The sequence below is a fragment of the Lelliottia sp. 7254-16 genome (assembly GCF_002922995.1).
GTDB classification, from domain to species: domain Bacteria; phylum Pseudomonadota; class Gammaproteobacteria; order Enterobacterales; family Enterobacteriaceae; genus Enterobacter; species Enterobacter jeotgali.
The window spans coordinates 57,672-105,539 of record NZ_PQVS01000020.1; the positions used below are offsets into that span (position 1 = coordinate 57,672).

The window sequence follows — 47,868 nt, forward strand, 5'->3', positions numbered from 1 at the left end:
TACTTTTACGGAGTCATCATGGCGCGGCTTGCAGCATTTGATATGGACGGCACGCTCTTAATGCCGGATCACCGCTTAGGAGACAAAACCCTGAGTGCGCTGAAGCGGCTGCATGAGCGTGATATCACCCTGACGTTTGCCACCGGTCGCCATGTGCTTGAGATGCGCCACCTGCTGGGCAAACTGTCGATGGATGCATTTTTGATCACCGGCAACGGGACGCGCATCCATTCCGTCGAAGGCGATGTTTTACACCGTCAGGATCTGAACCCGGAAGTCGCGGATCTGGTACTGCACAGCACCTGGGATACCCAGGCCAGCATTCATGTCTTCAACGATACCGGCTGGCTGACGGGCGAAGAGATCCCGGAACTGCTGAAAGCGCATGTCTACAGCGGCTTTCGTTACCAGCTCACCGACTTGCGCCGTATTCCTGCGCATTCGGTGACCAAGATCTGTTTCTGCGGCGATCACGACGATCTGTGTCGTCTGCGCATTCAGCTTAACGAGGTATTAGGCAACCGTGCGCATCTCACGTTCTCTGCTGTGGAGTGCCTGGAGGTGCTGCCGGTCGGGTGTAACAAAGGTTCCGCGTTGGCGGTACTGAGCGACCACCTCGGGTTAACGATGCAAGATTGTATGGCATTTGGCGATGCCATGAACGACCGCGAGATGCTCGGTAGCGTGGGTCGCGGTGTGATTATGGGAAATGCGATGCCGCAGCTGAAGGCTGAGCTGTCGCATCTCCCGGTTATCGGACATTGCCGTAACGAAGCGGTGTCCCATTTTTTGACTCATTGGCTGGATAAACCAAACCTCCCGTATTCCCCCGAATAGTGAGACCCTTCCAGCAAGCCAGACGTCGATGTTTATCGGTCTGGCTTTTTTTATTTTGTCATCTGCGCAATCTGCGCTTTCCACGGCTCAATCTCGCCAATATTGGCTTTGACCCATTCCGCATTGTAGTAGGTATCGAGATAACGCTCGCCGCTGTCACACAGCAGGGTAACGATAGAACCGTTCCGGCCCTCTTCGCGCATCCGCACCGCCAGCTGTAATGCACCCCACATATTGGTGCCCGTTGATGCGCCCACTTTGCGGCCCAGCTGCGTTTCCAGCCAGTGTGCCGTGGCGACGCTGGCCGCATCTGGCACGCGCAGCATCTCATCGACCACATCAGGAATGAAGGACGGCTCCACGCGCGGGCGCCCGATACCTTCGATTTTGCTGCCCACCGGGCTGCGCAGGCTGGCGTCACGGTTATGCCAGTAGTCGAGGAATACCGAGTTCTGCGGGTCCACCACCATCAGTTTTGTGTCATAACCCTGACAACGAATGTAGCGGCCAATGGTGGCTGACGTTCCGCCAGTTCCCGCGCTCATGACGATGTACGACGGCTCCGGGTGAGGTTCGTTGTTCATCTGACGGAAAATACTGTCGGCGATATTATTATTCCCGCGCCAGTCGGTCGCGCGTTCGGCGAAGGTAAACTGGTCCATATAATGGCCGTTCAGCTCGCGGGCGAGCATTTCTGAGGCGGCGTAGATTTCGCAGGCACTTTCGACAAAATGACAGCGTCCACCGTAAAATTCGATCTGCTCAATTTTGCGTTTGGCGGTGCAGGAAGGCATCACAGCGATAAACGGCAGGCCAAGCAGACGGGCGAAATAAGCCTCGGACACGGCGGTTGAACCGGACGAGGATTCAATAATGGTGGTGCCTTCTTTGATCCAGCCGTTGCATAACCCGTACAGGAACAGGGAGCGCGCCAGACGGTGCTTCAGGCTGCCGGTCGGATGGGTGCTTTCATCTTTCAGGTACAGCTGAATGCCGGGAAAACCCGGCAAAGCCAGGCGGATGAGGTGCGTGTCCGCCGAGCGCTGATAGTCGGCATTAATTTCGCTGATCGCGTGTTTGACCCAGGTGCTATTCATCGTGTCTGTCCGTTTGTCATTTTGTGCCTAGCATAGCGAAAAGCACAGAAAAAATTGTTGCTATCTGGCCTTTAAAATAGAATATCAGGAGAAAATTATTCTCTGCGAGGTGGGGTATGTTAGATAAAATTGACCGTAAGCTGCTCTCCTTACTGCAAAAGGACTGCACCCTCTCTTTGCAGGCACTCGCCGATGCCGTTAATCTGACCACCACGCCGTGCTGGAAACGCCTTAAAAGACTCGAAGACGATGGTGTTTTGCTCGGGCGCGTGGCGCTACTGGATCCCGAAAAACTGGGGCTTGGACTGACCGCCTTTGTTCTGATAAAAACGCAGCACCACAGCAGCGACTGGTACTGCCGGTTTGTCACCGAGGTTTCCGATATGCCCGAAGTGCTCGGCTTCTGGCGCATGGCAGGCGAATACGACTATCTGATGCGCGTCCAGGTGGCGGACATGAAACGCTACGACGACTTCTACAAGCGGCTGGTGAACAGCGTTCCCGGCTTGTCAGATGTGACCTCAAGCTTCGCCATGGAACAGATTAAATACACCACAGCGTTACCCATTGAATAACTCAGAACAATACCTTCAGGAATTGACCGCGTGCGATTATTTGCTCAACTAAGCTGGTACTTTCGCCGGGAGTGGCGACGCTATCTCGGCGCCGTGGCCCTGCTTATTATCATTGCCATTCTCCAGCTGATCCCGCCGAAAGTGGTGGGCTATGTGGTGGACGGCGTCACGGAACAACATTACACCACCGCACGGGTGATGATGTGGGTAGGCACGCTGGTCCTGACCGCGGTGATTGTTTACCTGCTGCGCTACGTCTGGCGCGTGCTGCTGTTTGGAGCGTCCTATCAACTCGCCGTCGAACTACGCGAAGATTTTTACCGCCAGCTCAGCCGCCAGCATCCTGAATTCTACCTGCGCCACCGCACGGGCGATCTGATTGCGCGTGCCACCAACGACGTGGATCGCGTGGTGTTTGCCGCCGGGGAAGGGGTGCTTACGCTGGTCGATTCACTGGTGATGGGCTGCGCGGTACTGATCGTGATGTCGACGCAGATCAGCTGGCAGCTTACGCTCCTGGCGCTACTGCCGATGCCGCTCATGGCGCTGGCGATCAACCGTTTCGGTGAGCAACTGCACGAGCGCTTCAAACTGGCGCAGGCGGCATTCTCCTCTTTGAACGATAGAACCCAGGAGAGCATGACCAGTATTCGGATGATCAAAGCCTTTGGCCTGGAAGATCGCCAGTCGGCCCAGTTTGCCGCCGACGCCGCCGATACGGGGGCGAAAAACCTGCGCGTGGCGCGTATTGATGCGCGTTTTGACCCGACGATTTATATCGCTATTGGCACTGCCAACCTGTTGGCCATTGGCGGTGGCAGCTGGATGGTGGTCAACGGTTCCATGACGCTCGGCCAGTTGACCAGTTTTGCTATGTACCTCGGACTGATGATTTGGCCGATGCTGGCCCTGGCCTGGATGTTTAACATCGTAGAGCGCGGCAGCGCTGCGTACAGCCGTATTCGCGCAATGCTGGCCGAAGCGCCGGTGGTCAACGATGGGACAGAAACGGTGCCGGAAGGACGCGGTGTGCTGAAGGTGGCCATTGCTGAATTCTCCTATCCACAAACTGAACGCCCGACGCTCGAAAACGTCAACTTTGAGCTGCGTCCAGGTCAGATGCTCGGTATTTGTGGCCCGACAGGCGCGGGCAAAAGCACCATTCTGTCGCTGATTCAGCGTCACTTTGATGTCACCAAAGGCGATATCCGTTTTCACGATATCCCGCTGACCCGCTTACAGCTTGATGCCTGGCGCAGCCGCCTGGCCGTCGTCAGCCAGACGCCGTTTTTGTTCTCCGATACGATCGCCAATAACATCGCGCTGGGCCATCCGACAGCCACGCAGGAAGAGATCGAGCATGTGGCGCGTCTGGCCAGCGTTCATGACGATATTCTGCGTCTGCCGCAGGGCTACGCCACCGAAGTGGGCGAGCGCGGGGTGATGCTCTCGGGGGGACAGAAACAGCGTATTTCGATTGCGCGTGCACTGCTGCTGAATGCCGAAATCCTGATCCTCGACGATGCGCTCTCTGCCGTCGACGGGCGCACAGAGCATCAGATTCTGCACAATCTGCGTCAGTGGGGCGAGGGGCGCACGGTCATTATCAGCGCTCATCGTCTGTCGGCGTTGACGGAAGCCAATGAAATCTTGGTGATGCAGCACGGGCATGTTGCTCAGCGCGGGCATCACGAAAATCTGGCGGAACAGTCGGGTTGGTATCGCGACATGTATCGCTATCAACAGTTGGAGGCGGCACTGGATGACGCGCCAGACCTGAACGAGGAGGCCACTCATGCGTAAGTTTACTCAGCTGTGGCCGACGCTGAAACGCCTGCTGGCCTATGGTTCGCCGTGGCGAAAACCGCTCTCTATTGCGGTCGTGATGCTGTGGGTGGCGGCGATTGCGGAAGTGAGCGGCCCGCTGCTGATCAGCTATTTTATCGACAACATGGTCGCTAAAAGCTATCTGCCGCTGGGGCTGGTTGCCGGATTGGGGGCTGCCTATATCGGATTGCAGCTGTTGGCAGCCTCTCTGCACTACGCGCAGTCGCTACTGTTTAATCAGGCGGCGGTCGGCGTGGTGCAGCAGTTACGTACCGATGTGATGGATGCGGCGCTGCGACAGCCGCTCAGCGAGTTTGATACCCAGCCGGTCGGCCAGGTGATTTCCCGCGTGACTAACGATACGGAAGTGATCCGCGACCTGTACGTGACCGTTGTCGCTACGGTGCTGCGCAGTGCCGCGCTGGTCGGCGCGATGCTGGTGGCGATGTTCAGTCTCGACTGGCGCATGGCGCTGGTGGCAATCACTATTTTCCCGGCGGTGATGATCGTGATGATCATATATCAGCGCTACAGTACGCCGATTGTGCGCCGGGTACGCGCCTATCTGGCGGATATCAACGACGGCTTTAACGAAGTCATCAACGGCATGAGCGTCATCCAGCAGTTCCGCCAGCAGGCGCGGTTTGGTGAACGCATGGGCGAGGCGAGCCGTTCGCACTATATGGCGCGCATGCAAACCCTGCGTCTGGACGGATTCCTGCTGCGTCCGCTGTTGAGCCTGTTTTCAGCGCTGGTGCTGTGCGGTCTGCTGATGCTGTTTGGCTTCGGTTCTGGCGGCACGATGGAAGTGGGTGTGTTGTACGCGTTTATCAGCTACCTCGGGCGTCTTAACGAGCCGCTGATCGAACTCACGACCCAGCAGTCGATGCTGCAACAGGCGGTGGTCGCCGGTGAGCGTGTGTTCGAGCTGATGGACAGGCCGCGCCAGACCTACGGCGACGATGAGCGTGAACTGCAAAGCGGTGCAATTGCTATTGATAACGTCTCCTTTGCCTATCGCGAAGATCGCCTGGTGCTGCAGGATATTAATCTTGATATCCCGTCACGCAGTTTTGTCGCCCTGGTAGGGCACACGGGCAGTGGTAAAAGTACGCTTGCCAGCTTGCTGATGGGCTACTACCCGCTGACGAAAGGCGAAATCCGTCTTGATGGTCGCCCGCTCTCAACGCTGAGCCACGGCGCGCTGCGTAAAGGGATTGCGATGGTGCAGCAGGACCCGGTGGTGATGGCCGACTCCTTCTTTGCCAACGTCGCGCTGGGCCGTCCGTTCAGCGAAGCACAAGTTTGGGACGTGTTAGAGAAAGTCCAGCTTGCAGAACTGGCGCGTGAAATGAGCGACGGGATTTACACCAAACTCGGTGAGCAGGGGAATAATCTCTCGGTTGGGCAGAAGCAACTGCTGGCGCTAGCGCGGGTGCTTATCGAAACGCCGCAGGTGCTGATCCTCGATGAAGCGACCGCCAGCATTGACTCCGGTACGGAACAAGCCATCCAGCAAGCGCTGGCCGAAGTGCGCGAGCACACGACGCTGGTGGTGATTGCGCATCGTCTCTCGACGATTGTTGAGGCCGATACCATTCTGGTCCTGCATCGCGGGCAGGCCGTTGAACGCGGCACCCACCGTGAGCTGCTGGAAGCAAAAGGGCGCTACTGGCAAATGTATCAGCTGCAGCTGGCGGGTGAAGAGCTTGCCGCCAGCACGCGCGAAGAGGAGTCCCTTAGCGCCTGATGCACCAAAAATAAGCACGGCGCTAACAGGGATTTCTGTTGGTGCAAAAATGAAACGCACCCTGCACTGTCATGGTGCGTTTTTTTTATCCATTTCTTCTCAATCGCCATTTTTTGCCTTTCCCGCCTGATTTCTTCGCGTTTTCAAACTCTGGCACACCGCTTGCAATAACTCATGTGTAAACGCTGAGGCCATTATCGAATTCTGACGGGAGAGGAACTATGAAGCTGGTTACGGTTGTCATCAAACCATTCAAACTGGAAGACGTGCGTGAAGCGCTCTCTTCAATGGGGATTCAGGGACTGACGGTTACCGAAGTGAAAGGCTTTGGGCGTCAGAAAGGCCACGCGGAGCTTTATCGTGGCGCCGAATACAGCGTCAACTTCCTGCCTAAGGTGAAGATTGATGTGGCTATTGCAGACGACCAACTCGACGAAGTGATCGACGTCGTGAGCAAAGCGGCTTACACCGGAAAAATTGGCGACGGCAAAATTTTCGTTGCCGAATTGCAGCGCGTCATTCGCATCCGTACGGGCGAATCTGACGAAGCGGCACTGTAAGTAACTCCTGGCACACAGTGATAGGGATCGAGAAAATGAACAAATTAACAATCAAAACAGCTCTGGGGTCTCTGGCACTGCTGCCGAGCCTGGTGATGGCGGCTCCTGCGGTAGCCGACAAGGCAGATAATGCCTTCATGATGATCTGCACCGCGCTGGTGCTGTTCATGACAATTCCGGGCATCGCGCTGTTTTACGGCGGTCTGATTCGCGGCAAAAACGTGTTGTCCATGCTGACGCAGGTCGCGGTGACATTCGCGCTGGTGTGCGTTCTGTGGGTGGTATACGGCTACTCGCTGGCCTTCGGTGAAGGTAACGCCTTCTTCGGCAACTTTAACTGGGTCATGCTCAAAAATATTCAGCTGACCGCCTTGATGGGCAGCTTCTATCAGTACATCCACGTTGCGTTCCAGGGCTCGTTCGCCTGTATCACCGTCGGCCTGATTGTCGGCGCGCTGGCGGAACGTATTCGCTTCTCCGCCGTACTGATCTTCGTGGTGGTGTGGTTGACGCTCTCCTATGTGCCGATTGCGCACATGGTCTGGGGCGGCGGTTTGCTGGCATCTCATGGTGCGCTGGACTTCGCGGGCGGTACCGTGGTGCACATTAACGCCGCTGTTGCCGGGCTGGTTGGGGCATACCTGATTGGCAAACGCGTGGGCTTCGGTAAAGAAGCATTCAAACCACACAACCTGCCGATGGTCTTCACCGGCACGGCAATCCTGTACTTCGGCTGGTTCGGCTTCAACGCCGGTTCCGCCAGTGCCGCTAACGAAATCGCAGCCCTGGCGTTTGTGAACACCGTCGTCGCTACCGCGGGTGCGATTCTGTCGTGGGTGTTTGGCGAGTGGGTCGTTCGTGGCAAACCGTCCCTGCTGGGTGCCTGTTCCGGTGCGATTGCGGGCCTGGTTGGCATCACCCCAGCGTGTGGTTATGTCGGTGTGGGCGGTGCGCTGCTGATTGGTCTGGTCTCTGGTCTGGCGGGTCTGTGGGGTGTGACGGCGCTGAAACGTATTCTGCGCGTTGATGACCCTTGCGATGTGTTCGGTGTACACGGCGTGTGCGGTATCGTTGGCTGCATCATGACCGGTATCTTTGCGGCTACCTCGCTGGGCGGTGTGGGCTACGCAGAAGGCGTGACTATGGGCCATCAGCTGCTGGTTCAGCTGGAAAGTATCGGCCTCACCATCGTCTGGTCGGGTGTGGTGGCCTTTATCGGCTATAAACTGGCGGACATGACTGTTGGTCTGCGCGTACCGGAAGAGCAGGAGCGCGAAGGCCTGGACGTGAACAGCCACGGCGAGAATGCGTATAACGCCTGATTAAATTGAGTATTTGCTGTAGCAAAAAGCCTCCCAATGGGAGGCTTTGTTTTTCTCCCTCTCCCTGTGGGAGAGGGTTGGGGTGAGGGCACCAGACCGCACGAACTCGACCGCACAAATCACCCCCGATTGCGCATCACCCCTTCCTGCACAGTCGACGCCACCAGTACGCCATCCTGAGTATAAAACTCGCCACGCACAAACCCGCGCGCGCTCGACGCTGAGGTGCTTTCAACGCTGTACAGCAGCCACTCGTTCATATCGAACGGGCGGTGGAACCACATGGAATGGTCAATGGTCGCGACCTGCATCCCTTTTTCGAGGAACCCCACACCGTGCGGCTGCAGTGCCACCGGCAGGAAGTTGAAATCAGACGCATAGCCCAGCAGATACTGATGAACACGAAGATCTTGCGGCATCGTGCCGTTAGCACGCATCCACACCTGGCGTTTTGGCTCGGCGACGTGGCCCTTCATCGGGTTATGGAACTCGACCGGGCGGATCTCCAGCGGTTTATCGCAGAGGAATTTATCTTTCACCTGCGGCGGCAACAGATGCGCCAGCGCGCGGGCGATATCCGTTTCGGATTTCAGCTCGTCAGGTGCCGGTGCGGGCGGCATCGTTTTTTGATGCTCATACCCGGTTTCCGGGGCCTGGAACGAAGCCGTCATATAAAAAATCGGCTTGCCGTTCTGAATGGCCGCGACGCGACGAGCGCTAAAACTGTTGCCATCGCGTAGCACTTCGACGTCATAGATAATCGGTTTCGCGCTGTCGCCAGGACGCAAAAAATAGCTGTGAAACGAATGCACCAGACGATCTGCAGGCACGGTCTCTTTGGCGGCATACAGCGCCTGGCCGACCACCTGACCGCCGAAAACCTGGCGCAGGCCGAGGTCTTCACTCTGTCCGCGAAAGAGTCCTTCTTCAATTTTTTCCAGATTCAGTAATGTCAGCAGATTGTTCAGCGCTTGACTCATAGTCGTCCTCAATAAAACACCACAGCGAAAGATAGGTTGATTATACCCAAAATAATTCGAGTTGCAGGAAGGCGGCAAGCGAGAGAATCCCCAGGAGCTTACTTAAGTAAGTGACTGGGGTGAACGAACGCAGCCAACGCACATGCAACTTGAATTATGACGGGTATATAACGGAAAAAGGAAAGTGGTCCGAGAGGTGCAATAATCTGAATAATCGGCTGAAACCAGGCATAAATAAGTGATTTGTGCCACACTTAGTCACGTTATGTTTTTGTTAACGACCCGCTGGTGGGATCGATCCCGCTGGTGCATTGATGATAAGGAGAACTCAATGAAACTCGTGCACATGTTAAGTGGTTTAGCGGTAGCGGTTGCTCTGTCTGCTTGTGCAGATAAAAGTGCTGATATTCAGACGCCAGCGCCAAACCCAAATGCCGCCGGGGCGACGACGCAGCCAACCATGCAGCAGCCTAATGTTTCCGGTACGGTGTGGATTCGCCAGAAAGTAGCGCTGCCGCCGGATGCGGTATTAACGGTTACTCTGTCCGATGCTTCTCTGGCCGATGCGCCGTCAAAAGTGCTGTCGCAGAAAGCGGTTCGTACAGAAGGCAAACAGGCGCCGTTCAGCTTCGTGCTGCCGTTTAATCCGGCAGACATTCAGCCTAAAGCGCGAATCTTGCTGAGTGCGGCAATTACCGTGAATGACAAACTGGTGTTTATCACCGATACGGTACAACCGGTGATTAATGAGGGCGGGACCAAAGCCGACCTGACGCTGGTTCCGGTTCAGCAGACTGCCGTACCGATGCAGCAGGGTGGTGGTGCTGCGACGACGGTTCCGTCAACGTCGCCAACGCAGGTGAGCCCGTCTTCTGCGGTTCCAGCTCCGACCAAATACTAAGCACGACCTTTGCCCTCTCCTCACCGGGGAGGGCTAATAATCCCACCGATACTTTTGCATATCAATCTTGCCCTTACCCGATACCTGCACGCCTTCAGACAGCAATGCCTGGCGCTGGCGTTGTAAATCCGGGCCAGTAAGGGAAATTTCACCGTGACGATTCACCACCCGGTACCAGGGCAGCGCGCTGCCTTCCGGCAGACGTTTCAATACGCCGCCAACCTGACGCGCTGCACGCGGGGAGCCAGCAAGGCGCGCCACATCGCCGTAGGTCGTGACATAACCTTCCGGAATCGAGGCAATAATCTGCCACACCCGCTGGGGAAAAGAGTCGTGTTCATCCACGGATAAACTCCTGCTGAAGAGTGCGCAAAGAACCCGTGCGGGAACATGCGCGAAAGTGGCTGGTCTAAGTAAGACAGGCATAATACCTGATTATTTTCGCGGTTTGCGCAATAAACCAGCATCCGGTCATGGTTAACTTGCAATTGCGATCCTGTGCAGTGATAATGCGGCAGCGCGTTGGGTAACAGCCAACGCTCTCAATGGGGGCTCTGTTGGTTCTCCCGCAACACTACTCTGTTTACCAGGTCAGATCCGGAAGGAAGCAGCCAAGGCAGATGACGTGTGTGCCGGGATGTAGCTGGCAGGGCCCCCACCCATTTGTGCTTCCCAAACTTTTCACCACCTTGCTCAACGCCATCTACTCGCTTCTCTTTAGCATTATATCCATGAATATAAAGTGGATATGTAATATATCGTTCATTGTACTGAAATAATATTGTCATAAACCTGTAATAATAGACTGGCAAATTAATGTCGGGGTGTTTTTATTCGTTCATAAGCAAAAAATATATAAGTGGATTGCACTGGTAACTTCGTGTATTAAATAAATAACTTATTCCGAAGGGAAGTAACAAACATGGGCACTGCCGTATTAAACGTTAAAATTGATGAAGCGCTAAAAGAAAGACTTCGCCATTATGCTGAAGTGAATAACGAGAATCTAAGCGTGACTACGGAAAAACTGCTGTTGCTGGCGTTTGAAGCAGCAGAAGAGGCGGGAGTATCGGAAGAGGATATCGATAATCAACATACGGAAGAAGAGAGTGTAACTCCATTTACTCCTAAAGAAATCAAGGCACTACGCAAAATTCTGAAGAAGAGAAAATGAAACAACAACTGTCTACTGCCAACGACTACAAAGAGGCCTGCGACCTGCTTCGTTCAGGCTATGTGAAACATGTACGTCTTGGCTGGAATGTAGGAAGTGATGAGTTCTTTCGCATTGCGTCTGACTGGTGTGATACGGGCGCAAAAATAAAGAAAGAAGGAGAAAATTTTGTTATTTCTCTGAAGGGCTTTCCGATTCCTTCTCAACATTGATGACAAACCTGTGAAAACTGCTGACTGCACCTCTGCAGCCAGCAGTTTTTATTTCTCACCCGGTTATATAACGCCGCGTTTTAAAAAACTGTCGCTTTTATTCAATGTGGTCCATAAGGGTTTAATTCGCAGCAGCGCATTTTCCAGCTCCGCAGAATCCATTGAGAAAGGCATTCGCAGGTAGCGATCAAAAGCCCCCGAAAGGCCAAATCGCGTTCCGGTTCCCAGATGAATCCCCAGCGTCTCCGCTCGTGCGCCAAACTGCGTGGCCACCATGCCCGGCAGCTCCACCCAATACGACAGCCCCCCTTCTGGCTCATGAAAACGCCAGTCGGGAAAATGCTCGCGCATTAATGCACTGCAACGATTGCGGCGTTCCGTCAACATCTGGCGTCGTGCCGGGAGAAAAGAGGCGGAATTTTCAATTAACCACAGCGTCGCCAGCTGTTCCAGTAACGGTGAGCCGAGATCGAGGGTATCGCGCGTTTGGGCAAGCGTGGCAATGGTGCGCGACGACGCGCGAATCCATCCCAGTCTCAAGCCCCCCCAAAAACTTTTACCTGCTGAACCGAGCGTAATGACGTTTGCCTGCGGATTAAATGCGGCAAGCGGCGGAGGGGGAGGTGCATCAAACCACAGATCCACCATCGTTTCATCAACGACCAGCGCGGTGCGGGTTTGCGCAGCAATTGCAGTCATTTTCTTGCGGGTCGCGACATCCATGCAACGCCCGGTAGGGTTATGGAAATCCGGCATTAGATACGCCAGACGCGGCGCGGTTTGCGCCAGTATTGCTGCAAAGCCGTCGGTATCCCAGCCCGATTCCGGGAGCGCCACGCCGACGGGGCGGCAAGACGCACCCTGTATCGCCGCAATCGCCAGCGGATAGGTGGGATGATCCACCACCACCCGATCGCCTGGGCCGGTGAGCATCCGCAGCACCAGCGCAAAACCGCTGACGGCCCCGTTGACCACCATGATTTCGTCCGCCCGCGTCGGCAATCCGCGTGAGCAATAGCGCTCGGCAAGGGCTTCTCGCAGTGCTGGCAAACCTAACTGATCGTATCCCGTTTGTGAAAGATGCTGAGTCATTGCGGTGAGCGCGTGGGTGTATGCCTGATGGATTTCAGGACCGGCACTGAGCGCGGCGGTCGAGAGATCCAGCGCCACGCTCGCCGCCGCTCGCGTTGGAACGGCATGACTGTCCGGAAGAATGACGCGTGAACCGCTGCCGTGGCGACTTTCCAGATAGCCCGCATCGCGCAGATGCGCCAGCGCGCTACCGATTGTCGTGCGACTCACTGTAAGCGCCGTAGCCAGTTCACGTTCGCCGGGTAGACGCGTATCAAGAGCCAACCGCCCATCGAGGATCAGCAGGCGCAGCGCGTCGGCCAACTGACGCCAGAGCGGAGTGCGGGAAGAAGGCTGTTGCCAGTGGCCAAGCAGGCGCACCAAAGACTGACTACCAAAGCGACGAGATGACATGTGCAGTCCACTATTTGAAAACTGGACATTAATCATAAAGCCATTTTCAGCCAGGATGAAAGCATAACCTGCTGGAGAAAAATAATGCTGCGTCGCTTACTGCAACTTTACGTCGGACTGAGCTTTTACGGGCTTTCTACTGCCATGTTCGTCCGTGCCGATCTCGGTGCCGATCCGTGGAACGTGTTTCACCTGGGCGTTGCCAGACTGCTGGCAATGGATATCGGCACGGTGATGATTTTAACCGGTGCGCTGGTTCTGCTGTTCTGGATACCGCTGCGCCAGCGTCCGGGGCTTGGGACCATCAGCAACGTGATTGTCATTGGCCTGGCCGCCGATGCCGCACTGTCGTTGCTGCCTGAAATGAGCTCGCTGGTAGCCCGAAGCGTATTGCTAATCTCCGCCGTGGTGGTGAATGCTCTGGCAACCGGAATGTACATCGGCGCAGGGTTTGGCTCCGGCCCGCGCGATGGCCTGATGACCGGAATAAACGCGCGCACCGGTTGGTCGGTACGCAGCGTGCGCACCGCGATTGAAGTCACAGTCTTGCTGATTGGCTGCGTGCTCGGCGGCACCTTCGGGGTCGGAACGGTGCTGTACGCACTGACTATTGGGCCGCTGATTCAGATCTGCCTGCCGTGGTTTCGTCACAAGCCGCAGGTGACGATTGCGCCGCAGTCGGAGCAAATTGTTTAATTTGCGAAGCGCTCACATGCTTTAACAAGCGGCCTGTGCCAGAATACCGGCAACTCCCGCTGCGATGTTGAAATATGAAAGCCATCACTCTGTATGACGTTGCCCGCCTGGCGGGCGTTTCCTATCAGACCGTTTCTCGCGTGATTAACGATGCAGAACACGTCTCCGCGCGCACCCGTGACAAGGTGCAGCAGGCGATGAGTGAACTGCATTACGTACCCAATCGCGGGGCGCAGCAGCTCGCCGGGAAACGCACCCGCACGCTGGGGTTGATCACCACCGATCTGGCACTGCATGCGCCGTCGCAAATCGCCTCTGCGGTCAAATCCCGCGCGGGCGAGTGTGGCGCAAGCGTGTTGATCTCGATGGTGGAACATCCCGAACGTTGCCAGGCAGCACTTCAGGAACTGCTGGCCCAGCGCGTGGAAGGGTTGCTGGTTAACGTACCGCTCGACGATCTGGATGCCGAAAAAATACGCCAGCTGGCCGCGCCGGTGCCGGTGCTGTTTTTTGATGTTTCCCCTGAAGCAAAAGTGCATCGCCTGGCCTTTGATGCGCAGCAGGGTGCGACGCTGGGTGCGGAGCATTTGCTGTCGCTTGGGCATCGAAAAATTGCCTTGCTCAGCGGGCCAGAAAGTTCCGTTTCATCACGCGCGCGTCTCGCGGGATGGCAAGCGAGGCTGGCGCAGGACAATATTATTCCTTGTGCGATTGCTCACGGCGACTGGAGCGCGGCGTCCGGGTATGAGAAAGGCCATCAGTTGCTGGCGGGGAACGCGTTACCCGATGCCATTCTGGTGGCGAACGATCAGATGGCGCTGGGTGTGATGCGCGCCTGCGCCGAAAAAGGCGTGGCCGTACCTGGGCAGATTTCGATTGTGGGATTTGATGACACCGCCGATAGCGCATGGTTTTCTCCGCCGCTGACCACCGTTCGCCAGGCGTTTCGCGAGGCCGGAGAGCGCAGCGTCGAGTGGCTCCTTTCTGAATCAGCGGACGGTCTCTGGCAGGTGCAGCTTCCGGTCACGCTGGTGGAGCGTCACTCCAGCGCGCGCCACGCCCCGCAGCAGGCCGATCGTGAAGCGCTGGCGCAGCAGCTGAAATCTCTGGCGCTGATGGCCGAGCAGCTGGCGCGGCAATAATCCTTTTGTGATCGGCCTCGCTTTGCGGGGTTCCGATCCTTTACCGGATCATATCACCAGGGCATTGTGATTAAAATTGTGAGCGCTTCGCAAAGAGGTCTATATGTCTGCTTTATCCCTGCCATCTCTCAAATCTGTTTTAGCTCGCCGTGACTGGGAAAACCCCGGCGTCACGCAGTGGCATCGTCTGCCTGCTCATGCGCCGTTTCGCAGCTGGCGCGATGAAGTTCAGGCGCGTGATGAGGAAAACCCTTCTTATAAACGGTCGCTGAACGGTGACTGGCAGTTCAGCTTTTTCACTGCTCCTGAAGACGTTCCTGACGAATGGATCATGGAAGATACGGTGAATGCAATCGCCACGCCGGTGCCATCTAACTGGCAGATGCAGGGCTTCGATACGCCGATTTATACCAATGTCACTTATCCGATTATCGTCAATCCTCCCTTTGTGCCAACTGAGAACCCCACGGGTTGTTACTCGCTCACATTTGAGGTGGATGAGCAGTGGCTGGAGAGTGGACAAACGCGCATCGTTTTTGACGGGGTGAACTCGGCGTTTTATCTCTGGTGTAACGGCGAGTGGGTGGGGTACTCCCAGGACAGCCGACTGCCTGCCGAGTTCGATCTCACCGCTGTGTTGAAACCGGGCAGCAACCGTCTGGCGGTGATGGTGCTGCGCTGGTGTGACGGAAGCTATCTGGAAGATCAGGATATGTGGCGCATGAGCGGTATTTTCCGCGACGTGTCGTTGCAGCATAAACCGCAAACTCACATCGTTGATTATCACCACGTCACCGAGCTGAATGCCGATTACGATCGCGCAAAATTGCAGGTAGAAGTCGCGCTTGGCGGAGAAAAATTTGCCGACTGCGAAGTCGCGCTGACACTCTGGCAGGGCGACGAATCGATTGCCACAGCCTCCGCCCGCCCCGGCTCTGCGGTTGTTGATGAACGCGGCAACTGGGTTGAACGATTAAGTGTTTCTATTCCCGTTGAAAAACCGGCGCTGTGGAGTGCCGAAGTTCCCGCGCTGTACCGCTTAACGATCGCACTGCGCGACGGACAGGGGAACTTGCTGGAAGTGGAGGCCTGCGATGTCGGCTTCCGCCGCGTGGAAATCAGTAACGGCCTGCTGAAGGTTAACGGTCAGCCGCTGTTGATCCGAGGGGTGAATCGCCACGAGCATCATCCTGAAAACGGCCAGGTGATGGATGAAGCCACCCTGCGCCGCGACATCGAACTGATGAAACAGCACAACTTTAACGCCGTGCGCTGTTCGCACTATCCTAACCATCCGCTGTGGTACACACTTTGCGACCGCTACGGCCTGTACGTAGTGGATGAAGCGAACATCGAAACCCACGGCATGGTGCCGATGAGCCGTCTGGCGGACGACCCGCGCTGGCTACCGGCCATGAGCGAGCGCGTGACGCGCATGGTGCAGCGCGACCGTAATCATCCGTCGATCATTATCTGGTCGCTGGGCAACGAGTCCGGTCACGGCGCGAATCACGATGCCCTGTATCGCTGGATAAAAACCACCGACCCGACGCGTCCCGTTCAATACGAAGGCGGCGGGGCAAACACCGCCGCGACGGATATCGTCTGCCCGATGTACGCCCGTGTCGATCAGGATCAGCCGTTCCCGGCGGTACCCAAATGGTCGATTAAGAAATGGATCGGCATGCCGGACGAGACACGCCCGCTGATTCTGTGCGAGTACGCCCACGCGATGGGCAACAGCTTTGGCGGGTTTTCCAAATACTGGCAGGCGTTCCGTAGCCATCCGCGTCTGCAGGGCGGATTCGTCTGGGACTGGGTGGATCAGGCGCTGACCAAAAAAGATGACAACGGCCAGACATTCTGGGCCTACGGCGGTGATTTTGGTGATAAGCCTAATGACCGTCAGTTTTGCCTGAACGGACTGGTGTTCCCGGATCGTACCCCGCATCCGGCTTTGTTCGAGGCCCAGCGTGCACAGCAATTTTTCACCTTCACCCAGGTGAGCACTTCGCCGCTGGTGGTGGAAGTACATAGCGATTACCTGTTCCGTCAGACCGACAACGAATCCCTGTGCTGGAATATCATGCGCGACGGCGAGGCGCTGGCGAGTGGCGAAGTCGTGCTGTCGATTGCGCCGCAGGGCACGCAGCGTATTGAGATTGCCCTGCCGGAAATCACCCCCGCAGAGGGAGAAGTCTGGCTGAATCTTGACGTTTTCCAGACGGCGGCAACAAGCTGGTCGCCAGCCCGTCATCGCTGCGCCTGGGATCAATTCCCTCTGCCCGCGCCGCTGTATATTGCACCGCCTGTCATCGGAAAGGTCAAACCGGAGCTGACGGTCAAAGATGACGCGCTGGAAATCACCCATCAGGGACAGCGCTGGCAGTTTGATCGCACTAGCGGGGATCTTGCCCAGTGGTGGAATAACGGCACAGCAACGCTGCGCTCGCCGCTTGTCGACAACTTTACCCGCGCGCCGCTGGATAATGATATTGGCGTCAGCGAAGCGACGCGCATCGATCCGAATGCCTGGGTAGAACGCTGGAAAGCGGCGGGCATGTACAATCTGACGCCGCGCCTGTTGCAATGCGAGGCGGAACAGCGCTCGCATGAAGTGGCAATCTTCACCCTGCACGCCTGGGAGTTCAATGGCAACGTGCTGTTCCTGAGTCGGAAAATCTGGACGGTAGACAGCAGCGGTGTATTGCACGGCGATGTGCAAATTCAGGTGGCGGGCGATATCCCGGAACCGGCGCGTATCGGTTTGAGCTGCCAGCTGACAGACGCACCGCAGTCCGCAAGCTGGCTGGGCCTCGGGCCAGAGGAAAACTATCCGGACAGAAAACTGGCCGCACGTCAGGGGCGCTGGACGCTGCCGCTCGACGCGCTGCATACGCCGTACATCTTCCCGACGGAAAATGGCCTGCGCTGCAATACGCGCGAACTGGCATTTGGCGATCATCAGTTGCGAGGTCAGTTCCACTTCTCGCTCAGCCGCTACAGCCAGCAGCAGCTGCGTGAGACGACTCATCACCATTTACTGGAAGCGGAGCCGGGCTGTTGGCTGAACATCGATGCGTTCCATATGGGCGTGGGCGGCGATGACTCCTGGAGCCCGAGCGTGTCGGCGGAGTTTATCCTGGCGCACAGGGAACTGCGTTACGCGTTTAGCTGGCGACAGGACTAAACTTAACCTCGTTATATGCGGCCACACGGGTGGTCGCATTATCACTTCGGAGGTTTGACTCATGAAGTATGTCGATGGTTTTGTGGTCGCTGTTCCTGCGGAAAATAAGGAGGCTTACCGCGCGATGGCAGCAAAAGCGGCCCCGTTGTTCAAAGAGTTTGGTGCGATACGGATCGTGGAGTGCTGGGCCGACGATGTGCCCGATGGAAAGCTGACCGATTTTCGCATGGCGGTAAAAGCCGAAGAGGGCGAAGAGGTGGTCTTTAGCTGGATTGAATATCCGTCGAAAGCCGTTCGCGATGAGGCGAATAAAAAGCTGATGTCCGACCCGCGTATGAAAGAGTTCGGCGAGTCGATGCCTTTTGACGGCAAACGGATGATCTACGGTGGATTTGCGCCGCTGCTGGACGAGTAATCGCAGCGCCCGGCGAGACTGGCCGGGCTTTTACTCTGGATCGAGATTAATCTCCGCCCACATGATGAACTCCACTTTAGATAGCGCTTTACTGTAAAGCCACCCCTGCCCGTACTGCACGCCGTGACGGCGCAGCCACTCCAGCTGCCCTTCCGTTTCAATCCCTTCGGCGACCATCGCCATGTTCAGTGATTTTGCCATCTCGATAATGTGCGGCGTGACGTTTTTGTACTCCAGCGCATCCACGAAAGATTTGTCGATCTTGAGCGTATCCACGTCGAGATCCTGCAAATAGCTGAGGCTGGAATACCCGGTGCCGAAATCGTCGATATAGACTGGATGCCCGGAACGGCGCAGGCTGGCCACGGCCGGGGCGCTGATTTTCGGGTCGGCAAAGCCGCGCTCGGTCAGTTCCAGTGCAATCTGCTGCGGTTTGATTTTCCAGTGGTTCAGGAGACGGCTCAGCAACGACGGCAGTTCATCGCAGAACAGATCCGCCGGAGAGAGGTTGATGGAAATATGCTGATCCGGATAGTGGCGCAGCCATTCGCCCATATCCTCAAATACTTTCTCGACAACCAGCCGGGTGAGGCGGGTAGTGAGTCCTGTTTGCTCCGCCAGTGGGATAAAAATGTTGGGTGATAACATGCTGCCATCCGGCTGCGGCCAGCGCACGAGGGCTTCGGCACCGGTGATCTTTCCGCTATCCAGCGCCACAATCGGCTGATAGTGCACCACCAGTTCGCGCGCGTTGATTGCATCCAGCAGGCGATAGCGTGGAGATTGCAGACGACGCAATACGCGCATGATAAACGCGGCAGCCATAATGCTGATTAACGCGCCAAAGGGCAGCCAGAACAGCAGTTGCCGGTGCCAACTCTCTTTTAACGGCTCAAGAGACGCCCAGGTGACCACGGCGTAGCGCAGCTCCGGCACGTTTTTCACCACGTACATTGACCCTTTATGCTGAAGTTGCGTGAGGCGTTCGTCGTGGAGCTGACGCCAGACATCCAGTTTCAGCGGGTTACTGCTGGCGAAAACCACATTGCTGTCTTCCCCGACCAGGGCAGCTTCAATGGGCCAGGTGCCAAAAGGGATCACGTCAATCAGGGAGGCCGGGTCGATCACCACCATGTAGTGACCCTTTCCCAGCACCAGCATAAAACGCTTAAAGCCCAGATCGTTTTGTTGCGTCAGCCAGGCGCTGTAGCCATCGACGGTGACACGCGCCGGCGGCGGGAAGCGGGCGGCGTTGCTGACCTGTTCGAGCGAAGAGCAGACGGGTTTTTGGTCATCAACATACATCACCTCCTGCACATAGCGCAGGGAGTAAGCCACCCTGCGCATCTGCAGGAGATGTTCGTGGCTGCAGGGGACGTCCTGAAATTCGTTGAGTTGGTTGAGCGCCATTTTGCCCTGGCCCACCACGCGCTCGGCGCGGATCAGTACGCGTTCGGAATAACGGTCCAACGCTTCGACAAAAGTATCTTCCGCCTGGCGATGGGCCAGCCAGACGCTCAGGCAGATGGGGATAAGCACCGCAATGATCAGAACACCAGTCACCAGGCTGACCAAATGGCGAGTTGTCATACTCGTGTTTCCTTTCTGATGTGCTGATTTAAATTACCGTGGAATGATAATCTTATAGTATGCGGCAGAGTTTGATTTCATTCAGGTAAGGCCAATGAAAAAAAAAGAGTTTGTGACGCAAGATCTGCTGAGCAAAATTTATCAGGATTCGACGCCTGGGCCGCGTAAGCTGTCGCCGGAAAGACAGCTCGCCGAGGAATACGGCGTTTCACGTTTTACCATTCGACAGGCACTGGAAAAGCTGGTCAGCATCGGCGTGGTGCGGATTGTGCAAGGTTCGGGGATCTGGATCAACGAGAATGCACGTAATAATCCTCTGGTTTATAACTCGATCACCGAAAAACGCTTCGATCAAATCCGCTACCGCATGATCAGTCTGCATAAAACGCGCCCTGACCGCGCTGCACAGCAGATTTTTGGACTCGATGAAGAGAGTTTTATCTGGCACTTCTGCCGTCTGCGCTACGTTGACGATGTGCCGGTGCAGCTCGAGATTTCCAGTATGCCGGTGGCTGATTTTCCCGATCTGAATCAGCAGGCGATTGAGCGCTCGATCCAACAGTATGTCCTGAGCAAAGGATTCACCATTTCCCATATGTTAACGACTTACCGCGCGGTGAGCGTGGGCCGTGAACAGGCGGTGATTCTGGGCTGCAAGAAGGGCAGCCCGGCGATGCATATTAATAATCGCGGCATTCTGGATGGCGGACGCGTGTTCGAAGTGAGTGACATTATCGACATCAATTACACCTGTACTTATGTCATCCCGTATAACCACGACAATTTAACCTGGCGTCAAAATCAGGGCGTGTGAAGGGTCCCGTCTGGCAGGCGGCTTTGCGTCCATTCATGAGGGCGATACACCAGCGGATGGGCCAGCGCTAACTCTTCAACGAAGCCCACGCCAATGCCTGGATTCACAGGTGGATAGATAAATCCGTCTTTCGCTTCTGGCGCGCCCGGGAAAACCGCGTCCGTGGTGGCGGAGCGGGGAATAAATTCCTGAATCGCCGCATTGTGCAGATGAATATTCAGATGGGTATTCACCGCCACGCCGATCGGCGTCATATCGCCCGGCCCATGCCACGCCAGACGCACACCAAAGGCCTGACAAAGATGCGCCAGCTTGATGGCCGGAGTGATCCCACCGATCTGCGAGACGTGGCAGCGGATGAAGTCGATGCGGCGATTGACGATCAGGTCGTGCCATTCAGCCGGGTTATTAAACAGTTCGCCCAGCGCCAGCGGGACGCAGCTTTGCTGACGCACCTGCTCCAGCCAGGCGCTTTGCTGTGGCGGTAAAATGTCTTCGATAAAATAAGGCTGGAACGGCTCAAGCTGTTTTGCCAGCTGAACGGCCTGCTGCGGGAACAAGCGTTCGTGAACGTCGTGCAGAATATGCAGCTGCCAGCCGTATTTTTCCCTTAGTGCGCGGAACATGTCGACGGTATTGGCCATGTATTCCTGCTGATCGAACCACGCACCGGGCGTCGGGTTATCTGGCGAGTGAAGCGCTGACGGTGTGCCGCCGTAAAAACCAAGCTGGCAGCGAATATGGCGATAACCCTGCGCCAACAGTTTATCCACCGAGGTGAAAAGCGCTTCCAGCGTGTCGCCGCTGGCGTGGCTGTAAGCGGGGATCGCATCGCGAGATTTGCCACCCAGCAGTTGATACAACGGCATGCCAGCCAACTGGCCTTTGATATCCCAGAGCGCCATATCGACACCTGATATCGCATTGTTCATGACCGGGCCATTACGCCAGTAGGCGTTGACGTTCATCATCTGCCATAAATCTTCGATGTTGTTGGCATCGCGTCCAATTAGCAGCGGCTTCAAATATTCATCCACCAGCGTTTTTACCGCCAGCGGGCGCTGCTGGAAAGTGGCACAGCCGTGTCCGGTGATACCCTGGTCGGTAGTCACTCGCACCGTCACCAGGTTATGTCGGTCCGGTCGGGTAATAAAACACTCAATATTTTTAATCATCACAGGCGTCACGAAATAACTCCTTTGGTGCTCTGTGGGAATAGGTTATGGGGAATATCATCACCCTAAAAATGTTGGCGGGTAAACCGTTTTTTTGACTATTTATTTTGGTAAGGTATTTAACGTAATAGTTATTAAAAAACGAACCAATTTTGACTTGGTGCGAGTTTTAAGTCTTTTGTAGTGGCTAAATGTGAGCGGTATCAAATTTTATTGGTTTGTTTTGTTGAGGTGGTTTAATTATCCTCATGGCAACATTAAAACGACAACAACATCCGGCAGGAGTCTTTATGGGGACGCAAGAAGCCATCAATAATATTATTCGTCTGGTCGGTGGCCAGGGGAATATCAATAAAGTCTGGCACTGTATGACGCGGCTACGTTTTGATCTGATTGACGATAATAAAGTGGATCAAACGGAGATTAAAAAACTGCCCGGCGTGCTGGGCGCGCAGCTGCAAAGCGACCAGTTTCAGGTCATTATCGGGCCGAAGGTGAACAGCTGGTACGAGCAAATGTTGAGCGTGCTGGGGAATAGCGACTCCGTAGCGCCGACAGTAACAAAAGGGCGTAAGAGCCTGGTGTCGCTGTTTATGGATACGGTGTCTGGCGTGTTTGGTCCGATTGTACCGGCGATTGCCGGGGCGGGGATGATCAAAGGGCTACTGGCCGGACTTATCGCCCTTAAAGTGGTGTCGGCAAAAAGTGATACGGTGATGGTTATCGATCTGATCGCCAGCGGCGTCTTTTACTTCCTGCCGTTCTTCCTTGCGGTTTCGGCGGCGAAGATCTTCAAAACCAACGAATATCTGGCAGCGGCGGTTGCGGCCTGTTTGATGTATCCGTCGCTTATCGAGGCGGCTAAAGCACTGGCAACGCATCAGGAAGGGGCGGCGAACGCTATCTGGTTGCTGGATGTGGTCCCGGTGTCGGTCTTTAACTATTCATCGAGCGTGATCCCGGTGATTTTCTCCATCCTGGCGTTGAGTTACATCCACCGCTGGGTGGATAGCATCATGCCTGATGTGCTCAAAACGGTATTTACCCCGACGCTGACGCTGTTCATTGGCGCACTGGCGGCGCTGGTGGTGATTGGGCCGATCGGGATTTGGCTGGGTAAAGGACTGGCGCTGTTCATTGAAGGGTTGTTTAGCGTATCAGCGAGTTTTGCCGGTTTAGTCGTGGGGGCGATTCGCCCGGTGGCGATCCTCACCGGAATGCACCACGCCATGACGCCTATCGCCTTGCAAAACTTTAGCGATCGCGGGTACGACATGTTGATGCCGATGATGTTTATGGCCAACATGGCGATTGCCGGTTCGACGTTTGCTATCTGGCGTTTAAGTCGCGACCGTCAGGAGCGCACCGTCACGCTGTCGGCGGCGATTTCCGCCCTGCTCGGCATTACGGAACCGGCGCTGTTTGGGGTTCTGACGCGCTACAAAAAAGCCTTTATCGCGGCGACGATTGCCAGTTCACTGGCCTCGGCGTTTATCGCTTTCTTTGGCGTGCGCCTCTACGGCTACATTCTATCGAGTATTTTCAGTTTACCGGCCTACATCGGGCCGTACTTTGTCTTTGCCCTTGCGGGCGTGGTGATGGCACTGATTCTGTCGTTTGTGTTAACGACCGTGCTGGTGGGCAAAGAACAGGCTTCACAAAAGTAAGCTGATGCCCTCGCCCGAAAAGGCGGGGGTTGTTTTTGTTTTATGACTCGGATATTATTTTGTTATGTTATAACAAAACATGACGAGTTGACCATGAAAGCAGATATCCATCCGTACTACCGCACCGTCGTTTTTCACGACACCAGTGCCAACGAATATTTTAAAGTAGGCTCGACGATTAAGACCGACCGCGAAATCGAACTCGACGGTGAAACGTTCCCGTATATCACCATCGAGGTCTCATCGAAATCGCATCCGTATTACACCGGTAAGCAGAAAACCTTCTCGACTGAAGGCAGCGCGGCCCGTTTCCGTCAGCGTTTTGGCGGTTTCATTAATGCGAAGCGAGGTTAATCATGCAGGTACTTAACTCGCTGCGCAGTGCCAAACAACGCCATCCCGACTGTCAGATTGTGAAACGCAAAGGCCGCCTGTACGTGATCTGCAAATCTAATCCGCGTTTTAAAGCGGTGCAGGGACGTAAGAAAAGACGTTAATTCAGTGATTCTCGCCAATTTTCCAGGGATCTTATCTGCTTGCCGTCGGCGCTGAAATTGTCGGCGGCAAGCCAGTTCTGAAATGCGCTGTCCAGCGCTTTCCACTCTTTATCAAGAATAGAAAACCAGTCGGTGTCGCGGTTGTGGCCTTTGATGACCAGCGCCTGACGAAAACGTCCTTCATACTGAAAGCCTAAACGCAGCGCTGCCCGGCGCGACGGTTCATTCAGGCTGTTACACTTCCACTCAAAACGACGATAGCCCAGCTCATCAAACACGTAGCGCATCAGCAGATACTGCGCTTCCGTAGACAGTGGCGTGCGGCTCAGCAGCGGTGAAAAATGAACGTGGCCCACTTCGATGACGCCATTTTTAGGATCGATCCGCATCAGTGCCAGCGTCCCGACGGGCGCGTTGGTTTTATTGTCGATAACGGTGAAATGAATGGGATCGGACAGTTCGCAGACGCTTGAAACCCAGGCGGTAAACTCTTCAACATTGGCATCCGGTTCACGCAATAGCCATGTCCAGCTGCGGGTATCTTCCGCCAGCTGATAGGCGGCAAAAAGCGCGGCGGCATGTTCCGGGCGTAGCGGGGTTAAAGAACAATAGCGCCCCTTAAGTTCCACACGTTCTGGATGCTGGCGCGGCTGCCAGTCGATAAGTGCGTCACCCACTGGCTGGCCAAACTGATTGAGTTGGTTCATGTTGATTCCTGTTGCTTAAGTAGAGTTTCAGAGTAGGGAATATGTGGCTCTGTAAAAAGGTCCACATTGTTATGTTATGGTGGTACCACGGAGGATGCCATGAACATACCAGGCGACGACTTTTACGCATTAATTACGCGAGCGCTGCAACAGCGCGGCGAGAATACGCTCCAGCGTTCGTTATACAAGGCGCTGCGCGAAGCCATTCTAAGCGGCAGGTTGCAGGCCGACAGCCGCTTGCCGGGTTCTCGTCTTATCGCCCAGCATCTGGCGATTTCCCGCAATACGGTGAACGCGGCGCTGGAACAGCTGACGCTCGAAGGCTATTTGCTGCGTAATCGCCAGGGGACACGCGTAGCTCGTCTGGGGAATCATGATTCAGCTCAGGAGCCGCAAGGGCTGGACGTTACCCTCGCGCGCCGCGTGGCACACCTTCCCGCGCCAACGCCGCGCGGCACGCCGGTGCCTGCATTCACGCCCGGTACGCCAGCAATCAACTATTTCCCTTTACCCCTTTGGCGACGCTTATACGATCGGGTGCTGCGCGAAGAGGGCAGCGCACTGCTGGGTTATGGTTCTCCGGCCGGAGAACTTACGCTTCGCGAGGCGATTGCCCGTCACCTTGCGCTCTCGCGTGGTATTCAGTGCGATGCCAGCCAGATTGTGATTACCGAAGGCGCGCTGGAAGGCGTAAGCCTGTGTACTCAGCTATTGAGTGAGGCGGGAGATATTGCCTGGATTGAAGATCCCGGATACGCAGGCGCAAAAAGCGCGTTTGCAAAATCGGGTCTGACGATGGTCGGGATGCCGGTTGATGAAGAAGGCGTGCGCCTGGAAATGCATGAGCACTCACCCAAACTGATATTCACCTCGCCATCTCATCAGTATCCCTACGGAAGTGTGCTCAGTATCAACCGGCGTTTTGCGCTGCTGGAAATAGCGCGTCAGCACAATGCCTGGATTATCGAAGATGATTACGACAGTGAGTTTCGCTATAGCGGCGAACTGGTCCCGGCGATGATGGGAATGCAGGATAATGCGCCGGTGGTGTATCTGGGGACGTTCAGCAAAACGCTGTTCCCGTCGCTGCGCACCGGATTCATGGTCTTGCCGAAAGCGTTAGCACACGCCGTCCAGCCCGCTATAGGTTCTTTGCTGCGCGGCGGGCACCGTGCCGAACAGCGCACGCTGGCGTTGTTTATCGAAGAGGGGCATTACGCGAGACATCTTGCGGCGATGCGCCGGCTGTATCGCAAGCGTTACCGACAGCTTCGCGAAGCGATTACAGCCGAACTCACCGTTCCACACCGGGTGCTGGCCGGAGAAGGTGGAATGCATTTGACGGTGGCGATTGATGGCGTGGATGATAAAGCGATCGTGCAGCAGGCAAAGCAGTATCAGTTGGCACCGGCGGCCCTGAGCGGCTATTACCTTGATACGCAGAACGGGCAAACCGGTCTGGTGCTGGGATACGGGAATACTTCAGCGTCGCAATTTGCGCCTGCTATCAGGCGCTTGCAAATGCTAATTACGCAGTGGCTGGACGAGAAAGGGTAAACACGTCGTAGAACGACAGTTCGCCTTTGGTGGAGATCATCTTCTGCAATTTCGCCTTTTGCGTTTCTTCCACGTTCGGTGAATGCAGAATCTCGCTGAGCAGCTCCGGCGGCACATAGCGCGTGTTGTACCACTCGCCGTTATAGCACACGCGGAAATCGAGTACGTCGATGTCTTCATAGCGATAGCGGGGATTAACGTCGAAGAAGAAAAAGGCATTAAAGACGATAAACAGAACCACCAGCAGCCAGACTGAGCCAATCAGCGTTTCTGACAGCAACATAACGACGAGCGTCGCCAGCAGCGCGGCATACATTGCCAGGAATAAGCCAGGGTGTTTACGGATAAAGCTAATGCTAAAGCGCGGGCGATTGTCGCGCTTTTCGCGGGAATTAAGATCGTCGATGGTTTGAGTAAGCAGGCGCTGTATCTCTGTCATTTATAACCTTCATGAATTTTAAAATACAGGGGATCTGCCTATTTTAGGGGAGCGGTTGGTGTGAAAAAAGTAACAGTTATGCGCTGAAAAACCATAACAGTTGCCGGTTTCTCGCTTACAGCGTTTTGATGACCTTCGCGGGATTACCGCCCACCACGACGTTAGCTGGCACGTCTTTTGTGACCACCGCGCCCGAGGCGACGACTACGTTATCGCCGATAGTCACACCGGGATTAATCACTGCGCGTCCACCAATCCAGACATTATTACCGATAGTAACCGGCTTGCCTAATTCGGCGCCGCTGTTGCGTTCTGTCGCATCTAAAGGATGGGTGGCAGTATAAATATGGACACCCGGCGCCAGCATGCAGTTATCACCGATATGAATAGGGCAAACGTCCAGCATCACGCAGTCGAAATTGGCGTAAAATTCTTTTCCGAGGAAAATGTTATAGCCGTAATCACAGCGAAAACTTGGCTCGATATATGCGCCTTCGGCCTGGCCAAGAAGGTCAGCCAGTATTGTACGACGTTCGGCTTTAGCATCGGGTTCCGTGTGGTTATAGCGATGAACCAGATGGCGTGCGCGCAGGCGCTCTGCCCGCAATGTTTCATCCGAGGGGCGGTAAAGTTCACCGGCAATCATCTTTTGTTTTTCTTCACTCATGGGAAACCTCACTGGAATAATCTTTGCGCAATAGCGTAAAGAACCTCATCGTGAAAGGGAACGTTCCCATTGAGCTGATGTGATGATAGTCACAACATTGTTGCCTTGGCGCACATTTGAAACGATGGGTCTGTCTGTCACACAGGGATCGTAAATCGAAAGGTGAGTTCAGCGTAAAGAAGATAACGATAAAACCTATAAAACACAGAGTTAAAAATTAACGGACAAATTTCCACACAGAAACAGGGATTTTGTCATACAGCTTATTCATCGTTAACTCAGCAAGGCGGTGATCGGCAGCTGAATAAAATACAGCCAATTCATGATCGGGCAGCTCGTATTTATTTTTTTCAATAACACGCTCCAGCGTGTCGAGTGACTGGCAACGTCGCAAGCGCATCAAATAATCTGTCTTTGTTAATGGTTTATCAGACATAAATTTACCTTAGTATTTGTAATAATTTTAACAGGAATGACTGACCGGGTTAGCTCTGCTCACGTTGATGAAACAACGGAATAGGCGATTTCCCGATTTGCGCCATTTTTGCAAATCCTGTGTGTTAATGCCGTAACTGCTGAACAACATAAAGGTGTCGTCCAGATATTCATCAATTTGCTCAATCAGTTTATTATCTTCATTGTACTTAATCTTATAATTAAGTGCGAAGGTTGCTATATGTTCGATGAGTTCATTTAGCTGCAAATTGATAGCGGAAGTTGGATCATTAACCCAGCCGTGGTTACTTTCATCAAGATTGGCAAGGCAGTCATGGTACAAGGATTCGCAGAGAAATTTCAACTGCGCGATATCATGCCTTTTTGGCGAGTACTCGTCCATAGCGCATCCCCTTTTGAGTGATTCTTTACTCACCGAGCATCAATGTCCGGATGGATACAACTGGCTTAGCCTTTACGGGTGCTTGTCCTGATGCCTTAACTATAATCCATGCTGATCAAGATTTCACCGCGCTATTACGAAAAATTACAATTAAAAGTTTAGTTAACGGGCTTTATGAGAATGTCCATCATTAATGGGGGCATTTTTAACGTCATCAAGGTTGGTAATTTGGCTGCAACCTTTAGATTCATCACGTTAGCTTAAATTTACGAATGAAATCAGGATTCAGACATGTCGCTTGTCACACTACTCGACCAGGAATAATCCTAATAATTTAAGGTGTCTCTGAATTATAATACCCGCAGCAGTGATTAATGAATGCATTAAATAGGATACGCCATATTACGATGGGGAAAATAAATGAACCGACAATAAGCGTATTTTATGATTTCGTTCAGACAAAGAAAAAGGCCGCAAATTGCGGCCTTTTTAGTATGTGAAACCGGTATCAGTGATGATCTACCGGGTGACTATGTTCAACGTCGTCACTCTTACGGCTGAAGCGGCGGCGTACCACCACGAAGAATACCGGAACGAAGAAGATAGCCAACACGGTCGCAGTGACCATCCCGCCCATTACACCTGTACCGACGGCATTCTGCGCACCGGAGCCTGCACCAGAGCTGATGACCAGCGGCATTACCCCAAGGATAAACGCCAGGGATGTCATCAGAATTGGACGCAGACGCATACGCACCGCTTCCAGCGTGGCCTCGATGAGGCCTTTACCTTCTTTATCCATCAGGTCTTTGGCGAATTCCACGATAAGTATCGCGTTCTTCGCCGACAAGCCAATGGTTGTCAGCAGGCCCACCTGGAAGTAAACGTCGTTGGTCAGACCACGGAATGTAGCGGCGAGTAGCGCACCGATAACACCCAATGGAACCACCAGCATAACGGAGAACGGAATCGACCAGCTCTCGTACAATGCGGCCAGACACAAGAACACCACAATCAGCGAGATGGCGTACAGGGCAGGGGCCTGGTTACCGGACAGACGTTCCTGATAGGACATACCCGTCCAGTCATAGCCGATGCCTGAAGGCAGTTTCGCCGCCAGTTCTTCCATCAGGTTCATGGCTTCACCGGTACTTCTGCCTGGTGCTGCCTGACCGAGGATTTCCATCGATGGCAAGCCGTTGTAACGTTCCAGACGCGGTGAACCGTATTCCCAGTGGGAAGTCGAGAAGGCCGAGAACGGAACCATCTGACCATTGCTGCCGCGTACATACCAGTTGTTAATATCGTTCGGCAACATACGGTATTGCGCTTCGGACATCACGTACACCTTCTTCACGCGACCACGGTCGATGAAGTCGTTGACGTAGCTACCGCCCCAGGCTGCGCCCAGTGTGGTATTGATGTCGCTAATAGAAACGCCCAGCGCCTGTGCTTTTTCCTGGTCGATATCAATCTTGTACTGCGGAGTATCTTCCAGGCCGTTAGGACGCACACCGACCAACAGGTCAGGGTGTTTTGCCACTTCACCAAAGAGCTGGTTACGTGCCTGAGTCAGTTTTTCGTGACCCAAACCGCCCTGGTCAATCAGCTGGAAGTCGAAGCCGGTCGCCGTACCCAGTTCCACAATCGCTGGCAGGTTGAACGCAAACACCATCGCATCTTTAATCTGCGAGAAGGTGCCCATCGCGCGGCCGGTAATTGCTTCAACTTTGTTCTCTTCGCCTGGACGTTCGCTCCAGTCTTTCAGAGATACGAAGGCGATGCCGGTGTTCTGACCACGACCCGCAAAGCCAAAGCCGTTAACCGCAAACACGGATTCAACGTTCGCTTTCTCTTTGGTGAGGTAGTAATTGGTCACTTCATCCAGCACTTTCTGGGTACGTTCTTGCGATGCACCCGCAGGAAGCTGCGCCATTGTCAGGAATACGCCCTGGTCTTCATCCGGCAGGAAGGAGCTTGGCAGACGAACGAACAGGAACGCCATGCCGACCACGATGATGATATACAGCAGCAGATAACGACCGGTGCTGCGCAGAATATTGCCTACGCTGTCGGTGTAATGATGAGTGCTCTTATCAAACATGCGGTTGAACCAACCGAAGAACCCTTTATGCTCACCGTGGCCCCCTTTCTGAATCGGTTTCAGCATGGTGGCGCACAGCGCTGGCGTCAGGATCAATGCCACGAGAACAGACAGCGCCATTGCCGAAACAATGGTGATGGAGAACTGACGGTAAATCGCACCGGTTGACCCACCGAAGAAGGCCATCGGGATAAATACCGCTGACAGAACCATCGCGATACCGACCAGTGCGCCCTGAATCTGGCCCATTGATTTACGCGTCGCTTCCTTCGGCGGGAGTCCTTCTTCGGCCATCACACGCTCGACGTTTTCGACCACCACGATGGCGTCGTCCACGAGCAAGCCGATGGCGAGCACCATCCCGAACATCGTCAGGGTGTTTATCGAGAAGCCGAACATCGCCAGTATCGCAAATGTGCCTAACAGTACGACCGGTACGGCGATGGTTGGAATCAACGTCGCGCGGAAGTTTTGCAGGAACAGATACATCACCAGGAACACCAGGATGATCGCTTCGACCAGCGTTTTCACTACTTCGTGAATCGAGATTTTAACGAATGGCGTGGTGTCATACGGGTAAACGATTTTCAGACCTGACGGGAAGAACGGCTCCATTTTCGCCAGTTCAGCACGGATCGCATTGGCGGTATCCAGCGCGTTTGCGCCAGTCGCCAGTTTAATCCCCAGACCGGAAGCAGGCTGACCGTTGAACTTCGCTACGATGTCGTAGTTTTCACCGCCCAGTTCAACCTTCGCAACGTCGCGCAGGCGAACCTGAGAACCGTCCTGATTCACTTTGAGCAGAATTTTACTGAACTCATCGGCCGACGTCAGACGGGTCTGCGCGATGATAGAGGCGTTCAACTGCTGGCCTTTCACCGGCGGCGTACCGCCTAACTGACCGGCGGCGACCTGGGCGTTCTGCGCTTTAATGGCGCTGATCACGTCCACTGGCGTCAGCTGGAAGTTGTTCAGTTTGTTCGGGTCCATCCAGATACGCATCGCGTACTGTGAACCAAACAGCTGAACGTCACCCACACCAGAAGTACGGCTGATAGCGTCCTTCATGTTGGCGCCCACGTAGTCGGAAATATCCTCCTGCGTCATGGTGCCGTTGGTGTTGATAACGCCAACAACCATCAGGAAGCTACTGGAAGATTTCTCCACGCTCACGCCCTGCTGCTGCACTTCTTGCGGCAGTAACGGCATAGCCAGCTGCAGTTTGTTCTGCACCTGAACCTGCGCGATATCCGCATCAGTACCAGACTGGAAGGTCAGGGTAATCTGAACTGTACCGGTTGAGTCACTGTTGGAGGACATGTACATCAGGTTATCGATACCGTTCATGTTCTGTTCGATAACCTGTGTCACGGTGTCCTGCACCGTTTTTGCGTCAGCCCCAGGATAGGTCGCGGTGATCGAAACTGCAGGCGGCGCAATCGTTGGATATTGCGCTACGGGCAGCTTCAGGATCGCCAGTCCCCCTGCAAGCATGATGATGATAGCGATCACCCATGCAAATATGGGGCGATCGATAAAGAAATTAGGCATGTCTTAACGGCTCCTGTTTAAGTTAAGACTTGGTTTGTTCTGACTGGCCACCGGCTGCGGCTTGTTGTTTCTCGTCAGATTTGACTTCCTGTGCTTTCACCTGCGCGCCAGGACGTACTTTTTGCAAACCAGTAACAATCACGCGATCGCCATCTTTCAAACCTTCCGTCACCAGCCATTTGTCGCCAATCGCCTGCGTAGCAGTGATTTGACGCGTTTCGACTTTGTCATCAGCACCGACAACCAGTGCGCTGGCATCACCGCGTGGCGTACGGGTTACGCCCTGCTGTGGAACCAGAAGTGCGGTTGGGTTGGTGCCTTCTTCCAGACGCGCGCGAACGAACATACCTGGCAACAGCGTGTGGTCAGGGTTCGGGAAAATCGCACGTAAGGTGATAGAACCAGTGGTTTGATCGACGGTCACGTCAGAAAATTCCAGCGCGCCAGCCTGCGGGAATTTGATGCCATCGCTGGTCACCAGTTCCACTTTTGCTTTACCGTTTTCTTGTTTCAGCGCACCGCTGGCCAGCTCTTGTTTCAGACGCAGGAAATCGTTGCTGGACTGCGTAACATCCACGTAGATCGGGTCAAGCTGCTGCACAGTTGCCAGCGCAGTGGCTTGTCCGTTCTGTACCAGAGCGCCTTCAGTGACGGCTGATTTACCAATACGGCCGCTGATAGGGGAGGTCACTTTGGTGTACGCCAGGTTAATGCGTGCCGTTTCAACAGCGGCTTTTGCGGCAACAACTGCAGCGTTAGACTGTTGAGAATCGGCCAGCGCCGTGTCGTAATCCTGTTGGCTGATGTATTGCGTGCCGAGCAGTTTTTTATAGCGGTTCAACGTCAGCTGGGAGATTTTGGCTGCCGCTTCGGCTTTAGCCAGATCGCCTTTAGCGCTTTCGTAAGCGGCCTGATAGGTTGCTGGATCAATCTGATACAGAGAAACACCCGCTTCGATATCACCACCCTCGGTGAAGTTACGTTTCAGGATGATCCCGCTAACCTGAGGACGAACTTCCGCAACGCGGTAAGCGCTTGTACGGCCTGGTAATTCTGTGGTGATTTGGAGAGGTTCAGTTTTCAGCGTCACGACACCCACTTCTGGCATCTGCTGTGCTCCCTGTTGAGCCTGTTTCTCATCACATCCTGTAAGCGCTAAGCCGCCTGAGAGCATCAGAACGATCGCCAGAGGCGTTAGCCCTCTGTTTTTGTTCATATGTAAACCTCGAGTGTCCGATTTCAAATTGATCAATGGATCAAAAGTCCGCAAACCCATTGCTGCGTTTATATTATCGTCGTGCTATGGTACATACATTCATAAATGTATGTAAATCTGACTCCTGTAAATTCATTGACGTATGGCACGAAAAACCAAACAACAAGCGCTTGAGACACGTCAACACATACTGGATGTGGCATTACGCCTGTTTTCTCAGCAGGGAGTGTCTTCTACATCCCTGGCGCAGATTGCTCAGGCCGCTGGCGTCACACGCGGAGCGATTTACTGGCATTTCAAAAATAAGTCAGATTTATTCAGTGAAATTTGGGAGTTATCAGAATCCAGTATTACCGATCTTGAGACTGAGTATCGGGCAAAATTCCCTGACGATCCACTCTCAGTTCTGAGAGAAATTCTTGTCCATGTTCTTGAGGCGACAGTGATTGAGGAAAGACGCCGCCTGATGATGGAGATCATCTTCCATAAATGTGAGTTTGTCGGCGAAATGGCCGTTGTGCAACAGGCACAACGAAGCTTATGCCTGGAAAGTTACGATCGTATCGAATATACGCTGAATCAATGTATTCAGGCTAACATGCTGCCAGCAAATTTGCTCACCCGCAGAACGGCTATTTTGATGCGCAGCTATATTTCCGGGCTGATGGAAAACTGGCTTTTTGCCCCGCAGTCGTTCGACCTGAGACAAGAAGCACGCAGCTACGTCGCCATTTTGCTGGAGATGTGCCAGTTCTGCCCGACGCTTCGCGCTGAACCCGATTCCCTGCCGGGCTGAGCGCGGCCAGGAATTATCCTGGAGCATTATGTTCGCGCTATTCTGCCTGCACCTGCCGTGATATCCTTCGCGCCAGACTATTTCCGGTCATTTCTGACATCAAATTCATCACTATGCTGCACTACACTCGCTCGCAACACCCTGTTTTCGCCCTGATTTTCGCGGTGCTGTTTTACTTCGCTATGGCCCCCGCCGTTCATGCTCGTGCTGACAACAATAACGATGTCCCGACCCGTGCAGACGTTCAGTCTCAACTGGACGCACTGAACAAGCAAAAAGACCTCACGCCGCAGGAAAAGCTAGTGCAGGCCGATCTGTCGGAAACGATTGAGACGCTGGATAAAATCGAGCGCGTCAAAACCGAAACCACCCAGCTACGTCAGAAAGTGGCCGAAGCACCGGACAAAATGCGCCAGGCTACGGCCTCGCTCAATGCCCTGAGCGACGTCGACAACGACGATGAAACCCGCAAAACCTTGGCCACGCTCTCCCTTCGCCAGCTTGAGTCCCGCATGTCGCAGGTGCTCGATGATTTACAAACCGGGCAGAGCGATCTCGCCACCTACAACAGCCAGCTGGTTTCTCTGCAAACACAGCCGGAACGCGTGCAGAACGCGATGTACTCCGCCTCGCAGCAGCTTCAGCAGATCCGTAACCGCCTGAACGGCACCACGGTGGGCGAGGGCGCGCTGCGTCCGACGCAGCAAACGCTGCTGCTGGCCCAGCAAACGCTGCTCAATGCGCAAATTGACCAGCAACGCAAAAGCCTCGAAGGCAATACCATTTTGCAGGATACGCTGCAAAAGCAACGCGATTATGTCACGGCCAATATCAATCGACTTGAGCATCAGCTCCAGCTATTGCAGGAAGCGGTCAACAGTAAGCGCCTGACGCTGACGGAAAAAACAGCGCAGGAAGCGGTCTCGCCGGACGAAACTACCCGTATCCAGAGCAATCCGCTGGTGAAGCAGGAACTGGATATTAACCACCAGCTCAGCCAGCGGCTCATTCAGGCCACTGAAAGCGGTAACTCGCTGGTGCAGCAAAATATCAAAGTTAAAAACTGGCTGGATCGCGCGCTGCAGGCGGAACGTAATATTAAAGAACAGATTGCGGTGCTGAAGGGCAGTCTGCTGCTTTCGCGCATTCTTTATCAGCAACAGCAGACGCTGCCGTCCGCCGATGAACTGGAAGACATGACCAACCGCATTGCGGATTTGCGTCTGGAACAGTTTGAAATCAACCAGCAGCGCGACGCGCTTTTCCAGAGCGACGCCTTTGTCGCCAAAGTCGAAGACGGTCATTCCAGCGAAGTGAATGACGAAGTTCACGATGCGCTGCTCCAGGTGGTGGATATGCGCCGTGAGCTGCTGGATCAGCTCAACAAACAGCTGGGCAATCAGCTGATGATGGCGATTAACCTGCAAATCAACCAGCAGCAGCTGGTGAGCGTGTCGAAAAGCCTGAAGGAAATCCTCACCCAGCAAATCTTCTGGGTAAACAGCAATAAACCGATGGACTGGGACTGGATTAAATCTTTCCCTGAGACACTGAAATCCCAGATTAAGAGCATGAAAATTACCGTCAACTGGGAGAAAGCCTGGCCTGCGGTGATGATTGCATTCCTCGCCGGTCTGCCGCTGCTGTTGATTGCGGGACTGATCCGCTGGCGTCTCGGCTGGCTTAAAAAGTATCAGGCGAAGCTGGCCCATGAAGTGGGGCAACTGCGCAATGACAGCCAGTTACACACGCCAAAAGCGATTTTCATCGACCTGATCCGCGCCCTGCCTGTGTGTCTGCTGATCCTGGCGGCGGGCCTGATCCTGCTGACCATGCAGCTCAACATCAGCGATCTGCTGTGGGCGTTCAGCAAAAAACTGGCGCTGTTCTGGCTGGTGTTCGGTCTGTGCTGGAAAGTGCTGGAAAAAGACGGCGTGGCGGTGCGCCACTTCAATATGCCTGAACAGCTCACCAGCCACTGGCGTCGCCAGATTGTGCGCGTGAGCCTGGCGCTGCTGCCGCTGCACTTCTGGTCGGTCGTGGCCGAACTTTCCCCGCTGCATCTGATGGACGACGTGCTCGGCCAGCTCGCTATCTTCCTGAACCTGCTGCTGATTGCAGTGCTGATGTGGCCGATGTGCCGCGACAGCTGGCGCGACAAAGAGTCGCATAACATTCGGTTGATCACCGTCACCGTGCTGGCGATTATTCCGCTGGCGCTGATGGTGCTAACCGCGACGGGCTATTTCTACACCACGCTGCGCCTGTCGGGCCGCTGGATTGAAACCGTCTATCTGGTCATTCTCTGGAACCTGCTGTACCAAACGGTGCTGCGCGGTCTGAGCGTTGCGGCGCGGCGTATCGCCTATCGTCGTGCGCTGGCCCGTCGTCAGAACATGGTGAAAGAGGGCGCTGAAGGGGCGGAGCCGCAGGAAGAGCCGACCATCGCGCTGGAGCAGGTGAACCAGCAAACGCTGCGTATCACCATGCTGGTGATGATCGCCCTGTTTGGTGTGATGTTCTGGGCGATCTGGTCTGATTTGATCACCGTGTTTGCCTATCTCGACAGTATTACCCTGTGGCAGTACAACGGCACTGAAGCCGGTGCGGCGGTAATGAAAAGCGTGACGATGGGCAGTCTGCTGTTTGCGCTGGTTTCGTCGGTGGTGGCCTGGGCGCTGATCCGCAACTTACCTGGTCTGCTGGAAGTACTTATCCTGTCGCGTCTCAACATGCGGCAGGGCTCTTCTTACGCCATCACCACCATTCTCAACTATGTGATTCTGGTGACCGGGGCGATGACTGTCTTCGGTTCGCTGGGCGTCTCGTGGGATAAATTACAGTGGCTGGCCGCTGCGCTGTCGGTCGGTCTCGGTTTCGGTTTGCAGGAGATCTTCGGGAACTTCGTCTCTGGCCTGATCATTCTGTTCGAACGCCCGGTGCGTATCGGCGATACGGTCACCATCGGCACCTTCTCCGGGACGGTCAGCAAGATCCGCATCCGTGCGACGACGATCACCGACTTCGACCGCAAAGAGGTGATCATCCCGAACAAAGCCTTCGTGACCGAACGTCTGATCAACTGGTCGCTTTCCGACACCATCACTCGCGTGGTGATCCGCCTCGGCGTGGCGTACGGTTCGGATCTGGACAAGGTGAAAGAGGTGCTGCTGCGAGCGGCAACGGAGCATCCGAAAGTGATGCACGATCCGGCACCGTCCGTGTTCTTCACCACATTCGGGGCAAGTACCCTGGATCACGAGCTGCGTTTATACGTGCGTGAACTGCGCGATCGTAGCTATGCGGTGGACGAACTCAACCGCACCATCGATCGTCTGTGCCGTGAAAACGACATCAATATCGCCTTCAACCAGCTCGAAGTTCACCTGCGCAATGAGAAGGGTGACGAGCACACGGAAGTGAAGCGCGAAGTGAAGGGCGACGATCCGACGCCAGCTTGATCTTATTCCCTCTCCTTTTGGGAGAGGGCTGGGGTGAGGGGGAAACTACGGCGCTGAGTCAGGACGTAGTTTCCCCTCAAAATCCCGCCGCACAATCTCCAGTGCTTTCAACACCGTCTCCGCCGGAAGGTCATGATTTTCCAGCAGCATTATCAAATCGACGGCCAGTTTGACCTCATCAGGCGCATTTTCCAGCGACATGTTTAGCTCCATTTAGCGGGTCATGCGCGCAATCACGCGCTCTATCTCATCCAGCGCCTGACGGCAGCGGATGAGTCGTCCTTCCAGGGCGGAAATTTCCCGCATTAAACGCTGCTGTTCTTCCAGCGTTTCGCTTCCTTTAAGCTGCTGTTCGCGTTCGTTTTTCATCGCGTACAGGCGACGCTCAAAATCCTGATGCTCCAGCCGCTTACGCTGCCATTTTGCCGCTCCCGGCGAAGGTGTATCCCATACGCGCAGCGGCCAGGCGGTGATTTCACGGTGTAAGGCGGTGACCTGTTCCACCAGATGCTCCGCCAGCCACGCCACCTGCTCGTTTTGCTGGCTCTCGACGGCATGACGCAGCTCATCAAGGTTATGCTGAGTTTCATCCAGATAATCTTTTATCAGGGTACTGCGGGTACGAAACAACTGCCGGTCAAAGCGTGGCTTCAGCGTCGCGTGCTGCAACAGCGGTGATGCCTGCTGACGCAGGGCGATCAGCTGATTTTGCAGCGTCTCCAAAAGCAAGGCTGTTTTCAATACGCTCTCCAGTGGTAAAGTAGCCGTTCAGTTTGATAACGATTCGCATTATGCAGCGTACTATTTTAATCATCATTGGCTGGCTTGCGGTAGTGCTGGGTACGCTCGGCGTGGTTTTGCCATTGCTACCTACGACGCCCTTTATTCTGCTGGCGGCGTGGTGTTTTGCCCGTTCATCGCCGCGCTTTCACCACTGGTTGCTCTATCGCTCGTGGTTTGGCGGCTATCTGCGCCACTGGCAACAATACCGGGCGATGCCACCTGGCGCAAAGCCTCGTGCTATTGCAGTCACGCTTGTGACCTTTGCCATTTCATTATGGCTGGTGAAGATGATGTGGGTGCGTATCCTGCTGCTGGCGATCCTCGCCTGTCTGCTTTTCTTTATGTGGCGAATCCCCGTCGTTGATGAAAAGCAACAAAAGCACTGAAGAGCAATGATGGCTGTTGCAATTATCCCGCTCAGCCAGTAAATTCGACCGTTTTCGAGCACAGGTGCGCCTGGTCAAAAGTTAATCGCTTGTTACTTTGACCACATGATTATGCGCGCCGTGAGAAACACCGTTTTTAACCAGGCATACATTTATGACCGCGACTGCGCAGCAGCTTGAATTTCTGAAAAACAGCATCAAAAGCATCCAGGACTATCCAAAGCCTGGCATTCTTTTCCGTGATGTCACCAGCTTGCTGGAAGACCCGAAAGCGTACGCACTCAGCATTGAATTGCTGGTTGAGCGTTATAAAAACGCCGGGATCACCAAAGTAGTAGGGACCGAAGCGCGTGGCTTCCTGTTCGGCGCACCGGTTGCGCTGGCGATGGGCGTGGGCTTTGTGCCGGTACGCAAACCGCGCAAACTGCCGCGTGAAACCATTGCCGAGAGCTATGAGCTGGAATACGGCACCGATCAGCTGGAAATTCACGTTGATGCGATCAAACCTGGCGACAAAGTGCTGGTGGTTGACGATCTGCTGGCGACTGGCGGTACGATCGAAGCGACCGTGAAGCTGATCCGTCGTCTGGGTGGCGAAGTGACCGATGCGGCCTTCATCATCAATCTGTTCGATCTCGGCGGCGAACAGCGCCTGGAAAAACAGGGTATCACCAGCTACAGCCTGGTCCCTTTCCCGGGTCATTAATCCCTCTTCCCGCAACCTCGCCCAATGGGTGAGGTTGTGTTAGCATTACCTCCCTGAATATCCACCTTCCAGCGTTGCAGAGCCTGCCCATGAGTTATCAGGTGTTAGCCCGAAAGTGGCGACCCCAAACCTTTGCTGACGTTGTCGGCCAGGAACATGTGCTGACCGCCCTGGCGAACGGTTTATCGCTAGGACGCATCCATCACGCGTATCTTTTCTCCGGCACGCGCGGCGTCGGTAAAACCTCTATTGCCCGTTTGCTGGCAAAAGGCCTGAACTGCGAAACCGGGATCACCGCTACGCCATGCGGCGTGTGTGATAACTGCCGGGAAATCGAGCAGGGGCGTTTTGTCGATCTGATCGAAATCGATGCCGCCTCGCGCACCAAAGTCGAAGATACGCGCGACCTGCTGGACAACGTGCAGTACGCCCCGGCGCGTGGTCGCTTCAAGGTCTATCTGATCGATGAAGTCCACATGCTGTCGCGCCACAGTTTTAACGCTCTGCTGAAAACACTGGAAGAGCCACCATCGCACGTCAAATTCCTGCTGGCGACCACCGATCCGCAAAAGCTGCCGGTCACGATCCTGTCGCGCTGTTTGCAGTTCCATCTGAAGGCGCTGGACGTCGATCAGATTCGCACTCAGCTCGAACACATTCTTGATGAAGAAAAGATCGTCCACGAACCGCGCGCTCTGCAACTGCTGGCGCGAGCGGCGGACGGCAGCCTGCGTGACGCATTAAGTCTGACCGATCAGGCGATTGCCAGCGGTGACGGCCAGCTGTCGACCGAAGCGGTGAGTACCATGCTCGGCACGCTCGACGACGATCAGGCCCTGTCGCTGATTGAAGCGATCATTGAGGCCAACGGCGAACGCGCCATGTCACTGGTGAACGTTGCGGCGTCTCGCGGCGTCGAGTGGGAAACGCTGCTGGTCGAAATGCTGGCGCTGCTGCATCGCGTGGCGATGCTGCAACTTTCCCCGTCGGCCATTGGCGCGGATATGGCGATGATTGAACAGCGGATGCGTGAACTGGCGCGTACCGTTCCGCCCGCTGATGTGCAGCTCTATTACCAGACGCTGCTGATTGGCCGCAAAGAATTACCGTTTGCGCCGGACCGCCGAATGGGCGTCGAGATGACGCTTCTCCGCGCCCTGGCGTTCCATCCGCGGATGCCGTTGCCTGAGCCAGAAGTGCCGCGCCAGTCTTATGCTCCTGCTGCCCCGACGGCGGTCATGACGCCTACGGCGATGCCGCAACACTCTGCACCGCCGCCTGGGCAGGACGTACCGCTGCCGGATGCCACCAGTTCGGTGCTCGCCGCCCGTAGCCAGCTACAGCGCGCGCAGGGAGCAACCAAACCAAAAAAGAGTGAACCGGCAGCGCCAGGAAGAGCGCGGCCGGTTAACAACGCCGCCCTCGAACGACTGGCATCGGTAACGGAGCGCGTTCAGTCGCGCCCATCGCCGTCGGCGCTCGAACAGAAAGCCCCGGCGAAGAAAGAGGCTTACCGCTGGAAGTCGACCAACACCGCCGAAGCAGTGAAGGTGGAAGTGGCGACCCCAAAAGCGCTCAAAAAGGCGCTGGAACATGATAAAACGCCGGAACTGTCCGCGAAGCTGGCGGCAGAATCCCTCGAGCGGGATGCCTGGGCCGCTGAAGTCAGCCAGTTAACGCTGCCGAAACTGGTCGAGCAGGTTGCGCTGAATGCCTGGAAAGAGCAGGACGGACATCAAATTCGTCTGCATTTACGTCCGGGCCAGCGTCACCTTAATTCTGCCAGTGCACAGCAGGTGCTGGCTGAGGCGCTGTCCACATTACAGGGCGCGCCGGTTGAATTGACTATCATTGAAGATGATAATCCAGCAATGCGCACGCCGCTGGAGTGGCGTCAGGCCATTTATGAAGAGAAGCTCGCGCAGGCGCGCGAGTCGATTATTGCGGATAATAACATCCAGACCCTGCGCCGTTTCTTCGACGCCGATCTGGATGAAGAGAGTATCCGTCCCATTTGACCGTGAGTCTGACTCACAGTCGTAATCCTTAACGTGACTACTTAAGAGAGAAGCCTATGTTTGGTGGTAAAGGCGGTCTGGGTAACCTGATGAAACAGGCCCAGCAGATGCAAGACAAAATGCAGAAAGCACAGGAAGAGATCGCACAGCTGGAAGTCACTGGCGAATCCGGTGCGGGTCTGGTCAAAGTGACCATCAACGGCGCGCATAACTGCCGTCGCGTGGAAATCGATCCTAGCCTGCTCGAAGACGACAAAGACATGCTGGAAGATCTGGTTGCTGCGGCATTCAACGATGCTGCGCGCCGTATCGATGAAACCCAGAAAGAAAAAATGGCGTCTGTTTCCTCCGGAATGCAGCTGCCGCCAGGCTTTAAGATGCCGTTCTGATGCAAACCAGTCCGCTGCTCACGCAGTTAATGGAAGCGCTGCGCTGCTTACCGGGCGTTGGCCCGAAATCAGCTCAGCGCATGGCGTTTACGCTGTTACAGCGCGACCGCAGCGGCGGGATGCGCCTGGCGCAGGCACTGACCCGCGCCATGTCAGAAATCGGTCACTGTGCGGATTGCCGCACCTTTACCGAGCAGGATGTGTGCAACATCTGCACGAATCCGCGTCGTCAGGAAAACGGTCAGATTTGCGTGGTGGAGAGTCCGGCGGACATCTACGCCATTGAGCAGACCGGGCAGTTTTCCGGCCGCTATTTCGTGCTGATGGGCCATCTCTCTCCGCTGGATGGGATTGGCCCGGATGATATCGGTCTCGATCGCCTCGAACAGCGTCTGGAATCCGAGACGCTAACCGAAGTGATCCTCGCGACCAACCCGACGGTGGAAGGCGAAGCGACCGCGAACTACATCGGTGAACTGTGCGCGCAGTACGGCGTTCAGGCCAGCCGCATCGCCCACGGCGTGCCGGTTGGCGGCGAGCTGGAAATGGTCGACGGCACCACGCTGTCACACTCTCTGGCTGGACGTCACAAGCTTATTTTCTGACCAAACGGAGGCTGCGATCGTGGCCTCCGCTTGAAAACCTTCCGCACTATCCCCATCTCTCACTCAACTGCTTTTACACCCTAACTTAAAATGGCATTGTTGAGGTCGATCTAGATGAAAGGACAAGAAACCCGTGGTTTCCAGTCAGAAGTAAAACAGCTTCTGCACCTGATGATCCATTCCCTGTATTCCAATAAAGAAATCTTCCTGCGTGAGCTTATCTCCAACGCCTCGGATGCGGCGGACAAACTGCGTTTTCGCGCCCTGTCCAACCCGGATCTATATGAAGGCGACGGCGAGCTGCGCGTGCGCGTCTCTTTTGACAAAGAAAACCGCACTCTGACCATTGCCGATAACGGTATTGGTATGAACCGCGATGAGGTTATCGATCACCTCGGGACCATCGCGAAGTCCGGCACCAAATCCTTCCTCGAATCCATGGGCTCCGATCAGGCGAAAGACAGCCAGCTGATCGGCCAGTTCGGTGTCGGCTTCTACTCCGCCTTTATCGTGGCCGACAAAGTGACCGTACGCACCCGTGCAGCGGGCGACAGCGCGGAAAATGGTGTGTTCTGGGAATCCCACGGCGAAGGTGAATACACCGTTGATGACATCACTAAAGCCGATCGCGGAACCGAAATCACCCTGCACCTGCGCGAAGGCGAAGACGATTTCCTGAATGACTGGCGCGTGCGCTCGATCATCAGCAAATACTCCGATCACATTGCATTGCCGGTTGAGATTGAAAAAACCGAAGAGGTCGACGGTGAAACCGTGGTCTCCTGGGAGAAAATCAACAAGGCGCAGGCCCTGTGGACGCGTAACAAGTCTGAAATCAAAGACGACGAATACAACGAATTCTACAAGCACATCGCCCACGACTTTACCGATCCGCTGACCTGGAGCCACAACCGTGTGGAAGGGAAGCAGGAGTACACCAGCCTGCTGTACATCCCGGCCCAGGCGCCGTGGGACATGTGGAACCGCGATCACAAGCACGGCCTGAAGCTGTACGTGCAGCGCGTGTTTATCATGGACGACGCCGAGCAGTTCATGCCGAACTACCTGCGTTTCGTGCGTGGCCTGATTGATTCCAACGATCTGCCGCTGAACGTCTCCCGTGAAATCCTGCAGGACAGCACCGTGACGCGCAATCTGCGTAACGCTCTGACCAAACGTTCTCTGCAGATGCTGGAAAAACTGGCGAAAGACGACGCTGAAAAATATCAGACCTTCTGGAAACAGTTCGGCCTGGTGCTGAAAGAAGGCCCAGCGGAAGATTCTTCTAACGTCGAAGCGATCGCTAAACTGCTGCGCTTCGCCTCGACGCACACCGATTCTTCCGAGCAGACCGTGTCTCTCGAAGAGTACGTGTCCCGCATGAAAGAAGGGCAGGAGAAAATCTACTACATCACCGCTGACAGCTACGCTGCCGCGAAGAGCAGCCCGCATCTGGAGCTGCTGCGTAAGAAAGGCATCGAAGTGCTGCTGCTTTCCGACCGCATTGATGAGTGGATGATGAACTACCTGACCGAGTTCGACGGTAAATCATTCCAGTCCGTGGCCAAAGCTGACGAATCTATCGACAAGCTGGCTGATGAAGTGGACGAAACCGCAAAAGAAGCGGAAAAAGCGCTGGAGCCCTTCGTTGAGCGTGTGAAAAACCTGCTGGGCGATCGCGTGAAAGAAGTGCGTTTCACACACCGTCTGACCGACACCCCGGCGATTGTCACCACAGACGCGGATGAAATGGGGACTCAGATGGCGAAACTGTTCGCTGCTGCGGGCCAGGCTATCCCGGAAGTGAAATACATCTTTGAACTGAACCCGGATCACCCGCTGGTCAAACGTGCGGCGGATACCCAGGACGAAACCCAGTTTAACGAGTGGGTTGAACTGCTGCTGGATCAGTCCCTGCTGGCTGAGCGCGGCACGCTGGAAGATCCGAACCTGTTCATCAAACGTGTGAATGCGCTGTTGATGGCGTAATCACCCGGCCTCCCCTGGTCTTCTCCCTCACCCTGTGGGAGAGGGCCGGGGTGAGGGCACCAAACCGCGCTAACCCAAATAATCTCCCCCGTTAACCGTTTCAGCCGTCCCGCCTTCCTTGAGCGATACCCATTCTGATGGTATTGTTTAGCGCTTTTTGAAATATTGAACCAACTTTTGAGGGGATTTTCGCAATGCGTATTATTCTGCTTGGCGCTCCGGGCGCGGGTAAAGGAACTCAGGCTCAGTTCATCATGGAGAAATACGGTATTCCGCAAATCTCTACGGGTGACATGCTGCGTGCCGCTGTTAAATCTGGCTCCGAGCTGGGTAAACAAGCGAAAGACATCATGGACGCAGGCAAGCTGGTGACTGACGAACTGGTTATCGCGCTGGTAAAAGAACGCATCACTCAGGAAGATTGCCGCAACGGTTTCCTGCTGGACGGCTTCCCACGCACTATTCCGCAGGCTGACGCCATGAAAGAAGCGGGCATCAACGTGGATTACGTTCTCGAATTCGACGTGCCTGATGAACTGATCGTTGACCGTATTATCGGTCGTCGCGTTCACGCTGCTTCTGGCCGCGTTTACCACATCAAATTCAATCCACCGAAAGTGGAAGGCAAAGACGACGTGACTGGCGAAGAGCTGACCACGCGTAAAGACGATCAGGAAGAGACCGTGCGTAAACGCCTGGTGGAATACCATCAGATGACCGCGCCACTGATCGGCTACTATTCGAAAGAAGCGCAGTCTGGAAACACCCAATACGCGAAAGTTGACGGCACCAAAGCTGTCGCTGACGTGCGCGCAGAGCTGGAAAAAATCCTCGGCTAATGTGTGATTTATTCGGCCTGCAGATGACTTTGTAGGCCGGATAAGCGAAGCGCCATCCGGCAACCCAACCCCCACCTATTTCTGCAATCTGTTCCGTTTCCCTGCTTTTCAGTTACAATCATTAGCTATTCAAATGGTTAAGAGGCGTGAATGAGTCAGGCGAAAACCGGCATCCTGCTTGCCAATCTGGGCACTCCAGAAGCACCTACCCCTGCGGCAGTAAAACGTTACCTGCGACAGTTTTTAAGCGACTCCCGCGTCGTGGATACCCCGAGATTGCTGTGGTGGCCGCTGCTGCGCGGTGTCATTCTGCCGATTCGTTCCCCCCGTGTGGCTAAACTCTACCAGTCCGTGTGGATGGAAGAGGGCTCGCCGCTGATGGTTTACAGCCGTCGTCAGGAGAAGGCGCTGGCCGCCCGTTTACCGGATATGCCCGTGGCACTCGGGATGAGCTACGGTAAACCGTCACTGGAAAGCGCGGTCGAAGAGCTGCTCTCCCAGGACGTTGATCACATCGTGGTGCTGGCCTTGTACCCGCAATACTCCTGTTCGACCGTCGCTGCCGTCTGGGACGAGCTGGCGCGTATTCTGGCGACCCGTCGCCGTATTCCTGCCATCACCTTTATCCGCGACTACGCCGAAAACGAGCTTTACATCGCGGCGCTGGTTAGCAGTGCGCGCGCCTCGTTTGCCAAACACGGCGAGCCGGATCTGCTCCTGCTCTCCTATCACGGCATTCCGCAGCGTTACGCCGATGAAGGCGATGATTATCCTCAGCGCTGTCGTGATACCACCCGTGAGTTGGTTTCCGCGCTCGGATTACCGCCAGAGAAGGTGATGATGACCTTCCAGTCGCGCTTTGGCCGTGAACCCTGGTTGACGCCATATACCGATGAAACCCTCAAAATGCTTGGCGAGAAGGGCGTGAAGCACGTTCAAGTGATGTCGCCGGGCTTCTCGGCGGACTGCCTCGAAACTCTTGAGGAGATTGCGGTGCAAAACCGGGAGTTCTTCCTCGAAGCGGGCGGGACAAAGTATGAGTACATTCCGGCACTTAACGATTCACCTGAACATATAGAGATGATGGCGGCGCTGGTGACCGCGAGCCGCTAATCGCGCAGTGGGCCGGGTTTGTGCTACCATTTCCGGCCCAATAGTCACTTGCAGCGCAGAAAATGAAATTTCCCGGTAAACGTAAATCCAAACACTATTTCCCCGTCAACGCCCGCGATCCGCTGCTGCAACAAACTCAGCCGGTCAATGAAACCAACGCTGCGTGGGTGGTCGGTATCGATCAGACGCTGGTGGATATCGAAGCAAAAGTGGATGATGCGTTTGTCGCTCGTTATGGCCTCAGTTCCGGGCATTCGCTGGTAATCGAAGACGATGTCGCCGAAGCCTTGTATCAGGAACTGGTGCGCGAAAATCTGATCACTCATCAGTTTGCCGGTGGCACTATCGGGAATACCATGCACAACTATTCGGTGCTTGCCGATGACCGCTCCGTATTACTGGGCGTGATGTGCCGCAATATCGAAATCGGTGGCTACGCCTACCGCTATCTCTGCAACACCTCCAGCCGCACCGATCTGAACTACCTGCAAGGCGTCGACGGGGCGATTGGCCGCTGCTTTACGCTGATCAGCGATTCCGGCGAACGGACCTTTGCCATCAGCCCTGGCCACATGAATAAGCTGCGCGCAGAAAGTATCCCCGAAGAGGTGATCGCCGGGGCGTCCGCGCTGGTGCTGACCTCCTATCTGGTGCGCTGTAAGCCCGGTGAGCCGATGCCGGAAGCGACCATGAAAGCAGTGGAATACGCAAAGAAATACAACGTGCCGGTGGTGTTGACGCTGGGCACCAAGTTTGTGATCGCCGATAACCCAGAGTGGTGGCAGGCGTTCCTGAAAGAGCACGTTTCGATTCTGGCAATGAACGAAGAAGAAGCCGAAGCGCTGACCGGTGAAAACGATCCGCTGCTGGCGTCCAATAAGGCGCTGGACTGGGTGGATCTGGTGCTCTGCACCGCCGGTCCGATTGGGCTGTTTATGGCCGGTTTCACCGAGGAAGAGAACAAACGTAAAACCCAGCATCCGCTGCTGCCGGGGGCGATTGCCGAGTTCAACCAGTACGAGTTCAGCCGCGCGATGCGCCACAAAGATTGCGTGAATCCGCTGCGGATCTTTTCCCACATTGCCCCGTACATGGGCGGCCCGGAGAAGATCATGAATACTAACGGCGCGGGCGACGGCGCGCTGGCTGCACTGCTCCACGATATCACCGCCAACGCCTACCACCGGACCAACGTGCCGAACTCCAGTAAGCATCAACTGAGCTGGTTGACCTATTCGTCGCTGGCGCAGGTGTGTAAATACGCGAACCGCGTGAGCTATCAGGTGCTGAACCAGCATTCCCCGCGTTTAACGCGTGGCCTGCCGGAGCGGGAAGACAGTCTGGAAGAGTCGTACTGGGAGCGTTGAGTTTTTTACCCCTCACCCTAACCCTCTCCCTGTACGGTCCGGGGACATGGTAGACAGGTGTTCGGGGACATGGTGAACACTATTTAACATCCTTTACCCATGGTGATCGACTTTTTCTTCAGGTCGATCACCCCCACTTTCGTGCTGTACCACCACACCTCATAACAGCCATCTTCAGCCCCTTCCTTCAGTCCCACATATTCACCCCTGAACGCTTTTCCTGCCTTCAGCGTTACCCCTCTCAGGCTCAGCTTTCCGCTGATATCCACTTTCCTGACCATCACGCCCTCGTCGTATTCCGGGGGTTCAGCGTGACTGTTGTACTGCCGCGCTGATGGCTGATACCGCGAAGCGGGCACTGCCATATCCAGCGAGGTGTGCGGCCGTTCAAGGTTATAGACGTTGCGCCAGTGGTCAAAGGCACGCTGCAG

General features: G+C 55.1%; 44 protein-coding genes, 1 other RNA gene, 1 pseudogene and 1 other annotated feature. Of the genes and pseudogenes, 30 read left to right on the forward strand and 16 right to left on the reverse strand.

Annotated elements, in window-relative coordinates; genetic code table 11:
- The first annotated feature begins 18 nt into the window (after positions 1–18).
- Positions 19–837, forward strand: coding sequence for an HMP-PP phosphatase (gene cof, locus C3708_RS20855; RefSeq protein WP_103950122.1), 819 nt, complete (start codon positions 19–21; stop codon positions 835–837).
- A 50-nt stretch (positions 838–887) separates the two neighbouring features.
- On the opposite strand, the gene C3708_RS20860 is transcribed toward cof, so the two are convergent.
- Positions 888–1,934, reverse strand: a complete 1,047-nt coding sequence (locus C3708_RS20860) for a PLP-dependent cysteine synthase family protein (RefSeq protein ID WP_103950123.1) — start codon at positions 1,932–1,934, stop codon at positions 888–890.
- Between the two features lie 116 nt (positions 1,935–2,050).
- Here C3708_RS20860 and C3708_RS20865 point away from each other — a divergent pair, with 116 nt between their 5' ends.
- The 5 genes from C3708_RS20865 to amtB all read left to right on the forward strand — a co-directional run bounded on the left by C3708_RS20865 (position 2,051) and on the right by amtB (position 7,968).
- Positions 2,051–2,509, forward strand: a complete 459-nt coding sequence (locus tag C3708_RS20865) for an Lrp/AsnC family transcriptional regulator (protein WP_102104285.1) — start codon at positions 2,051–2,053, stop codon at positions 2,507–2,509.
- Between the two features lie 30 nt (positions 2,510–2,539).
- A complete protein-coding gene (locus tag C3708_RS20870) occupies positions 2,540–4,312 on the forward strand; it encodes a SmdA family multidrug ABC transporter permease/ATP-binding protein (protein ID WP_103950124.1) in 1,773 nt (590 codons plus the stop codon).
- The gene (locus tag C3708_RS20875) at positions 4,305–6,086 is read left to right on the forward strand and encodes a SmdB family multidrug efflux ABC transporter permease/ATP-binding protein (RefSeq protein ID WP_103950125.1); all 1,782 of its coding nucleotides are present in this window, start codon (positions 4,305–4,307) and stop codon (positions 6,084–6,086) included. Before C3708_RS20870 ends, C3708_RS20875 begins: the two co-directional genes overlap by 8 nt.
- Positions 6,087–6,307: 221 nt before the next feature.
- Positions 6,308–6,646, forward strand: coding sequence for a P-II family nitrogen regulator (gene glnK / locus C3708_RS20880; RefSeq protein WP_006809867.1), 339 nt, complete (start codon positions 6,308–6,310; stop codon positions 6,644–6,646).
- Between the two features lie 35 nt (positions 6,647–6,681).
- Positions 6,682–7,968 carry an ammonium transporter AmtB gene (gene amtB, locus C3708_RS20885; protein ID WP_103950126.1) on the forward strand — a complete coding sequence of 429 codons (1,287 nt, stop codon included), beginning with the start codon at positions 6,682–6,684 and terminating at the stop codon, positions 7,966–7,968.
- 119 nt (positions 7,969–8,087) lie between these two features.
- On the opposite strand, the gene tesB is transcribed toward amtB, so the two are convergent.
- Positions 8,088–8,948, reverse strand: a complete 861-nt coding sequence (tesB, locus tag C3708_RS20890) for an acyl-CoA thioesterase II (protein ID WP_095281018.1) — start codon at positions 8,946–8,948, stop codon at positions 8,088–8,090.
- A gap of 331 nt (positions 8,949–9,279) precedes the next feature.
- Here tesB and C3708_RS20900 point away from each other — a divergent pair, with 331 nt between their 5' ends.
- On the forward strand, positions 9,280–9,849 hold the full coding sequence (locus C3708_RS20900; protein ID WP_095281019.1) for a YbaY family lipoprotein: 570 nt from the start codon (positions 9,280–9,282) through the stop codon (positions 9,847–9,849).
- Positions 9,850–9,882: 33 nt separating this feature from the next.
- On the opposite strand, the gene C3708_RS20905 is transcribed toward C3708_RS20900, so the two are convergent.
- Complete coding sequence (locus C3708_RS20905; RefSeq protein WP_103950127.1) at positions 9,883–10,194, reverse strand: MGMT family protein; 312 nt, start codon at positions 10,192–10,194, stop codon at positions 9,883–9,885.
- 210 nt (positions 10,195–10,404) lie between these two features.
- Here C3708_RS20905 and ffs point away from each other — a divergent pair.
- From ffs to C3708_RS20920, 3 genes are all read left to right on the forward strand, one after another.
- An RNA gene (ffs, locus tag C3708_RS20910) (signal recognition particle sRNA small type) lies at positions 10,405–10,501 on the forward strand.
- Between the two features lie 270 nt (positions 10,502–10,771).
- Entirely contained in the window at positions 10,772–11,023 is a 252-nt protein-coding gene (locus C3708_RS20915) for a hypothetical protein (RefSeq protein WP_095281021.1), read from the forward strand.
- A complete protein-coding gene (locus tag C3708_RS20920; protein WP_103950128.1) occupies positions 11,020–11,235 on the forward strand; it encodes a hypothetical protein in 216 nt (71 codons plus the stop codon). The genes C3708_RS20915 and C3708_RS20920 overlap by 4 nt, the downstream gene beginning before the upstream one ends.
- Positions 11,236–11,298: 63 nt before the next feature.
- Here the strand turns inward: C3708_RS20920 and C3708_RS20925 are convergent, their stop codons facing one another.
- The gene (locus C3708_RS20925; RefSeq protein WP_103950129.1) at positions 11,299–12,720 is read right to left on the reverse strand and encodes a PLP-dependent aminotransferase family protein; all 1,422 of its coding nucleotides are present in this window, start codon (positions 12,718–12,720) and stop codon (positions 11,299–11,301) included.
- Between the two features lie 84 nt (positions 12,721–12,804).
- Here C3708_RS20925 and C3708_RS20930 point away from each other — a divergent pair, with 84 nt between their 5' ends.
- From C3708_RS20930 to C3708_RS20945, 4 genes are all read left to right on the forward strand, one after another.
- Positions 12,805–13,416 (forward strand): YitT family protein, encoded by a 612-nt coding sequence (locus C3708_RS20930; RefSeq protein ID WP_103950130.1) that lies wholly within the window; start codon positions 12,805–12,807, stop codon positions 13,414–13,416.
- A 74-nt stretch (positions 13,417–13,490) separates the two neighbouring features.
- Positions 13,491–14,558: a LacI family DNA-binding transcriptional regulator gene (locus C3708_RS20935; RefSeq protein WP_103950131.1), complete on the forward strand. Its 1,068-nt coding sequence runs from the start codon at positions 13,491–13,493 to the stop codon at positions 14,556–14,558.
- 103 nt (positions 14,559–14,661) lie between these two features.
- Positions 14,662–17,748, forward strand: coding sequence for a beta-galactosidase (locus C3708_RS20940; RefSeq protein ID WP_103950132.1), 3,087 nt, complete (start codon positions 14,662–14,664; stop codon positions 17,746–17,748).
- A 61-nt stretch (positions 17,749–17,809) separates the two neighbouring features.
- Positions 17,810–18,163 carry a DUF1428 domain-containing protein gene (locus C3708_RS20945; RefSeq protein WP_095281025.1) on the forward strand — a complete coding sequence of 118 codons (354 nt, stop codon included), beginning with the start codon at positions 17,810–17,812 and terminating at the stop codon, positions 18,161–18,163.
- A 30-nt stretch (positions 18,164–18,193) separates the two neighbouring features.
- Here the strand turns inward: C3708_RS20945 and C3708_RS20950 are convergent, their stop codons facing one another.
- Entirely contained in the window at positions 18,194–19,753 is a 1,560-nt protein-coding gene (locus C3708_RS20950; RefSeq protein ID WP_103950133.1) for an EAL domain-containing protein, read from the reverse strand.
- A gap of 94 nt (positions 19,754–19,847) precedes the next feature.
- Here C3708_RS20950 and C3708_RS20955 point away from each other — a divergent pair, with 94 nt between their 5' ends.
- Positions 19,848–20,567 carry a GntR family transcriptional regulator gene (locus C3708_RS20955; protein ID WP_103950134.1) on the forward strand — a complete coding sequence of 240 codons (720 nt, stop codon included), beginning with the start codon at positions 19,848–19,850 and terminating at the stop codon, positions 20,565–20,567.
- Here the strand turns inward: C3708_RS20955 and C3708_RS20960 are convergent.
- A complete protein-coding gene (locus C3708_RS20960) occupies positions 20,555–21,754 on the reverse strand; it encodes an enolase C-terminal domain-like protein (protein WP_103950135.1) in 1,200 nt (399 codons plus the stop codon). The two genes, C3708_RS20955 and C3708_RS20960, sit on opposite strands and share 13 nt — an antisense overlap.
- A gap of 278 nt (positions 21,755–22,032) precedes the next feature.
- On the opposite strand from C3708_RS20960, the gene C3708_RS20965 reads away from it, so the two are divergent.
- From C3708_RS20965 to ykgO, 3 genes are all read left to right on the forward strand, one after another.
- Positions 22,033–23,409 carry a PTS transporter subunit EIIC gene (locus C3708_RS20965; RefSeq protein WP_103950136.1) on the forward strand — a complete coding sequence of 459 codons (1,377 nt, stop codon included), beginning with the start codon at positions 22,033–22,035 and terminating at the stop codon, positions 23,407–23,409.
- 93 nt (positions 23,410–23,502) lie between these two features.
- Positions 23,503–23,763 carry a type B 50S ribosomal protein L31 gene (locus tag C3708_RS20970; RefSeq protein WP_095281030.1) on the forward strand — a complete coding sequence of 87 codons (261 nt, stop codon included), beginning with the start codon at positions 23,503–23,505 and terminating at the stop codon, positions 23,761–23,763.
- A 2-nt stretch (positions 23,764–23,765) separates the two neighbouring features.
- Positions 23,766–23,906: a type B 50S ribosomal protein L36 gene (ykgO, locus tag C3708_RS20975; RefSeq protein ID WP_003859006.1), complete on the forward strand. Its 141-nt coding sequence runs from the start codon at positions 23,766–23,768 to the stop codon at positions 23,904–23,906.
- Here ykgO and C3708_RS20980 read toward each other — a convergent pair.
- Complete coding sequence (locus C3708_RS20980) at positions 23,903–24,613, reverse strand: GNAT family N-acetyltransferase (RefSeq protein ID WP_095281031.1); 711 nt, start codon at positions 24,611–24,613, stop codon at positions 23,903–23,905. The two genes, ykgO and C3708_RS20980, sit on opposite strands and share 4 nt — an antisense overlap.
- Before the next feature lie 99 nt (positions 24,614–24,712).
- Here C3708_RS20980 and C3708_RS20985 point away from each other — a divergent pair, with 99 nt between their 5' ends.
- Positions 24,713–26,170: a PLP-dependent aminotransferase family protein gene (locus C3708_RS20985; protein WP_103950137.1), complete on the forward strand. Its 1,458-nt coding sequence runs from the start codon at positions 24,713–24,715 to the stop codon at positions 26,168–26,170.
- On the opposite strand, the gene C3708_RS20990 is transcribed toward C3708_RS20985, so the two are convergent.
- The 6 genes from C3708_RS20990 to acrA all read right to left on the reverse strand — a co-directional run bounded on the left by C3708_RS20990 (position 26,142) and on the right by acrA (position 32,985).
- Positions 26,142–26,609, reverse strand: a complete 468-nt coding sequence (locus tag C3708_RS20990; RefSeq protein ID WP_095281033.1) for a YlaC family protein — start codon at positions 26,607–26,609, stop codon at positions 26,142–26,144. The genes C3708_RS20985 and C3708_RS20990 overlap by 29 nt on opposite strands.
- 115 nt (positions 26,610–26,724) lie before the next feature.
- The gene (gene maa, locus C3708_RS20995) at positions 26,725–27,276 is read right to left on the reverse strand and encodes a maltose O-acetyltransferase (RefSeq protein ID WP_103950138.1); all 552 of its coding nucleotides are present in this window, start codon (positions 27,274–27,276) and stop codon (positions 26,725–26,727) included.
- A 217-nt stretch (positions 27,277–27,493) separates the two neighbouring features.
- Positions 27,494–27,712 (reverse strand): HHA domain-containing protein, encoded by a 219-nt coding sequence (locus tag C3708_RS21000; RefSeq protein ID WP_012016344.1) that lies wholly within the window; start codon positions 27,710–27,712, stop codon positions 27,494–27,496.
- 27 nt (positions 27,713–27,739) lie between these two features.
- The gene (gene tomB / locus C3708_RS21005) at positions 27,740–28,114 is read right to left on the reverse strand and encodes an Hha toxicity modulator TomB (protein WP_095281035.1); all 375 of its coding nucleotides are present in this window, start codon (positions 28,112–28,114) and stop codon (positions 27,740–27,742) included.
- A 508-nt stretch (positions 28,115–28,622) separates the two neighbouring features.
- Positions 28,623–31,769 carry a multidrug efflux RND transporter permease subunit AcrB gene (acrB, locus tag C3708_RS21010; RefSeq protein ID WP_095281036.1) on the reverse strand — a complete coding sequence of 1,049 codons (3,147 nt, stop codon included), beginning with the start codon at positions 31,767–31,769 and terminating at the stop codon, positions 28,623–28,625.
- Between the two features lie 22 nt (positions 31,770–31,791).
- A complete protein-coding gene (gene acrA, locus C3708_RS21015) occupies positions 31,792–32,985 on the reverse strand; it encodes a multidrug efflux RND transporter periplasmic adaptor subunit AcrA (RefSeq protein ID WP_095281037.1) in 1,194 nt (397 codons plus the stop codon).
- A 142-nt stretch (positions 32,986–33,127) separates the two neighbouring features.
- On the opposite strand from acrA, the gene acrR reads away from it, so the two are divergent.
- Positions 33,128–33,781 carry a multidrug efflux transporter transcriptional repressor AcrR gene (gene acrR, locus C3708_RS21020; protein ID WP_095281038.1) on the forward strand — a complete coding sequence of 218 codons (654 nt, stop codon included), beginning with the start codon at positions 33,128–33,130 and terminating at the stop codon, positions 33,779–33,781.
- 107 nt (positions 33,782–33,888) lie between these two features.
- Positions 33,889–37,242, forward strand: coding sequence for a mechanosensitive channel MscK (gene mscK / locus C3708_RS21025; protein WP_165790687.1), 3,354 nt, complete (start codon positions 33,889–33,891; stop codon positions 37,240–37,242).
- Between the two features lie 45 nt (positions 37,243–37,287).
- Here the strand turns inward: mscK and rsmS are convergent, their stop codons facing one another.
- Both rsmS and priC read right to left on the reverse strand, forming a co-directional pair.
- On the reverse strand, positions 37,288–37,443 hold the full coding sequence (gene rsmS / locus C3708_RS21030; RefSeq protein WP_095281040.1) for a pleiotropic regulatory protein RsmS: 156 nt from the start codon (positions 37,441–37,443) through the stop codon (positions 37,288–37,290).
- A 12-nt stretch (positions 37,444–37,455) separates the two neighbouring features.
- Positions 37,456–37,983 carry a primosomal replication protein N'' gene (gene priC / locus C3708_RS21035; RefSeq protein WP_095281041.1) on the reverse strand — a complete coding sequence of 176 codons (528 nt, stop codon included), beginning with the start codon at positions 37,981–37,983 and terminating at the stop codon, positions 37,456–37,458.
- Between the two features lie 50 nt (positions 37,984–38,033).
- Between priC and C3708_RS21040 the strand changes: the two genes are divergently transcribed.
- The 9 genes from C3708_RS21040 to C3708_RS21085 all read left to right on the forward strand — a co-directional run bounded on the left by C3708_RS21040 (position 38,034) and on the right by C3708_RS21085 (position 47,437).
- Positions 38,034–38,411 (forward strand): DUF454 family protein, encoded by a 378-nt coding sequence (locus C3708_RS21040; RefSeq protein WP_095281042.1) that lies wholly within the window; start codon positions 38,034–38,036, stop codon positions 38,409–38,411.
- Between the two features lie 154 nt (positions 38,412–38,565).
- Positions 38,566–39,117 carry an adenine phosphoribosyltransferase gene (gene apt / locus C3708_RS21050; protein ID WP_010428187.1) on the forward strand — a complete coding sequence of 184 codons (552 nt, stop codon included), beginning with the start codon at positions 38,566–38,568 and terminating at the stop codon, positions 39,115–39,117.
- 89 nt (positions 39,118–39,206) lie between these two features.
- Entirely contained in the window at positions 39,207–41,135 is a 1,929-nt protein-coding gene (gene dnaX / locus C3708_RS21055) for a DNA polymerase III subunit gamma/tau (RefSeq protein WP_103950140.1), read from the forward strand.
- Positions 40,465–40,529 (forward strand) — a sequence feature (DnaX frameshifting element). Its footprint overlaps the gene before it by 65 nt.
- Positions 41,136–41,191: 56 nt before the next feature.
- Complete coding sequence (locus C3708_RS21060; RefSeq protein ID WP_095281044.1) at positions 41,192–41,524, forward strand: YbaB/EbfC family nucleoid-associated protein; 333 nt, start codon at positions 41,192–41,194, stop codon at positions 41,522–41,524.
- On the forward strand, positions 41,524–42,129 hold the full coding sequence (recR, locus tag C3708_RS21065; RefSeq protein WP_095281045.1) for a recombination mediator RecR: 606 nt from the start codon (positions 41,524–41,526) through the stop codon (positions 42,127–42,129). The genes C3708_RS21060 and recR overlap by 1 nt, the downstream gene beginning before the upstream one ends.
- Before the next feature lie 114 nt (positions 42,130–42,243).
- The gene (htpG, locus tag C3708_RS21070) at positions 42,244–44,118 is read left to right on the forward strand and encodes a molecular chaperone HtpG (RefSeq protein WP_103950141.1); all 1,875 of its coding nucleotides are present in this window, start codon (positions 42,244–42,246) and stop codon (positions 44,116–44,118) included.
- Between the two features lie 194 nt (positions 44,119–44,312).
- On the forward strand, positions 44,313–44,957 hold the full coding sequence (gene adk / locus C3708_RS21075; protein WP_095281047.1) for an adenylate kinase: 645 nt from the start codon (positions 44,313–44,315) through the stop codon (positions 44,955–44,957).
- Between the two features lie 150 nt (positions 44,958–45,107).
- Positions 45,108–46,070, forward strand: a complete 963-nt coding sequence (gene hemH, locus C3708_RS21080) for a ferrochelatase (RefSeq protein ID WP_103950142.1) — start codon at positions 45,108–45,110, stop codon at positions 46,068–46,070.
- Positions 46,071–46,132: 62 nt separating this feature from the next.
- Positions 46,133–47,437: an inosine/guanosine kinase gene (locus C3708_RS21085; protein WP_095281049.1), complete on the forward strand. Its 1,305-nt coding sequence runs from the start codon at positions 46,133–46,135 to the stop codon at positions 47,435–47,437.
- Positions 47,438–47,520: 83 nt separating this feature from the next.
- Here C3708_RS21085 and C3708_RS21090 read toward each other — a convergent pair.
- Positions 47,521–47,868 (reverse strand): annotated as a pseudogene (locus C3708_RS21090) (IS481 family transposase); the annotation flags it as partial.

Bases quoted from the DNA above. Each gene is read 5' to 3' on its own strand.
- cof (WP_103950122.1), top strand. From the start codon at position 19: ATGGCGCGGCTTGCAGCATTTGATATGGACGGCACGCTCTTAATGCCG.
- C3708_RS20860 (WP_103950123.1), bottom strand. From the start codon at position 1,934: ATGAATAGCACCTGGGTCAAACACGCGATCAGCGAAATTAATGCCGAC.
- C3708_RS20865 (WP_102104285.1), top strand. From the start codon at position 2,051: ATGTTAGATAAAATTGACCGTAAGCTGCTCTCCTTACTGCAAAAGGAC.
- C3708_RS20875 (WP_103950125.1), top strand. From the start codon at position 4,305: ATGCGTAAGTTTACTCAGCTGTGGCCGACGCTGAAACGCCTGCTGGCC.
- glnK (WP_006809867.1), top strand. From the start codon at position 6,308: ATGAAGCTGGTTACGGTTGTCATCAAACCATTCAAACTGGAAGACGTG.
- amtB (WP_103950126.1), top strand. From the start codon at position 6,682: ATGAACAAATTAACAATCAAAACAGCTCTGGGGTCTCTGGCACTGCTG.
- tesB (WP_095281018.1), bottom strand. From the start codon at position 8,948: ATGAGTCAAGCGCTGAACAATCTGCTGACATTACTGAATCTGGAAAAA.
- C3708_RS20900 (WP_095281019.1), top strand. From the start codon at position 9,280: ATGAAACTCGTGCACATGTTAAGTGGTTTAGCGGTAGCGGTTGCTCTG.
- C3708_RS20915 (WP_095281021.1), top strand. From the start codon at position 10,772: ATGGGCACTGCCGTATTAAACGTTAAAATTGATGAAGCGCTAAAAGAA.
- C3708_RS20920 (WP_103950128.1), top strand. From the start codon at position 11,020: ATGAAACAACAACTGTCTACTGCCAACGACTACAAAGAGGCCTGCGAC.
- C3708_RS20925 (WP_103950129.1), bottom strand. From the start codon at position 12,720: ATGTCATCTCGTCGCTTTGGTAGTCAGTCTTTGGTGCGCCTGCTTGGC.
- C3708_RS20930 (WP_103950130.1), top strand. From the start codon at position 12,805: ATGCTGCGTCGCTTACTGCAACTTTACGTCGGACTGAGCTTTTACGGG.
- C3708_RS20935 (WP_103950131.1), top strand. From the start codon at position 13,491: ATGAAAGCCATCACTCTGTATGACGTTGCCCGCCTGGCGGGCGTTTCC.
- C3708_RS20940 (WP_103950132.1), top strand. From the start codon at position 14,662: ATGTCTGCTTTATCCCTGCCATCTCTCAAATCTGTTTTAGCTCGCCGT.
- C3708_RS20945 (WP_095281025.1), top strand. From the start codon at position 17,810: ATGAAGTATGTCGATGGTTTTGTGGTCGCTGTTCCTGCGGAAAATAAG.
- C3708_RS20950 (WP_103950133.1), bottom strand. From the start codon at position 19,753: ATGACAACTCGCCATTTGGTCAGCCTGGTGACTGGTGTTCTGATCATT.
- C3708_RS20955 (WP_103950134.1), top strand. From the start codon at position 19,848: ATGAAAAAAAAAGAGTTTGTGACGCAAGATCTGCTGAGCAAAATTTAT.
- C3708_RS20965 (WP_103950136.1), top strand. From the start codon at position 22,033: ATGGGGACGCAAGAAGCCATCAATAATATTATTCGTCTGGTCGGTGGC.
- C3708_RS20970 (WP_095281030.1), top strand. From the start codon at position 23,503: ATGAAAGCAGATATCCATCCGTACTACCGCACCGTCGTTTTTCACGAC.
- ykgO (WP_003859006.1), top strand. From the start codon at position 23,766: ATGCAGGTACTTAACTCGCTGCGCAGTGCCAAACAACGCCATCCCGAC.
- C3708_RS20980 (WP_095281031.1), bottom strand. From the start codon at position 24,613: ATGAACCAACTCAATCAGTTTGGCCAGCCAGTGGGTGACGCACTTATC.
- C3708_RS20985 (WP_103950137.1), top strand. From the start codon at position 24,713: ATGAACATACCAGGCGACGACTTTTACGCATTAATTACGCGAGCGCTG.
- C3708_RS20990 (WP_095281033.1), bottom strand. From the start codon at position 26,609: ATGACAGAGATACAGCGCCTGCTTACTCAAACCATCGACGATCTTAAT.
- maa (WP_103950138.1), bottom strand. From the start codon at position 27,276: ATGAGTGAAGAAAAACAAAAGATGATTGCCGGTGAACTTTACCGCCCC.
- C3708_RS21000 (WP_012016344.1), bottom strand. From the start codon at position 27,712: ATGTCTGATAAACCATTAACAAAGACAGATTATTTGATGCGCTTGCGA.
- tomB (WP_095281035.1), bottom strand. From the start codon at position 28,114: ATGGACGAGTACTCGCCAAAAAGGCATGATATCGCGCAGTTGAAATTT.
- acrB (WP_095281036.1), bottom strand. From the start codon at position 31,769: ATGCCTAATTTCTTTATCGATCGCCCCATATTTGCATGGGTGATCGCT.
- acrA (WP_095281037.1), bottom strand. From the start codon at position 32,985: ATGAACAAAAACAGAGGGCTAACGCCTCTGGCGATCGTTCTGATGCTC.
- acrR (WP_095281038.1), top strand. From the start codon at position 33,128: ATGGCACGAAAAACCAAACAACAAGCGCTTGAGACACGTCAACACATA.
- rsmS (WP_095281040.1), bottom strand. From the start codon at position 37,443: ATGTCGCTGGAAAATGCGCCTGATGAGGTCAAACTGGCCGTCGATTTG.
- C3708_RS21040 (WP_095281042.1), top strand. From the start codon at position 38,034: ATGCAGCGTACTATTTTAATCATCATTGGCTGGCTTGCGGTAGTGCTG.
- apt (WP_010428187.1), top strand. From the start codon at position 38,566: ATGACCGCGACTGCGCAGCAGCTTGAATTTCTGAAAAACAGCATCAAA.
- dnaX (WP_103950140.1), top strand. From the start codon at position 39,207: ATGAGTTATCAGGTGTTAGCCCGAAAGTGGCGACCCCAAACCTTTGCT.
- C3708_RS21060 (WP_095281044.1), top strand. From the start codon at position 41,192: ATGTTTGGTGGTAAAGGCGGTCTGGGTAACCTGATGAAACAGGCCCAG.
- recR (WP_095281045.1), top strand. From the start codon at position 41,524: ATGCAAACCAGTCCGCTGCTCACGCAGTTAATGGAAGCGCTGCGCTGC.
- htpG (WP_103950141.1), top strand. From the start codon at position 42,244: ATGAAAGGACAAGAAACCCGTGGTTTCCAGTCAGAAGTAAAACAGCTT.
- adk (WP_095281047.1), top strand. From the start codon at position 44,313: ATGCGTATTATTCTGCTTGGCGCTCCGGGCGCGGGTAAAGGAACTCAG.
- hemH (WP_103950142.1), top strand. From the start codon at position 45,108: ATGAGTCAGGCGAAAACCGGCATCCTGCTTGCCAATCTGGGCACTCCA.
- C3708_RS21085 (WP_095281049.1), top strand. From the start codon at position 46,133: ATGAAATTTCCCGGTAAACGTAAATCCAAACACTATTTCCCCGTCAAC.